This window comes from Rhodoligotrophos appendicifer, assembly GCF_007474605.1.
In the GTDB taxonomy this organism is placed as follows: Bacteria; Pseudomonadota; Alphaproteobacteria; order Rhizobiales; family Im1; genus Rhodoligotrophos; species Rhodoligotrophos appendicifer.
Map to the genome: position 1 here is coordinate 338286 of NZ_VHKL01000003.1, position 54537 is coordinate 392822.

Annotated in this window: 57 protein-coding genes and 1 pseudogene (2 of these 58 running past the window's edge); 20 read left to right on the forward strand and 38 right to left on the reverse strand. The window is 62.1% G+C overall.

Annotation, left to right across the window (positions count from 1 at the left end):
• From FKM97_RS08530 to FKM97_RS08555, 6 genes are all read left to right on the forward strand, one after another.
• Window positions 1-822: the 3' portion of an ABC transporter substrate-binding protein gene (locus tag FKM97_RS08530; protein WP_205014831.1), read on the forward strand. The gene continues 354 nt to the left of window position 1, outside the view; 822 of the gene's 1176 nt are visible here — the last part of the coding sequence; its start codon lies beyond the left edge, outside the window; its stop codon occupies window positions 820-822.
• A 121-nt stretch (window positions 823-943) separates the two neighbouring features.
• Window positions 944-2419, forward strand: coding sequence for an acetyl-CoA carboxylase biotin carboxylase subunit (locus FKM97_RS08535; protein ID WP_144291979.1), 1476 nt, complete (start codon window positions 944-946; stop codon window positions 2417-2419).
• A 124-nt stretch (window positions 2420-2543) separates the two neighbouring features.
• Complete coding sequence (locus FKM97_RS08540) at window positions 2544-3110, forward strand: acyl-CoA carboxylase biotin carboxyl carrier protein subunit (protein ID WP_205014838.1); 567 nt, start codon at window positions 2544-2546, stop codon at window positions 3108-3110.
• Window positions 3111-3115: 5 nt separating this feature from the next.
• Window positions 3116-4720, forward strand: coding sequence for an acyl-CoA carboxylase subunit beta (locus tag FKM97_RS08545; RefSeq protein ID WP_144291980.1), 1605 nt, complete (start codon window positions 3116-3118; stop codon window positions 4718-4720).
• A gap of 14 nt (window positions 4721-4734) precedes the next feature.
• On the forward strand, window positions 4735-5673 hold the full coding sequence (locus FKM97_RS08550) for an NAD(P)H-dependent flavin oxidoreductase (protein WP_144291981.1): 939 nt from the start codon (window positions 4735-4737) through the stop codon (window positions 5671-5673).
• 34 nt (window positions 5674-5707) lie between these two features.
• Window positions 5708-7225 carry a class I adenylate-forming enzyme family protein gene (locus tag FKM97_RS08555; RefSeq protein ID WP_144291982.1) on the forward strand — a complete coding sequence of 506 codons (1518 nt, stop codon included), beginning with the start codon at window positions 5708-5710 and terminating at the stop codon, window positions 7223-7225.
• Between the two features lie 4 nt (window positions 7226-7229).
• On the opposite strand, the gene FKM97_RS08560 is transcribed toward FKM97_RS08555, so the two are convergent.
• The gene (locus FKM97_RS08560; protein ID WP_144291983.1) at window positions 7230-8117 is read right to left on the reverse strand and encodes a methylenetetrahydrofolate reductase; all 888 of its coding nucleotides are present in this window, start codon (window positions 8115-8117) and stop codon (window positions 7230-7232) included.
• A gap of 296 nt (window positions 8118-8413) precedes the next feature.
• Here FKM97_RS08560 and FKM97_RS08565 point away from each other — a divergent pair, with 296 nt between their 5' ends.
• Window positions 8414-9415 (forward strand): GlxA family transcriptional regulator, encoded by a 1002-nt coding sequence (locus tag FKM97_RS08565; RefSeq protein WP_144291984.1) that lies wholly within the window; start codon window positions 8414-8416, stop codon window positions 9413-9415.
• A 221-nt stretch (window positions 9416-9636) separates the two neighbouring features.
• On the opposite strand, the gene FKM97_RS08570 is transcribed toward FKM97_RS08565, so the two are convergent.
• The 10 genes and pseudogenes from FKM97_RS08570 to FKM97_RS08610 all read right to left on the reverse strand — a co-directional run bounded on the left by FKM97_RS08570 (window position 9637) and on the right by FKM97_RS08610 (window position 17821).
• Window positions 9637-11016, reverse strand: coding sequence for a sensor histidine kinase (locus tag FKM97_RS08570; protein WP_144291985.1), 1380 nt, complete (start codon window positions 11014-11016; stop codon window positions 9637-9639).
• Window positions 11006-11677 carry a response regulator transcription factor gene (locus tag FKM97_RS08575; RefSeq protein ID WP_144291986.1) on the reverse strand — a complete coding sequence of 224 codons (672 nt, stop codon included), beginning with the start codon at window positions 11675-11677 and terminating at the stop codon, window positions 11006-11008. The genes FKM97_RS08570 and FKM97_RS08575 overlap by 11 nt, the downstream gene beginning before the upstream one ends.
• A 2-nt stretch (window positions 11678-11679) precedes the next feature.
• A complete protein-coding gene (locus tag FKM97_RS08580) occupies window positions 11680-12003 on the reverse strand; it encodes a PepSY domain-containing protein (protein WP_144291987.1) in 324 nt (107 codons plus the stop codon).
• 228 nt (window positions 12004-12231) lie between these two features.
• Window positions 12232-12453, reverse strand: coding sequence for a hypothetical protein (locus tag FKM97_RS08585; RefSeq protein ID WP_144291988.1), 222 nt, complete (start codon window positions 12451-12453; stop codon window positions 12232-12234).
• A 97-nt stretch (window positions 12454-12550) separates the two neighbouring features.
• Window positions 12551-13552 (reverse strand): DUF2793 domain-containing protein, encoded by a 1002-nt coding sequence (locus tag FKM97_RS08590; protein WP_144291989.1) that lies wholly within the window; start codon window positions 13550-13552, stop codon window positions 12551-12553.
• A pseudogene (locus FKM97_RS08595) lies at window positions 13545-15722 on the reverse strand (baseplate multidomain protein megatron); the annotation flags it as partial. The gene FKM97_RS08590 and the pseudogene FKM97_RS08595, both read right to left, overlap by 8 nt.
• A gap of 556 nt (window positions 15723-16278) precedes the next feature.
• The gene (locus tag FKM97_RS08600) at window positions 16279-16632 is read right to left on the reverse strand and encodes a hypothetical protein (RefSeq protein WP_144291991.1); all 354 of its coding nucleotides are present in this window, start codon (window positions 16630-16632) and stop codon (window positions 16279-16281) included.
• A 207-nt stretch (window positions 16633-16839) separates the two neighbouring features.
• Window positions 16840-17061 carry a hypothetical protein gene (locus FKM97_RS26515; protein WP_205014839.1) on the reverse strand — a complete coding sequence of 74 codons (222 nt, stop codon included), beginning with the start codon at window positions 17059-17061 and terminating at the stop codon, window positions 16840-16842.
• Entirely contained in the window at window positions 17058-17582 is a 525-nt protein-coding gene (locus FKM97_RS08605; protein WP_144291992.1) for a hypothetical protein, read from the reverse strand. Before FKM97_RS08605 ends, FKM97_RS26515 begins: the two co-directional genes overlap by 4 nt.
• The gene (locus tag FKM97_RS08610; RefSeq protein WP_144291993.1) at window positions 17582-17821 is read right to left on the reverse strand and encodes a hypothetical protein; all 240 of its coding nucleotides are present in this window, start codon (window positions 17819-17821) and stop codon (window positions 17582-17584) included. The genes FKM97_RS08605 and FKM97_RS08610 overlap by 1 nt, the downstream gene beginning before the upstream one ends.
• A 535-nt stretch (window positions 17822-18356) precedes the next feature.
• On the opposite strand from FKM97_RS08610, the gene FKM97_RS08615 reads away from it, so the two are divergent.
• A complete protein-coding gene (locus FKM97_RS08615; protein ID WP_144291994.1) occupies window positions 18357-20468 on the forward strand; it encodes a primase-helicase family protein in 2112 nt (703 codons plus the stop codon).
• A 284-nt stretch (window positions 20469-20752) separates the two neighbouring features.
• On the opposite strand, the gene FKM97_RS08620 is transcribed toward FKM97_RS08615, so the two are convergent.
• On the reverse strand, window positions 20753-21343 hold the full coding sequence (locus FKM97_RS08620; protein WP_144291995.1) for a hypothetical protein: 591 nt from the start codon (window positions 21341-21343) through the stop codon (window positions 20753-20755).
• Window positions 21344-21761: 418 nt separating this feature from the next.
• Here FKM97_RS08620 and FKM97_RS08625 point away from each other — a divergent pair, with 418 nt between their 5' ends.
• The 7 genes from FKM97_RS08625 (at window position 21762) to FKM97_RS27180 (ending at window position 28901) form a co-directional block, all read left to right on the forward strand.
• Window positions 21762-22058 (forward strand): hypothetical protein, encoded by a 297-nt coding sequence (locus FKM97_RS08625; RefSeq protein WP_144291996.1) that lies wholly within the window; start codon window positions 21762-21764, stop codon window positions 22056-22058.
• A gap of 305 nt (window positions 22059-22363) precedes the next feature.
• Window positions 22364-22957, forward strand: a complete 594-nt coding sequence (locus FKM97_RS08630) for a recombinase family protein (RefSeq protein ID WP_144291997.1) — start codon at window positions 22364-22366, stop codon at window positions 22955-22957.
• A gap of 760 nt (window positions 22958-23717) precedes the next feature.
• Window positions 23718-26123, forward strand: coding sequence for a tape measure protein (locus FKM97_RS08635; RefSeq protein WP_144291998.1), 2406 nt, complete (start codon window positions 23718-23720; stop codon window positions 26121-26123).
• A 30-nt stretch (window positions 26124-26153) separates the two neighbouring features.
• Window positions 26154-27602: a DUF4055 domain-containing protein gene (locus FKM97_RS08640; protein ID WP_144291999.1), complete on the forward strand. Its 1449-nt coding sequence runs from the start codon at window positions 26154-26156 to the stop codon at window positions 27600-27602.
• Window positions 27599-28135, forward strand: a complete 537-nt coding sequence (locus FKM97_RS08645; protein ID WP_144292000.1) for a DnaT-like ssDNA-binding protein — start codon at window positions 27599-27601, stop codon at window positions 28133-28135. Before FKM97_RS08640 ends, FKM97_RS08645 begins: the two co-directional genes overlap by 4 nt.
• Window positions 28132-28497, forward strand: a complete 366-nt coding sequence (locus FKM97_RS26520) for a hypothetical protein (protein ID WP_205014841.1) — start codon at window positions 28132-28134, stop codon at window positions 28495-28497. The genes FKM97_RS08645 and FKM97_RS26520 overlap by 4 nt, the downstream gene beginning before the upstream one ends.
• 17 nt (window positions 28498-28514) lie before the next feature.
• Complete coding sequence (locus FKM97_RS27180; protein WP_170240820.1) at window positions 28515-28901, forward strand: phage tail terminator-like protein; 387 nt, start codon at window positions 28515-28517, stop codon at window positions 28899-28901.
• Between the two features lie 96 nt (window positions 28902-28997).
• Here the strand turns inward: FKM97_RS27180 and FKM97_RS08655 are convergent, their stop codons facing one another.
• The 19 genes from FKM97_RS08655 to FKM97_RS08745 form a co-directional block, all read right to left on the reverse strand.
• On the reverse strand, window positions 28998-29201 hold the full coding sequence (locus FKM97_RS08655; RefSeq protein WP_144292002.1) for a hypothetical protein: 204 nt from the start codon (window positions 29199-29201) through the stop codon (window positions 28998-29000).
• A 97-nt stretch (window positions 29202-29298) separates the two neighbouring features.
• Window positions 29299-30861, reverse strand: coding sequence for a site-specific integrase (locus FKM97_RS08660; RefSeq protein WP_170240821.1), 1563 nt, complete (start codon window positions 30859-30861; stop codon window positions 29299-29301).
• Between the two features lie 106 nt (window positions 30862-30967).
• Window positions 30968-33322 (reverse strand): baseplate megatron protein TIM-barrel domain-containing protein, encoded by a 2355-nt coding sequence (locus tag FKM97_RS08665; protein ID WP_246104994.1) that lies wholly within the window; start codon window positions 33320-33322, stop codon window positions 30968-30970.
• A 16-nt stretch (window positions 33323-33338) separates the two neighbouring features.
• The gene (locus tag FKM97_RS08670; RefSeq protein WP_144292004.1) at window positions 33339-33773 is read right to left on the reverse strand and encodes an NlpC/P60 family protein; all 435 of its coding nucleotides are present in this window, start codon (window positions 33771-33773) and stop codon (window positions 33339-33341) included.
• Window positions 33745-34644, reverse strand: coding sequence for a DUF2163 domain-containing protein (locus FKM97_RS08675; protein WP_144292005.1), 900 nt, complete (start codon window positions 34642-34644; stop codon window positions 33745-33747). Before FKM97_RS08675 ends, FKM97_RS08670 begins: the two co-directional genes overlap by 29 nt.
• Window positions 34641-35270 (reverse strand): DUF2460 domain-containing protein, encoded by a 630-nt coding sequence (locus FKM97_RS08680; RefSeq protein ID WP_144292006.1) that lies wholly within the window; start codon window positions 35268-35270, stop codon window positions 34641-34643. Before FKM97_RS08680 ends, FKM97_RS08675 begins: the two co-directional genes overlap by 4 nt.
• Window positions 35271-35301: 31 nt before the next feature.
• Complete coding sequence (locus FKM97_RS08685) at window positions 35302-35883, reverse strand: phage tail tape measure protein (RefSeq protein WP_144292007.1); 582 nt, start codon at window positions 35881-35883, stop codon at window positions 35302-35304.
• A 3-nt stretch (window positions 35884-35886) separates the two neighbouring features.
• Entirely contained in the window at window positions 35887-36096 is a 210-nt protein-coding gene (locus FKM97_RS08690; RefSeq protein WP_281290084.1) for a phage tail assembly chaperone, read from the reverse strand.
• On the reverse strand, window positions 36093-36410 hold the full coding sequence (locus FKM97_RS08695) for a gene transfer agent family protein (RefSeq protein WP_144292008.1): 318 nt from the start codon (window positions 36408-36410) through the stop codon (window positions 36093-36095). The genes FKM97_RS08690 and FKM97_RS08695 overlap by 4 nt, the downstream gene beginning before the upstream one ends.
• Before the next feature lie 10 nt (window positions 36411-36420).
• Window positions 36421-36834 carry a phage major tail protein, TP901-1 family gene (locus tag FKM97_RS08700; protein WP_144292009.1) on the reverse strand — a complete coding sequence of 138 codons (414 nt, stop codon included), beginning with the start codon at window positions 36832-36834 and terminating at the stop codon, window positions 36421-36423.
• Between the two features lie 49 nt (window positions 36835-36883).
• Window positions 36884-37294: a DUF3168 domain-containing protein gene (locus FKM97_RS08705; protein ID WP_144292010.1), complete on the reverse strand. Its 411-nt coding sequence runs from the start codon at window positions 37292-37294 to the stop codon at window positions 36884-36886.
• Complete coding sequence (locus FKM97_RS08710) at window positions 37291-37611, reverse strand: hypothetical protein (protein ID WP_144292011.1); 321 nt, start codon at window positions 37609-37611, stop codon at window positions 37291-37293. Before FKM97_RS08710 ends, FKM97_RS08705 begins: the two co-directional genes overlap by 4 nt.
• The gene (locus FKM97_RS08715; RefSeq protein ID WP_246104995.1) at window positions 37608-37934 is read right to left on the reverse strand and encodes a phage head closure protein; all 327 of its coding nucleotides are present in this window, start codon (window positions 37932-37934) and stop codon (window positions 37608-37610) included. Before FKM97_RS08715 ends, FKM97_RS08710 begins: the two co-directional genes overlap by 4 nt.
• The gene (locus FKM97_RS08720; RefSeq protein WP_144292012.1) at window positions 37931-38506 is read right to left on the reverse strand and encodes a head-tail connector protein; all 576 of its coding nucleotides are present in this window, start codon (window positions 38504-38506) and stop codon (window positions 37931-37933) included. Before FKM97_RS08720 ends, FKM97_RS08715 begins: the two co-directional genes overlap by 4 nt.
• A 107-nt stretch (window positions 38507-38613) precedes the next feature.
• Window positions 38614-39879 (reverse strand): phage major capsid protein, encoded by a 1266-nt coding sequence (locus FKM97_RS08725; RefSeq protein ID WP_144292013.1) that lies wholly within the window; start codon window positions 39877-39879, stop codon window positions 38614-38616.
• Between the two features lie 17 nt (window positions 39880-39896).
• Entirely contained in the window at window positions 39897-40349 is a 453-nt protein-coding gene (locus FKM97_RS08730; protein WP_144292014.1) for an HK97 family phage prohead protease, read from the reverse strand.
• Between the two features lie 28 nt (window positions 40350-40377).
• The gene (locus tag FKM97_RS08735) at window positions 40378-41553 is read right to left on the reverse strand and encodes a phage portal protein (protein WP_144292015.1); all 1176 of its coding nucleotides are present in this window, start codon (window positions 41551-41553) and stop codon (window positions 40378-40380) included.
• A 40-nt stretch (window positions 41554-41593) separates the two neighbouring features.
• Complete coding sequence (locus FKM97_RS08740) at window positions 41594-42898, reverse strand: DNA-packaging protein (protein ID WP_246105006.1); 1305 nt, start codon at window positions 42896-42898, stop codon at window positions 41594-41596.
• Window positions 42885-43367 (reverse strand): hypothetical protein, encoded by a 483-nt coding sequence (locus tag FKM97_RS08745; RefSeq protein ID WP_144292016.1) that lies wholly within the window; start codon window positions 43365-43367, stop codon window positions 42885-42887. Before FKM97_RS08745 ends, FKM97_RS08740 begins: the two co-directional genes overlap by 14 nt.
• Before the next feature lie 397 nt (window positions 43368-43764).
• Here FKM97_RS08745 and FKM97_RS08750 point away from each other — a divergent pair, with 397 nt between their 5' ends.
• Genes FKM97_RS08750 through FKM97_RS08760 form a run of 3 tightly spaced genes read left to right on the forward strand, consistent with a single transcriptional unit; the run spans window position 43765 to window position 47295 of the window.
• The gene (locus FKM97_RS08750) at window positions 43765-46008 is read left to right on the forward strand and encodes a transglycosylase domain-containing protein (RefSeq protein WP_144292017.1); all 2244 of its coding nucleotides are present in this window, start codon (window positions 43765-43767) and stop codon (window positions 46006-46008) included.
• 4 nt (window positions 46009-46012) lie between these two features.
• Window positions 46013-46606, forward strand: a complete 594-nt coding sequence (locus FKM97_RS08755) for a DUF1214 domain-containing protein (protein ID WP_170240822.1) — start codon at window positions 46013-46015, stop codon at window positions 46604-46606.
• On the forward strand, window positions 46606-47295 hold the full coding sequence (locus tag FKM97_RS08760) for a DUF1254 domain-containing protein (RefSeq protein WP_144292019.1): 690 nt from the start codon (window positions 46606-46608) through the stop codon (window positions 47293-47295). The genes FKM97_RS08755 and FKM97_RS08760 overlap by 1 nt, the downstream gene beginning before the upstream one ends.
• Window positions 47296-47302: 7 nt before the next feature.
• Here FKM97_RS08760 and FKM97_RS08765 read toward each other — a convergent pair whose 3' ends face one another.
• Both FKM97_RS08765 and FKM97_RS08770 read right to left on the reverse strand, forming a co-directional pair.
• Window positions 47303-47488: a hypothetical protein gene (locus FKM97_RS08765; protein ID WP_144292020.1), complete on the reverse strand. Its 186-nt coding sequence runs from the start codon at window positions 47486-47488 to the stop codon at window positions 47303-47305.
• Between the two features lie 103 nt (window positions 47489-47591).
• On the reverse strand, window positions 47592-48377 hold the full coding sequence (locus FKM97_RS08770; protein ID WP_144292021.1) for a peptidoglycan-binding domain-containing protein: 786 nt from the start codon (window positions 48375-48377) through the stop codon (window positions 47592-47594).
• 282 nt (window positions 48378-48659) lie between these two features.
• Here FKM97_RS08770 and FKM97_RS08775 point away from each other — a divergent pair, with 282 nt between their 5' ends.
• Window positions 48660-49103 (forward strand): DUF5330 domain-containing protein, encoded by a 444-nt coding sequence (locus tag FKM97_RS08775; protein ID WP_144292022.1) that lies wholly within the window; start codon window positions 48660-48662, stop codon window positions 49101-49103.
• 36 nt (window positions 49104-49139) lie between these two features.
• Here FKM97_RS08775 and FKM97_RS26890 read toward each other — a convergent pair whose 3' ends face one another.
• The 5 genes from FKM97_RS26890 to FKM97_RS08800 form a co-directional block, all read right to left on the reverse strand.
• A complete protein-coding gene (locus tag FKM97_RS26890; RefSeq protein ID WP_281290087.1) occupies window positions 49140-50090 on the reverse strand; it encodes a molybdopterin cofactor-binding domain-containing protein in 951 nt (316 codons plus the stop codon).
• Window positions 49973-51307: a molybdopterin cofactor-binding domain-containing protein gene (locus FKM97_RS08785; RefSeq protein WP_144292024.1), complete on the reverse strand. Its 1335-nt coding sequence runs from the start codon at window positions 51305-51307 to the stop codon at window positions 49973-49975. Before FKM97_RS08785 ends, FKM97_RS26890 begins: the two co-directional genes overlap by 118 nt.
• Before the next feature lie 3 nt (window positions 51308-51310).
• Window positions 51311-51772, reverse strand: a complete 462-nt coding sequence (locus tag FKM97_RS08790) for a (2Fe-2S)-binding protein (protein WP_144292025.1) — start codon at window positions 51770-51772, stop codon at window positions 51311-51313.
• Between the two features lie 129 nt (window positions 51773-51901).
• Window positions 51902-53014 carry a 3,4-dihydroxy-2-butanone-4-phosphate synthase gene (ribB, locus tag FKM97_RS08795; RefSeq protein WP_144292026.1) on the reverse strand — a complete coding sequence of 371 codons (1113 nt, stop codon included), beginning with the start codon at window positions 53012-53014 and terminating at the stop codon, window positions 51902-51904.
• Between the two features lie 80 nt (window positions 53015-53094).
• The gene (locus FKM97_RS08800) at window positions 53095-53697 is read right to left on the reverse strand and encodes a superoxide dismutase (RefSeq protein WP_144292027.1); all 603 of its coding nucleotides are present in this window, start codon (window positions 53695-53697) and stop codon (window positions 53095-53097) included.
• A gap of 233 nt (window positions 53698-53930) precedes the next feature.
• On the opposite strand from FKM97_RS08800, the gene FKM97_RS08805 reads away from it, so the two are divergent.
• Window positions 53931-54537 carry the 5' portion of a DUF3298 and DUF4163 domain-containing protein gene (locus FKM97_RS08805; RefSeq protein WP_144292028.1) on the forward strand. Its footprint extends 506 nt past the window's final position, so only the first 607 of its 1113 coding nucleotides appear in the window; it begins with the start codon at window positions 53931-53933; its stop codon lies beyond the right edge, outside the window.

Here is a 54537-nt window from a genome sequence, read left to right on the forward strand (position 1 = left end):
AACAACCTGCCGACCGTGGTCACCACCACACCGGCCGAGCTCGTCTACAAGCCGGTCCGGCCGTCGGTGTTCGTCATCGGTGCCCGTTATGTGGACGCCTTCTACGGCCAGCTCAAATACATCCATGACAAGCTTGAGCCCGCCAATCCCGTCTACGGCCTGATCCGTCAGGACGACGATTTCGGGGTGACGGTCGAAGGCGGCTACGACCGTGCCGTGAAGGAATTCGGCGTGAAGGACGGGATCCGCCTCAAGTTCAAGAGGGGCACGACGAACTTCTCCGCCGAGGTCCTGCAGCTGCGGGCCGCGGGCGTCAACGTCCTCGCCAATGGCGGCATCATCGCGGGCGCTGCCAACATTCTCGGCGAGGCGCGCAAGCTCAGCATGGACATGCAGGTGGCCTCGGTCTGGAGCGAGGACATGCCGCCCTCGGTCAAGCTCTCCGCGCCTGCGGGCTACGCCTATCTCGTCGGCGATTACGTCGCCCTGAATGACCAGGCAACCGACGCCTTCGACGCGACTGCCAAGAAATATCTCAGTGAGGGCGAGGTCGCTGCCATCAACCGCTACTCCTACATCACCTATGTCGGCCTGAAGGTTCTGGCCAAGGCGATGGAAGGCTGCGGCAAGGAGCTCACCCGGGCCTGCACAATTGAGCAGCTCAGGAAGATCAAGGACTTCGACACCGGCGGCCTCACGGCTCCGATTTCCTTCGACAATGATCTTCAGCTCTCCGGCACCTCGCTGAAGATCTACCAGCTGGACCCGAAGACGCAGAAATTCACCACCCTGCAGGACTTCACGGATTTCAGCGCGAAGTGAATTTGAGGACAGAACCCCTCCCTCTCTCCCTGCGGGAGGGGGAGGAGCCCGGCGCGGCTTGCGCCGTGATCGTCTCCCTATGATCCCGGCCGCAGAGCCGGGATGACCCTGAAAGAAGATAATGCCGAACCCTCCCTTCCCCCGGGTCCTCATCGCCAATCGCGGCGAGATCGCCGTCCGCATCCTGAGGACCTTGCGTGATCTCGGCATTGACGGCGTCGTCGTCTATCACGCCGCCGACCGGTTGAGCCCCGCGGTCGCGGCAGCGGCACGGGCGGTCGAAATCACGGGCCCGACCCCCGTCGCCGCCTATCTGGATGGCGAGCAGATCATCGCTGCAGCCCTGGAGACCGGCGCCCAGGCGATCCATCCCGGCTACGGCTTTCTCTCCGAGAACGCAGCCTTCGCCCGCAAGGTGGCGTCCGCCGGCCTGACCTTCATCGGCCCGACGCCCGCAGCGATCGAGCTCATGGGCGACAAGGTTCGCGCCCGTGCCTTTGTTGAAAAGCATGGCTTTCCCGTCGCCCCCTCGGCCATCGAGGACGACGATCCGGCAACCTTCGTGGAGCGCGCGCGGGCGGTGGGCTCGCCCTTGCTGATCAAGCCCTCGGCGGGCGGCGGCGGCAAGGGCATGCGCATCGTCCGCGACCTCGCAACACTCGAAGACGAGATCACGCGCGCCCGCTCCGAGGGCCAGCGCTATTTCGGCGACGGCAGGCTCTATGTCGAGCGCTACATCGAAAACCCGCGTCACATCGAGGTCCAGGTCCTCGGTGATGCCCAAGGCAATGTCGTTCACCTCTTCGAGCGCGAATGCTCCGTGCAGCGTCGCTTCCAGAAGATCGTCGAGGAAAGTCCCTCCCCGGCCCTGACGCCGGACCAGCGGGCAAAGATTTGCGAGACCGCCGCGGGCATCGCCCGGGCCGCCGGCTACCGCAATGCCGGCACCGTGGAATTCATCTATGGCGCTGGAGAGTTTTTCTTCCTCGAGATGAACACCCGCCTCCAGGTCGAGCATCCGGTCACCGAAGAGATTACCGGGATCGATCTCGTGGCCCAGCAGCTGCGCGTGGCCGCGGGTGAGCCCCTGTCCCTCCGGCAGGAGGACATCACAGCCACCGGCCATTCCATCGAATATCGGATCTATGCGGAGAGCGCCGCCCAGGGCTTCACGCCCACCACGGGGAAAGTGCTGAAATTGGCGCTCCCGGCCGATACCCGTATCGATCTCGGCATAAGCGAAGGCCAGCAGGTCACCTCGGCCTTCGATCCCATGCTGGCCAAGCTGATCGTCCACGCCGCCACCCGCCCAGAGGCCATCGCGAAGGCCGACCGCGCTTTGGCCGGATTCGCCCTGCTCGGCTGCGAGACGAACACGGCCTTTCTGCGGCGTCTGAATGCCGATCCGGCCTTCGCCGCGGGCGAGGTCCATACCGGCTTCCTCGATGCCAACCCCCACCTCGCCGAGGAGCCCGCCCCGTCGTCCGAGACGGTAAGGCGCCTCCTGGCGACCGCAGCGCTCCTCACCCGCCCGGTGCGCGATGCCGCCGACGCCATCCCGCCGCTGCACTCCGCCATGGGCGGCTGGAGGAATTGATGAGTGCTCTTTGCATACCACCCGTCATCCTCGGGCTTGACCCGAGGATCCAGGGGCCAGGTAGAACACGCCTTGCCCTGCAGTCCTGGATCCATGGGTCAAGCCCGAGGATCACTCTGAAAAAATGGACGACTTCCCTCTGCCTCTTCCTGCGGAGGCCCGCGAGGCCGTCTCAAAGGACGAACCGATGACCCACGTCTTCACCCTGGGTGACACAGAATACGCCCTCTGGCTTGCCCGTCGCGACGGCCTTTACAGCCTCGCCCTCGACGGCATCGAGACCGCCATCGCCCTCACGCCGAATGCCGACGGCACCGCCATGCTCACCCTCGGCGCGGTCAGCACCCCCGTCCTCGCCGCCGTCGACGGCGATATCCTCTACATCCATCTCGACGGTGCGACCCACACCCTGCGTTATCTCGATCCCATTCGTCGCCACGCCAGTCATTCCGGCGCCTCGGCCGAGGACATCATCCAGGCGCCCATGCCGGGCACGGTGATCGCCCTCCACGTGGCGGCCGGCGCGACGGTTCTGCGCGGCGAGACCATGATCGTGATCGAAAGCATGAAATTGGAGACCGCCATCAAGGCACCGCGTGACGCCGTCGTCGACGCCGTGCATGTCGCCCAGGGTCGCACCTTCGACCGCGGCAATCCCTTGATTACCCTCGCGCCTGCCGCCGGAGACTGACATCCATGCGTATTGAAAGCCGCCTCGATACCGGCTCCGAGGAATTCCAAGCCAATCTCGCGCATAACCGCGCTCTCATCGGCGATTTTCGCGCCCGTCAGCACAAGGCGCGCTTCGAACGGCCCACCCGCGACTTCGAGCGCCTGAAACGTCAGAACAAGCTCTTCATCCGCGAGCGGATGGAGTTGCTGCTCGATCCCGGCACGCCGTTCCTGGAGCTGTCGACCCTGGCGGCGAATATGGAATATGGCGGCGAGGTCCCGGGCGCCGGCAGCCTGACCGGCATCGGCATCATCGCCGGCCGCGAGGTCATGATCCACGCCGACGACGCCAGCGTCAAAGGCGGCGCCTGGTATCCGCTCACCATCAAGAAGATGGTGCGCGCCTTCGACATCGCGATCGAGAACCGCTTGCCGATCGTCCATCTCTGCGACAGCGCCGGGGGGTTTCTGCCCCTCCAGGCCGATCTCTTTGCGGACAAGTATTTGGCCGGCCGCCTGTTCCGCAATCAGGCGATCCTGTCGAAGCTGGGCGTGCCGCAGGTCGCCATCGTCCTTGGACACTGCACCGCCGGCGGGGCCTATATCCCCGCCTTGAGCGAGTACAATGTCATCGTCCGCGGGACCGGTGCCATCTTTCTCGGCGGCCCTCCTTTGGTCAAGGCGGCAACCGGCGAGGAGGTCTCCGTCGAGGACCTCGGCGGCGCCGATGTCCACACCAGTATTTCAGGCACCGCGGATTATCCTGCCGACAGCGAGCAACAGGCGATTGCCATCGCCCGCGACATCGTCGCCCAGTTCAAGCGCCCGGAGAAATGGACGCTCGAGACGCTTGCGCCGGAGCCCCCTTATTATGACCCCGACGAGCTCTACGGCATCATTCCGCGCGACATCAAGGTTCAGTTCGACATGCGCGAGGTGATCGCCCGCATGGTCGACGGCAGCCGCTTCCATGAATATCAGCCGGCCTATGGCACGACCCTCGTCTGTGGCTATGCCCATCTCTGGGGCTTTCAGGTCGGCATCCTCGCCAATAACGGGGTCCTCTTTAACGACTCGTCGCTCAAGGCGGCCCACTTCATGCAGCTGTGCAACCAGCACCGCGTCCCCATGATCTTCCTGCAGAACATCACCGGCTACATGGTCGGCCGCGAATATGAATGGCGCGGCATCACCAAGGACGGCGCCAAGATGATCATGGCGGTCTCGGGCTCGGAGGTCCCCAAATTCACCGTGATGTGCAATGGCTCCTTTGGCGCCGGCAATTACGGCATGGCGGGCCGTGCCTTCGATCCCCGCTTCCTCTTCACCTGGCCCCAGCATCAGATCTCGGTCATGGGCGCCGAGCAGGCCGCCAATGTCCTGGCCGACATCAAGATCCGCCAGCTGAAGCTCCAGGGCGAAAGCTTGAACGCCACCGAGATCGCGGCCATCCGCGAGCCGATCCTGGATGAATATCGCCGCCAGTCCAGCGCCTACTATTCGACCTCCCAGATCTGGGATGACGGCATTCTGGATCCGGTTGATACTCGCAACGCCTTGGGGATGGCGATCAGCGTCGCCCTCAACGCGCCCATCCATAAGCCGCATTATGGCGTCTTCCGCATGTGATCTTTGGAGAAGACATGTCCCTCCCCGCTTTGCTTCGAAACCGCTTGAAGGCCCCGATCATCGCAGCCCCCATGTTCTTAACCTCCGGGCCGGATCTGGTGGTGGAGACCTGCCGTGCCGGTCTTCTCGGCACCTTTCCCGCCCTCAATCAGCGCACCAGCGAAGGCTATGAGGCCTGGCTGGACGAGATCGAGCATCGCCTGTCGGCCTTTCCCGATGCCGTGCCGTTCGGCGTCAACCTCATCGTGCACAAGAGCAATGACCGCCTCGACGCCGACCTTGCCTTGACAGTGAAGCACAAGGTGCCGGTCGTCATCACCTCTCTCGGGAGCCGGCCGGAACTCGTGCAGGCAGTCCATGCCTATGGCGGCATCGTCTTCCACGACGTCATCGGCATGCGCCATGCGGCGAAGGCAGCCGAGTCGGGGGTCGATGGGCTGATCGCCGTCTGCGCGGGCGCCGGTGGCCATGCCGGCACTTTGAGTCCTTTCGCGCTGATCCCCGAGCTGCGGGCCATCTTCGACGGCACGATCATCCTCGGCGGCTGCATGTCCACGGGCCGCCAGGTGGCAGCAGCCCACGTCCTGGGGGCCGATCTCGCCTATCTCGGCACCCGTTTCATCGCGACGCGCGAGAGCATCGCCCCGCCCGATCACAAGCGCATGATCGTCGAGGGTCGGGCCGCCGACATCATCTATACGCCTGCCGTCTCGGGAGTGCCGGGCAACTTCCTCAAGGCGAGCCTCGCGGAGGCGGGCTTCACGGAGGACATGATGATGTCTCCTGCAAAACTCGACTTCGGGACGAACAGCGGCGAAGCCCGCGCCTGGAAGACCCTGTGGTCCGCCGGCCAGGGCATCGGCTCCATCGACGATATCCCCACCACCGCAGACCTGTGTGCCCGATTGATCGCGGAATATCGCGAGGCCCTCAGCCCCCTGAAGGCTGCCTAGAGACGACCCGATTGGAACCGCGGAGGCCGACCCCATGACCCCCCCATCGATCTGGCGCGCCGGCCGCCTCACCGTCTACGAGCTCTTTCGGATCGCCGCTCGGCGCGACCCGGAGGCCCTCGCGGTGGAGCATAAGGGAGGCACCGTGACCTACGGCGCGCTGCATGCCCGCGTGCTCCAGCTCGCCGCCCTCCTGGAGGCCCGCGGTCTCGCCCGCGGCGACCGCGTTGCCATCCTGTCGGAGAACCGCCTCGAATATATCGAACTCGAGCTGGCGGCTGCGCGCAACGGCCTGATCGTCGCCTGTCAGAACTGGCGCCTGTCGCCTCGCGAGTTGAAGCACTGCATCGAGCTGGTCACCCCGAGCCTCGTCTTCGTCTCTGCCCGCTATGCCGACACTTTCGCGGGGCTGGATCTCCCGATTCCCGCCATCGCCCTCGACACCGACTATGCGGCGCTCCTGGCGGAGGCCCCGCCGCTTGGCCCGGATCCCGAGGTCGATCCCGAGGACGGCCTCGTCATCCTCTATACCAGCGGCACCACGGGCCTGCCCAAGGGGGCGCTCATCAGCCATCGCGCCGAGATCGCCCGCATGACCGTGAATGCCATGGACCTGAACGTGACCCCGCAGGATGGCTTCCTCGCTTGGGCTCCTTTGTTCCATATGGGCTCCACCGACCAGACCCTGGCTGCCCTCATGACGGGCGCGGCCGTCATCATCGTCGATGGGTTCGACGCCCGCGCCATCGTGGACGCCATCGCCCGCCACAGGCTGGGCTGGCTCCTGCTCATGCCGGGCTCCATCGAGCCCGTGGTGGAGATCCTGCGGAGCGAAGGCATCATCCCTGCCGGCGTGAAGGTGGGCGGGGCCATGGCTGATCTCGTGCCCCTGAAGCTCATCGCCGAGCTGTCGGGCCTGTTGCGGGCCCCCTATTTCAATTCCTTTGGATCGACCGAGACGGGCATTGCGCCGGGCTCCGGCGCTCTGCTGGCGGCCGGCGAGGTTCCCCGCTCGCTCTCGAAGCGCCAAAGCTCGCTCTGCGAAGTCCTGCTGGTGGATCCCGATGGCACGCCCGTGCCTGACGGCGAAGCCGGCGAAATCGCCATCCGCGGTCCCACGGTCTTTTCCGGCTACTGGAATGCCGAGGAGACGAATGCGCGCGATTTCCAGAACGGCTATTTCCGCATGGGCGACCTGTTCCGGAAGAATCCGGACGGCACCTTCGACTTCGTCGATCGCGCCAAATACATGATCAAGTCCGGAGGCGAGAACATCTATCCCGCCGAGGTCGAGCGCGTCCTCCTGTCCGACCCGCGCGTCGCCGATGCGGTCGTCGTCCGCAAGCAGGATGCCAAATGGGGCGAAGTCCCCGTGGCCTTCATCGCGCGCCACAGCGAGGATCTGACGGAGGCGGAGATCGAGATCCTCTGTCGCCGTGACCTTGCCGGCTACAAGCGTCCGCGCGAGGTGCGCTTCATGGCTTTCGCGGATTTTCCGCGCTCGACGACCGGCAAGATCCTCCGCCACGAATTGGAGAAGCTCCTGCGCTGACGGTTCACGCCGAGTGCACGTCCTCGATCCAATGGAACAGCTTCTCGAAGCCGCCGAAGGGATAGAGATGGGCGCCGTCGATCTTGAGCGCCGGCTGCTCCTGCTGGAGGCGTCCGAGCTCTGCGACCATCTCGTCGGGAGTGGAGACCGTGAGCAGCTTCGTGACGTTCAGGGCCTGCTTGCGGATCATCCGCGCCGAGGCCCCGACGCCGCACATTAACGCATATTTGACCAGCGTCTTGACCGTTGCCGGCCCCGGAATCCCCACCCGGATGGGCAGCGTGATCCCGGCCGCCCGCAAGCTGCGCGCCCAGATCGCGACCGGCTCCGCCTGGAACAGGAACTGCGTCGCCAGATAGGCCTCCAGCCCTTGCTCGCTTGCATGCGCCTGCTTCAGGAGCAAGGCCTCCATCAGCGCGCCCTCGCCATGCACCTTGGTGATGTCGGGATTGCCTTCCGGGTGGCCGGCCAGCCCGATCGTCTTGATCCCATGCCGTTCGAACACGCCCGTGCGCATGACTTCGATGGTCGAACTGAAGGGGCCGGCAGGTTCGAGCCCGCCGCCGACGGCGAGCACCTGGGTTACGCCCGCTTCCCCGCTCAAGCGGCGCATGCGGTCTTCCAGCGAAGCCTTGTCCGTGATGAGCCGGGCGGGCACGTGGGGCACGGGCTTCAGGCCGTGCGCTGCCAGGGCCTTTGCCGCTTCGATCTGCTGGGGCACGTCCGCGGGATCGATGAGGGCGATATAGACCTCGGTCCCCGCGCTCAGAGAGCGCCTGATGGTCGCGATCTTGTCCACTTGCCTCGGGGTGATCTCGACCGAGAACCCTTCGAGAAAGTCGCGCGCCGGGTTCATTCTCTCCTCGGTGGTCGCAAGCGGGCTGGCCATCATGGCGGCGTCCTTGTCGGCGAAAGCGGGATGTGATTTGGTGCCGCTACAGTGCCGATCTTCACCCTGTATGACGCGCTTGGAAGCGACTTCGAAGCGGAGAATTGCGACCGGCGCAACTGCGGTGTAAAGCGTCGCATATGGCGATCTTGGAAAACCAGGAAAACGCGTGCACTGTGGACGCGATACTCGCGCGAACATGTATCGGACAATATTCGGAAATAGAAAAAGCCCGTGAGAACATAGTCGAGCTGTGAGTGACGGCCCGCTTTCTCAAGCACTCCTTTGTGGAACCATCGATGTTTGGAAGCCCCTCTCGCGATTTGCCTCAACGCTTCGCCTTCGTGCTGCTCCCGGAATTCTCGATGATGCCGGTCACGTCCGCGATCGAGCCTTTGCGGCTCGCCAACCGTGCCGCCGAGCGCCAGCTCTATGACTGGTCCATGTTCTCCGTGGACGGACAGCCGGTCGCCGCCTCCAATGGCATCGTCATCACGGCAGTCGGGAATCTGGAGGCGATCGGCGAGCATGCGACGGTCGTGGTCTGCGGCGGCATTGACATTCAGAAACATACCGACCGGCGGGTCATCAACTGGATCCGCAAGGCGGCGCGTCGTGGAATGGATATTGGCGCCCTCTGCACGGCGAGCCATGTGCTCGCGGAGGCCGGCATCCTCAGCGGTCACCGCTGCACCATCCATTGGGAGAACCTTCCCGGCTTCTCCGAGGCGTTTCCGGACCTCGACGTGACGGGCAGCCTGTTCGAGATCGACCGCGACCGCTTTTCCAGCGCCGGCGGGACCTCCGCCATCGACATGATGCTGGCCTTGATCGGCAAGCAGCATGGACCGGATTTGGCGGCGGAGGTCGCGGAGAACATCCTGCATTCGCCGATCCGCCATCAGAGCGAGCATCAGCGCATGTCGCTGCCGGCCCGCATCGGCGCGCGCCATCCAAAGCTGGTCAGCATCATCGACCAGATGGAGCAGAATTTGGAAGAGCCGCTCAGCCCCAGCATCCTGGCGCGCCAGGCCGGCCTCTCCACGCGTCAGCTCGAGCGGTTGTTTCGGCGCTATCTCGAGCGCTCGCCCAAGCGCTATTATTTGGAGCTCCGCCTGCGCAAGGCGCGCTCCCTGCTTCTGCAGACCGACATGTCCGTGATCAATGTGGCACTGGCCTGCGGATTTTCGTCGCCCTCGCATTTCTCGAAATGCTACCGGGCCTTCTTCAGCCGCACTCCCTACAGGGAGCGGGGCCTTCCCTCCATGGATCCGACCCTGCCGGAGGTCGCTGCGGAATAGCGCGGGAATCAAAAGCGGGTCCCGAAGGACCCGCTCTCGAGTAGTGCCACCCGCGACCGGGGGCTATGGGCAAGTGGCACTCACCGAGACGAAGAATACTGTCTCAGCATAGCAGACGCGTAAGGCAATGCAAGTGTAGACAGTGGCTTTGACAGAGAATTACGCAGCAATATTGCTGACTTGTAAGGTCCCCTGATTATTTTGCTGCACGTTTCATTGTGCTATCCTGCGGCCGGGAGCCGGAGTTCTACGAGAAGACCTCCGAGTTCGGACGAACTTAGATTCAAAAATCCGCCATACATGCCCGCCGCCTCTGCGACGATGGAGAGCCCGAGCCCCGAGCCGGGCTTGGTTTCATCAAGCCGATGTCCCCGCTTCAGGGCCTCCGCTCTCCGCTCCGCCGGCAGCCCCGGCCCGTCATCATGCACCGAGATCGTCAGCCAATTGCCTCGTCCTCCCGATCGGCTCGGCGCTTGAACGGCGCGCACCAGAATGGTGCCGTTCGTCCATTTGAAAGCATTGTCGAGAAGATTGCCGACCATCTCCTCGAGATCTTGTTTCTCGCCGCGGAATCTCAGCTGCGTCGAGATTTCGGTATTCACCTGGATATTTCTCTGGATATTGATCCGCTGGAGGGTGCGGACGAGCGCATCGACGACGGGAGCGACATCCGTGACCGCACCCAGGCTTTGCGCCCGCGCCGCCAGCCGCGCCCGATCGAGATAAAGGTTCACCTGATCGCGCATGACCTGCAATTGCTCGACGACCTTCTGTGCCAGAGGACCTTCATTGCTGTTGGCCTCGTTGGTGAGCACCGAGAGCGGGGTCTTCAACGCATGGGCGAGATTGCCAACTTGGGTCCGGGCGCGATCGATCACCTCGGAGTTCGACTGAATGAGCGCGTTGAGCTCCTGCGCGATGTCCTCGATCTCGACGGGGAAGGATCCGGTGATCCGGTTGGCCGATCCGGCGCGAATGCCGCTGATTTCTCTCTGCAGCTGGCGCATGGGCCGCAGCCCGTAGCGCACCTGCACGAAGATCGCGGCCATCAACCCCATTCCAAGCAGTGTCAGCACCAGGATGAGGGTATTGGTGAAGGCGGAGATCTCGGCCCGCAATTCGTCGAAATTTCCCGCGACGACGAAGGAATAGGCGTCATCCGACCCGAACAGTCGGTAGCGCTGCTCGATCGCCCGCAGACGGCGGGAATCCGCATCACTCAGGAAGAAGCGGGCCAGCCCGTTTTCGTCGCGCGTCTCGAGCGCCCCGGGGGGGATCTCCAGACGCTGTTCCAGCAGGCTGTCGGAGGGGAGGTTCTGCGGTTGGGCCGAGTCGACGGAACTCACCTGCCAGTACCAGCCCGACAGAGGCAGGCCGAAGCGGCTGTCGGCCAGCGTCTCCCGCAATGTCAGCGTGCCGTCCTTGGTGAGCTCCACCGAGGCCAGGAGGCCGTCCAGCACAGCCTGGAGGCGCGCATCGAAATTGCGCTCCACCGCCTCTTGGAACAGCGACGACAGCAAGACGCCGGCGGCGAAGATGATGATCACGCTGATCAGGGCGGCTGAAGCGATCAGCCGGAAGGTGAGTGAGTTAAGCCGCATCGTCCGGCTCGGCCAGGCAGTAGCCGAGACCCCGGATGGTCCGGATCATGTCATTGCCGATCTTCTTGCGCAGGCGCCCGATAAAGACCTCGATCGTGTTTGAATCACGATCGAAATCCTGGTCGTAGAGATGCTCGACCAGCTCCGTGCGCGACACCACGCGGCCTTTGTGATGCATGAGATAGGCGAGGAGGCGATATTCGAGGGAGGTGACCTTCACGGCACTGCCATCGATGATGACGCGGGCGCCGCGGGTATCCACGAGCAGCGGCCCGCATTGCATCTCGTCCGTCGCATGCCCGGCATTACGCCTGAGCAGCGCCCGGATCCGCGCCAGCACCTCTTCCATGTGGAAGGGCTTTGCCACGTAGTCGTCGGCGCCGGCATCGAAACCGGCGACCTTGTCGCTCCAGCGGTCTCTGGCCGTGAGGATGAGCACGGGCATGTTTCGCCCGTCGCGGCGCCATTTCTCGAGGACGCTGACCCCGTCCAGCAGCGGCAGGCCCAGATCGAGCACGACGGCGTCATAGGGCTCGCTGTCGCCCAGGAAGTGCCCCTCTTCGCCGTCCGAGGCCGCATCGACCACATAGCCGGCATCCGTCAGTGCGGCGACCAACTGCCGGTTGAGATCGGGATCATCTTCGACGACCAGAAGCCTCATGCTCAGTAACCTACAACCTGTCCCGTCCGGGCATCGACGACGATGATCCGCACGCGTTCATCGTCCCGGACTTTGACAAGATAGACGGGGTCGCCGCGCTTCGAAAGCTGAACATCGAGCAATTTGCCCGGAACGACCTTCTGAGCCGCGCGCGCCGCGGCGTATTTCGTGACCAGATGGCTCTTGGTGTCTTGGATGACCACGACCTCGGCGGTGTCAGTCTCGGCGGCTTGACCGGGAAACGGCAGGCGGGCGGCGGAGACCTGTGTCGCGGCGACTATCATGAGCGCCGAAGCTATGGCGAGGTCCTTGAGCGTCATTGCCATCTTGCGTGGGTGTCCGTGACGTCTCTTATGAAGCAAGGGCTGAATGCAGCATGAACATGGGTCGGGGACCCTTGCTCGGAGCCTCGAAGGCGGACCTTCCGCCGCCGCGCCCGGCGGTTCTCGGGACGAGGGGTCGGTGCGAAAACACTGGCTGCGACACGTCCACTCCCCTGTCCCTGTCGATTGCGGCGCCAAGCTAACCCGTGGCCTGGGTCGCTGCAATGTCCTTCATCGCCCCCCGCTCAGAAACGGCATGACCTTGGCAGCCAGGGCGCCCACCATGCCCGCAACCGAGCCGAGCAAGAGCAGGATCTTCCATCCCCCGCTCACCGAGACGATGGCGTCCCGCACCGCCCTGAGGTCGGCGCGCATCTCGCGCATCTCCTCCTCGAGCCGTTCGACCTTGACGTTGATCTCCCCCAGCTCCCTCTCGACGGAAAGTCCGTTCATGTCACCTCGCATTTCTGTCCCCTCTGCGGGGGCGGGAGGGAGAATCCGGCCACGGGGATCGGGCCAGGAAAGGCGCCTCCCAACCCCGCCTCTGGCCTCACCCATAGGCCTGGCCCAGCACATCGATCACCACGTCCGCGCCGTCATAGGTCAAGAGGTAGCGGTCCTTTTCATGGGCGCCGCTGCTCACCACCGGTTTGCTCCCGCCGGCCGCCTGCCAGGCCGAGGGCCAGGCGAAGCTCCGTCCTCCCGTGGCATCCTGCTTCACGACCAGCAGCAGCTGCCCGCCAGAGGCCGGCCAGTTCGTCACCGAAAGCACGGCGACATTGGCCGTGAGCGTCGCCTCCGCATGCTGCCCGTCGGCATAGTCGATGGCCAATGTTCCGGCAGCGAGGGCCGGCCATTGGCGCGACAAGGCATGCGCCCCCGTGAAGCCAGACGCGATCGCCAACGCCCCGCTCCCCCGGTCGACGCTGAGCGCGTCATGCCAGCTTGACCCGTCGCTGCTGACCTTGAGGTGCAGGTCGTCGTCGCCCGTCAGCCCGAGTTCCGCCCGACCCGAATAGCCGCTCTGGAACAGCAGCGACGCGGTGTCCGCCGCGCTCTCCTTGTTCATCGTATAGCGCAGATCACCGTCCCCGCCCTCGCTCACGGTCTTGGCCGTGAACAGCGCGGCATTGAGCTTCGCCGCCAGGGGAGTGCTCCCATCCGCCACCGTCCCGATGCCGAGCAGCGCAATATCCTGCAGCGCTGCGGCGGAAATGGGCAGTCCGCCCCAGGCGGCACCGTCCCACACCAGCGCGAGGGTCTCGTCCGCCACCCAGGCGAGCCAGCCCTCCTGGGGCGCATGGAACATCCAGGCCCCGGCCTGGAAGGCAGCGATCTCGTTGCCGTGCCCTGACCAGAGGCCCGTAGCCCCCGGTGCGATCAGATAGCGGTCGCCCTCCCCCGGACTGCCGGGGGGTGCCGTGAGGTCGCGGTCGAGCACCGCCAGCTGCACCAGCGTGTCCAGGCGGTCCAAGGCGTCGTTCACCGTCACATGTTTCTGCGCTTGTGCGGCCTCGAGATAAGGCAGCCGCAGATGCTCGCTCTCAGACATGGATGATCTCCCTGCGCGCCGTGCCCCGGCCATAGGTCGCCGAGACCTGATAGACCTTCACGGCAAAATCATTGGCGGGCGTCCCGAAATCGGCCGCTTGCTGCGCGGCTTCGTATCGGACGGAGGCCTCGTCCACGGCCAGCGTCCTGACCACCTCATCCGATCCGTCGAGCACCTCGACCACATAGGCCTCCCGCTCTTCGGCCAGGGCCACCTCCGCGAGCGCCCAATTGTCCCCGCCGCGGCGGGTACGGCGGACCCACTGGATCAGGATGTCTCCGGAGGCCTCCCGGCGCCCGCGAAGATGGGCGGGACTGTAGGGCCGGAGCCCCGTCCCGGAAAAGGCATGCTCCAGGGTCAGATAGGTGTCGGCGCCGATGTCGTCGCCGGCCGGACCGGCGCGATAATGATATGGCAGCCCCACATCGGCGGCTTGCATGGCAACCGGCACGACCGCTCCATCCAGGATCAGACAGCGCGCACCGGCAGCGATCGAAGCGGCCATCTCCCCCTCGCTGCCGAACTGGCCGCGCAACAGCATCGACAAGGCCCAGCTCTGGGGCCCGACCAGCTCGGCATCGGCAAATTGCAAGACCTCCCAGCGCCCTTCGCCCGTCTCGATCGCCAGCAGATTGCCGCCGCCGAAGACGGCAAGCTCCGGCAGGGACGCGGCAGCCCCTCCATAGAGGCGCAGGACCAGCCGGTTGCCGCGGTCCCAGCGCCCGGTGGGTCCCGCTGCGAAAGCCTCCAGGCTCTCGCCGGCCGCCGCGGGCGCCTGCAGCACCGTGTTCAGCGCATATCCGCTGCCTTGGGGCGAGCGATAGAGGTGGACGGCGCCCGGCCAGGGCTTGGCATAGGCCGCCACATAGCCGGCCCAGTCCGGGTCCTGATCGCGCAGTCGCGGCAGGTCGAGGAAGCCGATCGCCGGCGGCCCGGTGACCGGGGCGACCGCACCGCCCAGCGCGCCCCCATGGCGCTGCGCCACATAGGCGGAGGCGAAGACATCGGCATCGAAGGCCCGCGCCTCGCAGGTCCGAGAGGTGAGTTCGCTCACCCGCTCGATCCGGAGAATGCGGGATCCCGACGCCCTCTCGAGCTTCACCACGTCGCCGGGATCGATGCGCAGTCGCGACGGCGGCAGCGTGAAGCCGGCCTGTTCCCGGGCGACCCAGAGATCCTGCAGCCAGCTGTCCGCGGCGGCTTCGGCGCGTCCCTGATCCAGGACCACCGCGACCTCTGCCTGCGCCACCCGCGCCGTCGCCCCCGGGACTCTTCGCGCCTCAGCCACGGCGGCGCGGTAATCCGCATTGCCCTCGATGAAGCGGAGTTTCGCCACATCGGGCAGCTCCGTCTCCTGCCGCCGGGTCAGCGCGAGAATGTGCCCGTCGCCGCCGCCCTCCACGAGTTCGTCCTCGCTCACCGTGATCGCCGGCGCCAATCCCTGTTTCGAGACGGCACGGATCGCAGTCCCCGTCTCCACCATGTCGAAGCCGAACATCACCTCCAGCGGCTGCACCGCATCGCGGAACGACAGCACCCGGTCGAGGACATAGCCATCCACGGTCCCGTGCAGGCCGGCGGTATCGAGATCCGTGAACCCATAATCCTGACCCAGCGCCTGCAGCAGGTCCGCCAGCGAGACGGCGGTCGCCCGGCCGGAGATCCAGTGCCCCTGGCTCCAATTCTCCGCATCCCCCCAGGCGCTGCGATCGATGGGAAACGACGGAAACGGCCGCGCATCCCACGCCCAGACGGCCATCCGCTCCGCATCGATCATGGGACCGTCATAGCTGCCGGTCGGATTGTTGCCCGCATCGGGGTGCCAGTACCGGTGCACGGCCTCCAGATAGGACCGCTGGATCGTGTCGTCGCGGCCCCCGGTGGAGAAGGGCGGCAAGCCCGAATCCGATGATTTGGCATCGAAGAACAGGTTTGGCTGGTTCGTGCCCTTGTCGATGGCGGGGCAGCCGCATTCGACGAAGCGGATGGGCTTGCTCTGGGCGCTCCAGGCGGTGGCGGAGACCGCCTCCACCCCGCCCGGCCTGTCGTGATGCGGCTGCCCCCACCAGCTCCTCAGATCCTTGTTGCGGAAGACCCAGGGCTTCCCATAAGCGACATCCGTGATCGGCGACCGCCCCTGCGCCCGCCTTGCCTCGGCATCGGCGTAGAACCAATCATACGAGTTTTACCCACGTAACCCCTTGATTTTAAACAATTCTGTCTTTGAGCGGACCGGTATTTTTGCCTACCCTGGCGCCTTCTTAATGCCCTATGTTCAAATATCCGATCAGCTCAGGGCATAATCTCTGATTGATGTACTGCAGACAGGCTATGAAGCACCTGAGTGACGAAGTTCCCTTCTGATATTTATCTTGTTATAAATACAAACACCCAATGTTTGAAAATATAACAACACATCTAGTGCGAATATTTAAGTAGACTCCGTAATTAATTGCATCTAGTCTCCCCTTATCGAAGTAGAGGGGACGAAACATGACGAATGAATTTGAGGTTGGGTCTGTGTTGCCTGATTCAGTTTGCGGGCAACTCGTGCGCGCTGCTTACGATCTAAACGAACAGGTGTCGAAACCTCAGACGGTGGTGGGATATAGGGAGACACGGCGATTGGCTGCTCGGTTGCAGGCATGTCTGGATATTGCGCAAATCGAAGCGCGCGAGTGAGATGCGAGCTTCTGGGGGCGCCGAGGAGTGCGGCGCCCCCAGGCTCAGCCTTCGTCCTCTCCTACCAGTGCGAAAGAGTAGGGTCGGGCGAAATATGCAAATCTGAGTCTGTAACCGTTGGGGACATCGTCCTTCGTGCTGGTGCAGTCAAAACGGATCGCAATGTCGAAGTTGGGAGACTTAAGATCGGCAGACTGGAAGTCCGCCAAGAGTTCGAAGATGTGTCTCTTGTCCGTCAGCTCCACCGTAAATGACCCGGAGTTGCTGGCCTTGTTCCAGGTCGGATCTGTCCATCCGTCGAGGTGTGCGCCGTAGTCGGTCGCGTCGGTTGCGAACCAGATATGGTCCCAGACGCGATCGTTGATTTCTTCGAGTTCGCGCCGCGTGTAGGCGGTCACCGGGCGGCCTCCTGACTGAGTAAGAAGTCCAATTCGGCTTCCAGGGTGACAACAGCTGCTAAGTGATTGTCACGGTGAATGATGTACTCTTCAATTATGCGTTGATACCCGGCATGCCGATCTCTGATGCTTTGGATTTGCCGCCGGATCTTTGCTATTTTTTCCTCAGTCGTGGGAGGGACGCGCTTGGGCCTGCGGGTCCGCAACTTACTCACTGGCATCGGCGAGCCTCGCCCTTAGTCTCTCGACGCGTTCAAGCGCCTGGGTGCGATGGGCGCCTGAACTCCCAGCGGCCATGTGCGTCCAATAGAGGATCGCTTGCTCAGTGGTGAATCGCTCGGGCATCGTTGAGTGTTTTCTGGTGGTGGTCCAAGAGGTGGCTGAGTCGAGTCCGCCGATGCACGCCTGAGGTTTGTTGGTGGTGGTCATGATTCAGTCCTCTGAGCCAGGGCATCTGCAGCTTGCTGATAATTGGCGAGATCCATTCGCTCGGCTGGCGACATGGGCTGATCGATAGTCCTTTGCTCGTCCTGCAGCGAACGGCGAAGCCTGAGAATTTCCACCATGTCGGTCTGGCGTAAGGTGTTCGCTGGTCTCTCCTCGATGGCTCTGATCTGGCTAAGGAGGTGATCGCGGCGGGTCGCTGCGGATGTCGCCCGGTCGGCTGCATCTTTCTCGATCCGTGTGATCTGTTGGGTGAGAGCGATACCGGCGCGGCGGTCCTGCGCTGTCCTGGAGAGGACGATGCGTTCCAGATGTTCCTGAGCCAGTGAAGCGGCGTCATCTTCTGCAAAGGCGCCCCAAGGGTCGGCGAAGATGTCCGCGATGAGGGCTTGGCGGTTCTCTAGCGGTAGGTTTCCATCGATCGTCTTGAGGTCCTTGGAGGCAAGGATCTCCTCGATGCGATGGACTAGGAGGCGACGGTTGCGGAGCTTGAGAGCGTCGCTCATTAGTTCGCGAGCCTGTACGGCGTGAGCGCCGGGCTGTTGTGCATAACGGCGAGCAATTCGGCATCTGGGAGTTGCTCCCTGCGAGCGCCGGTAAATAGGGCGACCGCGACGTACTCATCAGCGCAAACGATGGGGATAATTTCCTCGATTCTGGTCACGTCGAGTTTTGCAACTGGACAAAAATCGCGGATGCGACGGGCAATAAGTCTTGCATGGGCGTTTTGCATAGCGGTGGGCATGATTAATTAGTTTCCTTGCTTGCGAAATATTCGCGAAGAGCGGCGACAATAATGGATTGCTGAGACACTGAGTGGTGCACGGCCTGTAGGCGCAATCGGACTACAAGATCAAATGGCAAAGCTACGCTGGTTGGGAGAGTTCCCTTCCGGGAGTGGTTGGACCTGGTATTGTTCTTGATGGATCGAGTCTTCATTTGCGGACAATGAGGAGTTCTCCCTGAAAAGTCAATGTGAGCCACTTGAATATTAATAGTGGCGTAAATTGATCAAGCAAAGGGGATGAAGCTGGAGGCGGGTTACTGCTGCGCCACTATTTAGTGGCGTGGTTCAGGGATTGACTTCCGAACCCACATGTGCGATAGGAAGTCAAGATGGTAAAACATCTCGGTTTGCCGCCAGAAGCGATGAACTGGATCAACTCTCTGTGACCGGCTTGGACGGCGAATTGCAAACGCCGTCCTACTACCCCGTCAGTCATGGAGCCTACAGATACCCCAATCAGCCGGAGGTGAAGCACCGCACATGGAGAACTATAATGAACACGCACGCCCAAGATTCATTTCAAGATAATTCGCGCGCCGATAAGGCCGCCAACGACAATTCCAAAAGCCAACATATTCCAGGCGACGAGCCGACAGGATTTAAGTCGGACACTCCTCCCCCAGATGACAAACCGAAGTATGTAACCGGCGACCTTCTCCGCTTTGAACGGGAGTTCTCCTCCACGTTCGACGCAGAAACTTTCATGCGCTTGCATCACCGCAAGGGGGATCTAGGCTATCGACCGGGCGCCGACGAGCAAGGGTACTTCTGGCAGTGCCCAAACGAGACAGCTCATGCTGACCAATCCTTTGACCGTCCCACATCCTTCTATGTGATCAACGCTTCGGATAACGCCGATTCTGGATTTGAGATGGGCTGCCCTGATCCGGCATGTGCTCACTTGAAACGGAACGATTTCCTCGACCAGTTTTGCGTCAAGGACAAGGTCACGATGGAGGCGCTAGAGAGCTTCGTGGCTCCGGCTGAAGATGAAAACGAGGATGAGGATGAGGCAGACGAGGACACCGTCTCCATCCAGGATTACATACGCTCTAGAGTGACCGGGACTCGCGACCCCGAGCAGGTTTCAAATGTCTGCCGTGGTATATTGATTGGTCCGCCCCACCCCCCGTTGGTCATAGGGAACGCGATCAAACTCATCGCCTCACTGTCTGGTTTTACGGAAACTGAAGTAAAAGCAGAGTTTGATAGACTTCGGAAATCTTCCGAAAAAATTCACGAGGCCAAAAATTCCAAATCGAAACATAATGATGAAGAGTTTGATTTAGAAGATGCATATGAAAAACGTTACAACAAACGATATGTTTTTATTATCCAAGACAAGAAGCATTACGTCCTCCGAGTCCCCCAGAGCCGCGATGAGACCTACGAACTGTACTCACCGCAAGCTTTTTTTGATTTATATCTATGGGATTCATATTATTACGAAGATAGTTCAGGGAAAACGCGAAAAGGTTATGTGGCGCGAGCTTGGTATGAAACTGAGCACAGACTCAATTTCCCAAGCGGCATCGGTTTTTTCCCTGATGGCAAGATCCATAAAGGGTATTGGAACGAGTATTGCGGTCTAGCCTTCGAGCCGAACAAGGCTGGGAGTTGGGATAAGCTAAAAACTCACATGTTGGACAACATCTGTCAGGGTGACAAAGTACATTATGAGTGGCTGATGTCCTGGATGGCGTTCAAGGTTCAGCACCCCGATAAGAAGCCCGAGAGTGCCGTTGTACTGATAGGCGAAAAGGGGGTAGGCAAATCAAAACTGTTCGAGTGGTACGCTGAGATTTTCAAGCCTCATGCAATCATTGCGACACAGCAAGAACATATCACCGGGCGGTTCAATGACCACCTCCGCAAGGCGCTCCTTCTTGTTTGTGAAGAGTCAATATGGGCTGGAAATCACAAGGATCATGGGGCTCTAAAGAATCTCATCACGGGCGGCAAAGTACAATACGAAGCGAAATTTAAAACCGCTGGACAGGGTGAAAGCTATACAGCATTAGCCTTCATCTCCAATGAGGCATGGGTTGTCCCTGCATCTCTCAGGGAGCGCCGTTACTTCGTCCTAGGTGTGGGTGATCAAAGGCGCGGTGACACGAAGTACTTTGGTGATATCGATCTGCAGATGAAATCTGGAGGAAAGGAAGCCATGCTTGCCGAACTTCTCGAGTGGGATTTCAGTAAGGCTAACCTGAGGAAGCCCATCAAGACGAAATGGTTGGTTGAACAGGCTGAGCAGAGCATGGAGCCGCACGAGGCCTGGATAGTAGAGGCTTTACGCTCAGGAGAGTTCCTTTCGGACTGCAGGAGGATAGAACTCAATTGGCAGGATGAGACTGAGGTTAGTAAGGACGATGCCCTTCAGCTCTATTGGAGCTATATCGACAGCAGCTATCCCACCGGCACTAAACGCAAGCTATCACGGGTAGCCTTGGGAAGGGCGCTTCATGCACTAATTCCTGGCTTGGTATCAGACCGGCAGAAAAGCGACGGATCGCGTCCATACTTCCTCCCTCCGGCAAAGGACATGCAAACTCATTTTGAGAAAGACGGCCTGGAGTTCGAGCCTCGGAAGAGAGCCGCCTAACAGTATCCAAACTGAAAGCAACTGGATGCAATTTCAAACTGTTAGACTTTTTTCGTTCAAAATCAACGTTTTAACAGGTTAACAGTATAAACAGGCTAGCAATCGCTATTGGTAACCGCTCCCCGACTGAGGGTGTGTGTTATCTCTCTTTGATCCGTATATAGTGAATCTACCTGTTAAACATGTTAATCCTGTTAAGAGTCTGAAAAGAAACGAAAAATCGCCAACAGGTTTCTTAACAGGTTCCCGCGCTGCCTGTTAAGGAATGAAAGCGGTGACCCGTACTAATAGACGTTTATAACAGCTACCGGAGTGAACTGCTCTCGCCCCTCTCTAGCGAAGCCCTCCATGACGTGCATGCTCCACTTTAAGCCGGGATTTTGGGGAAGCGCAGGGATATTATACAGTTCGCGAATATCGCTCGCCAGAGTGTGAGCTTGCAGACCCATCCTCGCATAACCTCGCGCTAGAGCGTCGTCGGCCTCTTCGCGGCCACCAAACTCCGCCATTTCCTTAATCGCATTCCATTCCAACGTGGTTTCCGTAGAGAGATTCAAAAGGCGTGCGGATAGAGCAAGGTCTAGGTATTTCCAGGAATTGTCTTCTGGAAACTGAGGTATACTCCATACCTTACCCAGAGGCGCCCCTTCCTCTCCTTTACTGAAGAGATGATTGTTGTAATCGGAAAGAGCTTGTCCCGTGTCGATAATAAATCGATCAAGGGAATTGGTGATCCTTAGTCCGAGGTATGTCGCATCTATCTGCTGAGCCTTCTTAATAAAATAGTGTTCTTTCCAGTACCCGAGGCCAAAAGTAAAAAGAGCGGAGATAAGACCGCTCCCCAAGCCTAAGGCTATGATTTGTGGCCATTCCATGCTCAACTCTCGAAAAATCTCGGGGAGGACGAAACTATGATTGATAAACGCCCGTCGTTTACTCGTCTACCTACTATCACTGACCAGAAGTATCGGTCACCTATGAACGCAAAAGGACTGGCCAAATTGGCGGCTCAGATAGACGCCGCTCTACTGACTGGGACGTTGAACGGTTATGAAGAGAAAGCCTTGATAGACATACAACGCCGCATCGTAGAACGAAGGCTACTCACGGGTCCTCAAGAAGCCTTCGTGTACAAACTGCTAGCCCAGGCTGGCGTTCTGTAAATTTCTGCAAATCTGGAATATAAAACCTATGTTAAGGTATGATCAGTGTCCCGTTCTAAAACCATTGCTCAGGCTGGCTTACATTGCTAGGCAGGGGGCCAATGCTAGCATGCTCGCTAATGGAGCGATTATGATTACTACAGCTACCATAATCCGAGATGTGTTGGAGAAAGAACAACTCAGACTTCTTGCAAAACAAATGGTGTCACATGGGACTATCGGCCTACTCTCCGGTTTCCTAGCAATTTACTCATTTGCATGGATAGAAAGTTTTGAGGCTGAAAAGACTGACCCTGAGTTGCAGGATCGCATCATCTATTGGTGGTCCAACGCACTTGCTATAAGCGTAGTTGGCGCAACCCTTCTTAGCCTTTACCAACTCCAGGCAGCGCTCAGGGCATTTGCCGTTTTTTTTAAGTCGGTGTGATCGCAGTTGTGCCACTCGGTGGGGCGCAATTTGACCAAACACAGGCCGGCAGCCTAAGCACTTTCGCGCAAGAATATTACGTTATCTCAACTTTAACGTGTATTTCGGTATCTTTTTGATACTGTTGCCAAAAAGACACACCCAGGTCAGTTTAATTGGCTATGGCCCCGTACCAAAAAACCCCTCTGAAAAACTGTAATCAAAGCTAGCAAATCCGCCACTCTCCAGCCCATCAATCTCCGTGCCAAATATCACTTCTTTTTTAGTACAGCCGGTGATAGGGTCATTTCATTGGAGGAATGCAGATGAACAAGCGTGCGGCGATCTATCTCCGGGTGTCGACCAAGGAACAGACGACTGACAATCAGCGCCTTGCCCTTGTCGAGGTCGCTGAGCACGCTGGATGGCAGGTTGTCGAGGTCTATGAGGACCACGGCATCAGCGGCGCCAAGGGTCGTGACAAGCGGCCTCAGTTGGATGCCATGTTGAAGGACGCCACCCGCCGCAAGTTTGACGTGGTCATGGCGTGGTCAGTTGATCGCCTGGGCAGGTCACTGCAGGATCTCGTTGGTTCCCTAGCAGATCTTAGAAGTAGCAATGTCGATCTCTTTTTGCATCAACAGGCGCTCGACACCACGACGCCAGCAGGTAAGGCGATGTTCGGGATGCTGAGTGTGTTCGCTGAGTTCGAGCGCTCCATGATTGTTGAACGCGTCAACGCTGGGCTAGCGCGAGCGCGTAAGACAGGGACAAAGACAGGTCGCGCATTCGGGCGCCCGACGCTTAAGCCTGCTACTGTCGATCGCATTCGCCGATCATTGAACGAGGGGCTATCGATCCGCAAGACAGCCGAGGCAACAGGCGTCAGCCCTGCAACCGTAATGAAGTTTCGTCCGTAGTGGGAGGGACCCTGACGCACCCCTGGGTTGTGGCCCTCAAACGCGCCCTGTAGCTGTCAGCCTAACCCACAATAGTTTCAGCACGGGTTGCTTCTTGTCTCGACGCAAAAATCCGAGTTACTGAGCTTTGGGTTTGGTACCAAAACCATTATTATTGCAAGAATTACAAATACAATTCCAGCAAGACCATACTTATATCGACGCTCTCCCTGCTTCACTCTGGAAGTTAGAAGCTTATAAAGAATTATGAGAAGAGCCAATATTATCATTGGCTTAAATATTTCACCCAGAGGCGTGAAAAATATTACGACAATAGGAATTGCAATATAAGGAAAAATCTCCTTTATAAAATTAATCCAAGGATGGTTCACGTTGACTTTTTCCATTTTCTAAAATAGAAATATGATTTCTATTTCATTTTAGTCCCTCGGCATCGTATTTAGCCGATCGAGTTCAACATGTGTCAATCTATATTACAGAGTTCGCATCAATTGCGAGCGATGGTTCCGCAAATCTCTTAAACGAGACCCCCCGCGAGCCTGCTATTGCCTCCAGGAAGATCGCGACCTCAGCAACCGCCGTCCTTGTAACGATGAACTCGGACACTCGTTTTGTGCGCGTAATCGCCGACTCTGCGGTTTGCATCGCTATCGGCACAAGTCCCGTCGCCACCACCTCCGACCGGCTCCTCCCAGCTAACGCAATTGAACGCGTGCACTTCCCCGATGGCTACAAGCTTTCGGTGATCGCGGCGTCCTAAATGACTGAGCGCCATACCTTAGAATTTGCTATCGATGCAAAGAAGGCCATTGCAGGTTCCAAGCAGGTTGTCAGCGGCCTCGATAAGATTCGAATCGCCGTCGAGAAACTCAACGCCGCACAAAAGGCTGCCGCCAAGGTTCCCGCCCCCAGGATCTCCTCTGCCGCTCCAGGTGGGGGCCGCATGATCAGCGCCCCGCGTAGTCCAGCCATCCCTCGGACCTCAACAGGCACCGTCGACGCCACGAAACTCCTCCGCGACCAGGAAGCTCAACTCTTCCGCAACATCGCTGCCCAGAACCGCGCTGAGCGAAGTGCCGCGCTTCTTACAAAACAGCTAAACAATATGGGAGGTTCGAAGGCCTCTATTGCATCCGTCACCACCGCGATAGATGGCCTGAACCGTGGCTTTGCGGCAGGTGTCAACTCAGGTCATGACCGAAACCGGATCATGTCGCAGTTCGCCCAGGCAACACAATCCGCCCGGATGGAAGCAGCCCGCGCTGACGGTGTTGTAGGTCGAGCTGCAAAATCGTTCCTAGGTTTTCAGCTCTCAGCCGGTAAAGCTGGTGGCAAGCTCGGCACCTTCGCAAGCGCGATGTCCAATGTCTCACTCGCCGCTGGCACCCTCCGGGGAGGACTGATCGGTCTGGCTGGGATCATGGGAGGCAGTGCCTTTGTCCGGTCCGCCGACACATGGACCAACTTCGAAAATAAAATTGGCCTCACCGCGAAATCCACAAATGAACTGGCAAGCGCACAGGCGGAGCTATTTCGAATTGCCCGCGAAAGCCGCTCCAGCCTCGAAGCGGTCAGCGGTTTGTATACGCGACTCAGACTTGCCGGTAAGGATCTGGGGACCACCCTATCCCTAACTCAGGTCATCTCCCAATCCGCCAGCCTCGGCGCAACTGCCCAGGGCGCCGCTAATGCGGTCACGCAGCTGTCCCAGACCCTCGGCGGAGGCGATGGAGCAATCCTCCGCGCAGAAGAGTTAAACTCAATCATCGAGGGTAGTCCAAATCTACTCAACCGAATGGCGAGCGGTCTCAACCTGACCACCGGAGAGTTCATCAAACTTGCACGCGCGGGCGGTATTAGCGCAAAGCAGATTCAAGATTCCCTCACTGGTCAGGCCGATGCCATCGCGAAGTCTTTTGAGTCTCAAAAGGTCACCGTTTCCAGCGCCCTCGTCGTCTTTGACAACGCGTTCGCCAAAATCAGCGGCGATACTAATGGCATTAATGGCGCCCTTTCAACACTCATCCTGGAGGGCGCGGACGGCATGGTCAAACTGTCGGATGGCATTAAGGGCCTCGGAGGCTCATTCGACATCGCCAAGGTGTTCAGCACCAACTTCGCGAGCGGTACTCTCACCGATATCAACAATATCATCGCGGCTTTCAAAGGCCTCAACACCTACGTCAAGGACATGTTCGGGCTCGGCAAGTCGGCGGTCCCTCCCGATCAGATGGCCACCTATCTAGGCAACTCGAAAGCCATCAGCGACAGCTACTATCAAAGTTTCGCAAACGATTACCTCAGCCGCCTCAAAGCAGAGTTTGAAGCACAGACAGGCGGGTCCAGCCTTGGCCCACGATCGACGCCGACGCCGGGTCCTAATGGAGAGTCCTTCTCCATCAGTCCGTCGGGCGGAGGTGCTCCAGGTCCAAACAATCTGAACGCACCAACCGACGCTTGGAAAGGCTTTAATTCGGGGCTCGACGAGTCCGCGAAGAAACTCACCGATCTCAAGACGACCGTAGTCACTGACCTTTCGAATGGAATCGCTGAAATGGCGCTGAGCGGTAAGGCCAACTTCTCCGCCATGGTGGAAGATTGGAATAAAAAGTTGATAGCCCTGGCAATCTCATCCGCGTTCCAGGCTGTCCTGAACATGCTTTCTGGTGGCATGGGCGGCGCTGGAGGTGGCATGGGAGGGATGATCGGTAGCACCATCATGAGCTTTTTTAACCACGATGGGGGTCGTGTAGGCGACTACAACCCTCATACTCGTCACCTCCCGGCATCACTTTTCATGGGGGCGCCAAAATTCCATGATGGGCTCACCAGCAAAGAGTTCCCGACTGTCCTCGAACGGGGAGAAAGGGTGCTCACAGAAGCCCAGGACGCGCGCAACATCGCGACCATGACTGGGCTTTCCAGTGTCGCCCTCACTGCCCAGCGGGCAGCAATCGCAGCACCATCTCCCAACGTCGAGATGCCGGTCACGATCATCAACAACTCGGACAGTCAGGTATCAACCAAAAAGTCGGATGACGGCATGGGTAACATCAGGCTCGAAGTATTGGTCGAGAAGGCTGTGAACAAAGGGATCAAAGAAGGCCGCTTCGACGGCGCCAACAGAGGGAGATACGGAATGCGTCCCTCCTCTGGTATTAGATAATCATAAAAAGAAAGGTATATATTACACATTATGTTCTTAGGCACGTCAGCAGCCGATCGTCTCGGCGCAGGTATTTACAGCCCACAATTTGCACACCCCGACCTGAGTTATTGGTCGCCGATCTGGAAAAGCATTCGAGACGCCTACCTCGGCGAGATCGAGGTAAAGCGGAAAGGCACAAACTACCTCCCGCGCCTCGACAACATGACCACCAGCGAATACGCCGCCTATCTCGATCGAACCGCATTCTACAACATGGTGGCTCGGACTGCGAACGGGATGGTCGGAAGGCTGTTCCAGCGGCCTCCTAAAACTGAGGGCGTACCTTCCAGGCTTAGCCTAAACGACGTGACCCTCAACGGTCAGTCTGTTGACGCCTTAGCCCGTGAGATCGCTCAGGAAGTGGTTCTTACGGGACGAGTCGGCGTGATGCTGGACGTCGATACAGAGCGAGACAGCATCGGCTACTTTAACGTGTATTCGGCTGAAAACATTCTCGACTGGCGCACCGAGCGAGTCGGCGGGAAGATCCAACTCACCTACGTCGTCCTGAGAGAAATTGAGACGAATGCGGACCGTCTACAGATGCAGAGGTACCGGACAGTCTATCGCGTCTTGAGCTTGGATAAGGAGGCGGACGGAAGCCGGGTCTACCGCTCGTATCTCCATAGAAATGAAAACCTCGGGACGGAGGCCGACGAGGTGTCGACAGCCCTCAATCGAGGCACACCTCTAGATTACATCCCCTTCAAGTTCTTCGGCCCAAATAATAACGATCCGGGCATTGATAAACCGCCGATCCTGGACATCGTCACCCTGAACTACGCTCATTACAAAGCCAGTGCTCACCTGGAGCATGGGCGCTTCTACACGGCGAGTCCGGTCTACTACGTCCCAGTCGGACCAGGGAGCGACAGCAGCTCCACGTCTTACACTTTGGGACCCAGCGTTGTCTGGGAGGTCGACACTGAAAGCAGCCCTGGAATTCTCGAATTCAACGGCAGCGGCCTAATGTATCTGGAAAACTCCCTAAAGGAAAAGGAGGCAATGGTCGCCGCTCTCGGTGGCAAGCTTGCCGGGATACAGCCTGCAGCCGCCTCCGATTCCGATGCGTCGGCAAAGGTCAAATCGGCGGGGGAGCATTCCACACTCATCGGCATTGCGGAATCCATCGAAACGGGGCTTACCGATCTCCTCCAATGGTGGGCGCATTGGCAGGATGTCTATGACCCATCCGGCATCACGTTCACTTTGACCCGCGCGTTCGGTTTCGATTTTGACGCAGCTGGTGCTCGTGAGTGGAGGGCAATCCATGCCATGTATAGTGATAAAATTATCACAGTAGAGGTGCTCTTCGAGTACCTCCAACGCGCCGCGATCGTCCCGGACTGGATGACATTAGCTGAGTTCAGCAACGCACTCCGAGATCCAGCCTCATTCCCGGGGCTGGACCTCACACAAGATCGGCTTGCGGCATGAGTTTCATCGCTGAAAACCGATTCATCGTCGAGGACGGAACCGGCCTCGCGGATGCGACCTCCTATGCCACAGTCGAGGATGCCGACGACTATCTCGTGGTCAACCCTCACGCATGGTCTGCCTGGGCTGACTTACCAGCCTCCGCCAAGGAATACCTTCTGAGATGGGCGACGAGGGAGCTCGACCAGCGCGCAAGATGGCAAGGCCGCAAGACTGTTGCGAACTCAGCACTAGCGTGGCCCAGGGCGTTCGTCCCAGGCACCGAGTGCCGGTTCCTCGCCTCGGATGCGGTCCCTCTCCAGGTCAAGCAAGCCACCATCGAGATGGCGCGGCTCCTCCTCGACAGAGATCCTGGCACCGATCGCGGGCAGGACGGACTGAAAGAACTTGAAGTGGATGTCATCAAACTCGTCTTCGATGAGAGCTACAGGCTTCCCGAAGTCCCGCGATCAGTGATTTACCTCCTGCGAGGTTTGGTGGTCTCATTTTCGAATGGAACCAAAACCCAATCCGCAACGATTGTCCGCGCATGATGGTTTTGCGTAATCTCGTCAAACAACAAGTAGTGAATGCGTTCGAGAGCATCGGCTATCTGGTCGAGAGCATCACGTATAAACACGTGACGTTGGGTGCTTATGACCCCACATCCGACACCGTAGCGACCACGGTCCAGACGTTCACTATTCCTGCCGTCTTGGTCCAATTTAAACTTACTGAGTTGGACACATCGATCATCGTTCAAACAGATCGTAAATGTTTGATTCCTGCACTATCTCTGCCGATCACCCCTACCGAAAACGACCAGATCATAGCTCTCGGAAGGACATGGAATGTCCAAGCCATTCTAGGTGTCCCAGGTGCCTCTTTTCATATCTTACACACCCGAGAGGTCTGACAGTGTCGATGGAATCTATGAGGTCCTACGTTGCCTCGACACTAGCGGCGGCACTACCGGACACGCCGACCCATTGGGCGAACCAGCTTTTCGCCCAACCGGATGGTCTCTTTCTTTCGGTGAGCATGAACGATGGCGAATCGCTGCGAGCCAACTTGGGAGCCCAGTTCACTGTTCGGCACGTTGGAAGACTTGAGGTCACCGTGTTCGTACCTCAGGACACGGGTACCCGTGCTCTATACCTAGCAGGCGAGACGGTAGGGCGGACATTCCAGGAACTGGGGGCAAACCTACCAGATAGTGCAAGGCTGCTTTTCAGGACGCCGTCTTACAGTGACGGCGGCACTGTCGGCGGCTTCTATACCCTAGTCGTTCGCATACCGTATCTGAGAGACGAGCGCTAAAGTAATGCATAGGCGGGGTGGAGAAAGTGAGGAGCAACCTCCTTCTCGCCACCCCTTACCTCTGACCTCATAAGCGAGGAGCCCTTTTTAAGCTAGTTACTGCTCCAGCGCCGGTGCTGTGCCGTCGTCCTGCTCTACAAGGATGGGCGCCGTGTAACCCTGCGCACGAGCGTTCAACGACCAAGTCCTTGCCCGATCAACGGCGTCTTGCTGATCCGGGAAGTTGTCATAGTCGCGACCATTGCACCGAATTGCCCAGGCACCCTTTAGTTTCCGAACGATGAGCCGGTTGTCTCGCATTGGTTTTACTCCCTGTTTACGAATCAACTCAACCTTTTGTCGAAGGTTGCGTTTCCTTCGACTTTAAAGTGAACAGGGTTGAGTGCTTTGCACGGGTCTAATCCTCACTCTCAAACTCACTGACCTCGCGCCTAGGGTCTAATGGATCGATCTTAGCCATCCATCCTGCCAGCCGTGTGACCATCGCCCCAGCGTCACCATATCCTCTGGCAACTTTACGATCGCCGGAGGAGTGGCCCATTATGCGCTCGACCACTTCCTCCGGTGCCTCGATGAGGCGACTAGAGTCTTTGAATGTGTGGCGGAGGCTGTGGACCACGACCCGTTTGTCCGTAATCCCTGCCCTTCCGCGAATGAGTTTCGATAAACGCTTCCCTATACTCGCGTACCGGCGCCCTTGTCCGTTGGGTTTTAGATCGAACAAATAAGGACTATTGACCGCCCTCGCTGTGAAATCCAGGAATCCATCGGCAAGCAATTTCGGATGCACCGGGACAGTCCTAACCGATGAGGCGGTTTTGACTTTGTTGGTTCCGAGATCATGGATGTGGATAACGTGGACACCGCCTATCCTCTTTATGTCGCCCGGCGCCAACTGGGCGATTTCTTCGCCCCTCGCCCCCGTGTAGATAAGGACTCTCAGAAACCATAGCGCCTGATCGTCGTCTTTCCATTCGTCCTCGGCTTTCACTAGGATGGTCTCTAACTCTGAGGGTGCTAAGGAACGTCGCTTATTCGCCACGGTCTCAGCATGGCCCCCCTTCCCTCTGTGTATGCGGATATCGGATGCTGGATTAGACTCTATCAATCCTTCAGAAGCAGCGAAGCTTAGGAGAGCCTTCACACACCTCAAGTGCTTCGCCGCAGACGAAGGAGCGAGTCTCTTCAGATTCTTCTTCTCCGCTATCGCCAGGAGTTTGGTAACCGACAGTCCCGCAGTCCCCTTCTGGTTTAAGTTCGGAAGGCGCGACACAGTGTTACGGAAATCGCGGATATGATTTGCGCGTATGTCCGTGAGCCTCAGTCCAGGATTTAGTTCCTGGAAGAGCTTGGCAGATTGAAGGAACTGGATCCCGACGGAAGGCGACTTAGCCGCATACCAAAGAGGGTAAAGTCCCACCAGGGTCAAAGCCTCTTCCCCTGACTTTGCAGTTTTCTGATCCAGTTTGAGTTTCTTAAGCGTCTCGGTGTGTTTGGCTACCTGCCGGGCTTTAACGTCCGACTCCGCACGTAGCGCAGCGATCGTGGCCTCTGACTCGTCCTCGTCCGCCTCTCCGTCCAGGTGCACGAGATCATGAAGCATTTCGGCTTTATAAGCGGCGCGTTCTCCGGAAGCTTGCCGATCCTTCACCCATTTGAGATAGCCCCTGACACCTCCCTCGGCATCTATGGCCTGACGCTCCTCGAAAGTAAGGGAAGGCAGAAGGGCTTCCGCTTCCTCAATCGGATCGGGCGCCCTCAATCTAATGATGAGTCGATCGTGCCGGGCCGCAAGCTCGCGAGCTTTCGTTTGTGCGAGACGTTCATCGGATGTGTCCAGACTTACCTTCCAGCGCTTGCGCCTTACTTTGGACGCCACGTCTGGAGGGACAACCCGCAAATAATAGAGGTTAGTCGACTGCCCCAACTTATGGACGTAGTTGTTTTTGGATGCACGCATGAGGGCGACTCGCATGTTCTATATTGCCTAGGTTTTTACCTAGGTTTTTGCCTACCCTCAACTTTTTTATACGTTATAAATCATAATGTTATAGAAGCTGCCCGCTTCACGGGTCTAACGAAAAGAACCAATCATAATGTTCACCGCCTTCGATCTGCCCTTGCAGATAGTCCTGGGCATAGATCGTGACATGGCCGAGGTCGGGATCGAAATCGACATGATCCTGGCCCTCCCGCCAATCGGAGAGCGGCAGGTAATTGTCGATGCCCACGAAGTCGATGTCGCCATGGGCCCAGAGCGGATCGAGATGGAAATGCACGTCGCCCGTGCCGTCGTCGGGCCTGTGACTGTGATATTCTGACCAATCCGCGGCATAGCTGATCTCCACATCCTCCCCGAGCAGCGTGCGGGCCTCCTCTGCGAGAGCCTGCAACCCGGCGACGAAGGGATAGCTGCCGGCGCCGTCGCGCAGCTGGGTCAGGCCCACCATCTCCGAGCCGATCAGGAACGCATCCGCATTTGCGCCCTGGGCGAGGGCCGCATAATGCAGGATGAAGCGGCGGTAGGACCATTCCGCCGGTCCGGAATAATCGACACGCTCGTCCTCGGCGTCGAAGGAGAAGTCGGCCGCGGCGGCAGTGCCCAGGAAGGCGTCGACCTGCGTTGCCGCCGCCGCGGTCTTGTCGGCGGCCAGGGCGCCGGTTCCGCTATTGGGGAAAAAGGTGGACAGCCCATGGCGCAGCGTGGCTTGCGGTCCCACGAAACGAGCCGTTCCCACCGCTGAATTCGCAGCCGTTGGAAAGGAGCCCACCGCTCCGAAGGCGGGAAACAAATCGACGCGAAACGCGGTTCCGGCGGGATCCTCGAGATCGATCCACAGCCGCCGGAAATCTCCCTCCGTCTCCATTCCGGAGCCGTGCCGGGTGAGGCCTGCACCGCTGGTCAGCGCATTCACCTGGTCCGTGACCGGATTGTAGCGCAGCGTGACGGCATGGGTGGACAGCCTCGTGAACACGCGCAGGGCGGGGAACGCGACTGCGGCTGCATCCCGCTTCACATAGACCGACACCGTGGCGCGCTTGCCGATCAACGCGCTGACCGCAGAGGACGCAAACCCCCCGGCACTTGTCGAGGCATCCTGCAGCACCAGCAGGTCGCTGCTGACGCCTGCGGGCGTGTCGCCGGCTTCCGGGGTCACCGTGACCGAGGATTTGCTCCAGGCGCTGAGCGTCTCGGTGGTCGGCAGGAAATTCTGCCGCCCCGGCGCCGGATCGGCCGTGATCCGTCCCCGCCACGGATAGGCCGGCTGCGACGATGCTCCCGAATAGGGGTCGCTGAGGCCATTGTCTGCGGCGATGTCCATCATCAGGAAGGGCAGCACGGTCACGTGATAGCCCCGCTCCTTCAGCGCTCCCACCGCGCGAACGACGGAGGCGTCGTTGGGGGTGCCCCCGAAGGCCGGCCGTTCTGCGACCAGCGTCACCACCTCCGCCTCTTCCCGCGTCAGCCCCGCGACGCGCCAGGAGAGGGGAATGGTCTCCTTCTCCCCATTATCGACTTTCGGGCGGATGCTGCAGTCGGCGCAGCGCAGATCGTCGCCGAACCAGGCGACCACCAGGTTCACGGCTGCCAGATTCGGCAGCAGCGCCGCGAGGTGTTCGAGCGTGACCTCCCAGTCGCTGCCGGCCTGGACCAGATGCGCGTTCTCGGTCCCCACCGCGATCGTCCCCCAGCTGCCTTGGGTGACCTGCTTGACGGTATCCGGCTCGTAGCCGAATTCGGTGGCCCCGGGGATGAGATTGACGGCGCGGATCCGCTCCTCGACCCGTCCCGGCAGCACCTTGAACACTTCGAAATTGAGCTGCGGGATCCGGTTGCCGAAGGCCTCCAGCGGCATCCGCTCGAACACGATATAGGCGGTGCCGCGATAGGCCGGTGCGCGGCCTGCCCCCTCCTTCGCCTCGATCAGCGCATCGGGAAGCTGTGCGTCATCGCCCTTGTGGATGCGGAAGCTGAAGCCGCCGAGCCCCACCTCCTTGCCATCGGCCCACATGCGGTTCACCGCGGCGATCTCGCCCTCGCACAGCGCCACCGCGAAATTTGCGTAATAGCGATAGGTGATGCGGGTCGATGTCGCCCCGTCGATGAAGAGAAAGCCGCCACTTTCGGTGGTGTCCTTGTCGATCACCTCTTCCAGCCGCGTCGCCCAGATCATCTGCCCGCCGACGCGCACCCGGCCATAGGCGCGGGGGATGGGAGCGCCCTCCGTGGCCGAGAGCACATCCAGCTCGGTGAGCCGCGGACCGACCTGCGTCGAGCCCGAGCCGCCGCCGAACAGCGCGTTGTCGATGGCGCTCCCCGCCACGGCAGCGCCCACCTGCAGGAGGGTCGTGCCGATGGTGCTGAGGCCCATGGAGGAGCCGAGCGCCGAGGCGGCGGTGGTCAGCAGCAGCGATGCCATGGGGTCTCCTGAAGCCTCAGCCCATTATGAACACGCCGGCCAGTCGCCGCTGCCACCACGTGCAGAACGCGACCTCCGAGACGCAGATGCCCTCATGCACATGGATCATGCCGTCGGGCCCGGTCAGCAGCGCGGCATGTTTCGCCGCGCAGCTCTGCCGCCAGCGGAAGACCGCCACCATCCCCGCCTTGCGGGCGTCGGACGGGACATGCGCAAACTGCGCGGCCAGCCCGTTCAGCAGCGCTTCCTCGCCCCCCGTCTCGGCCCAATCCTTGGAATAGGCCGGCAGCCGCTTTGGTTCACGGCCGCCGATCTCCCGCCACACCCCGCGGATGAGGCCGATGCAGTCGCATCCCGCACCGCGCAGGCTCGCCTGATGGCGGTACGGCGTGCCGAGCCAGCCGCGCGCGATCGAGACGATCTCACTCGCTTTGGGTGAGGCTGCCGCCATCGAGGCCCTGATCGCCGACCGAGGGATAGGACATGACGAAATCATTGGTCGGCATATGCGGGAAGCCGCGGAAATTGACCCCATTGCCGAATTTCGCCCGGCATGTCGTGAAGCGCTTGTCGCATCCCGCCTCCACCGTGAAGTGGTCGCCCCCAGCGATCGTCCCGGCCGGGCCGATCCACAGCTCCAGATAGACGGCGCCCGCCTCCAGCCGGTGCGTCTTGATCTCCGAGACGACCCCGACATTCGCGCCCGTGGTCCAAATCAATCGGCCCTGCTCGAACCAGCGCGGCGGGAACGTTTCGAGCCCGCTGGCATCGAGCCGGCGATTGGCATGGACCGCCGCCACCTCCCCCACAGCGCGCAGGCCGTCCGCATCGAGATCGACGCCGCAACGGCCATCGCCCAGCACGGCATCGCAGCTCACCTGATAGAGCCTCCCCTGGGGCCGGTTCAGCCGATGGGCGAGTCCCCGGATCTCGGCGGTGAAGCCATGCAGTCCGCGGCGCACCTCGCCCAGATTGCCGTACCGAAGTGCTACCCACTGGCTCGGATCCGCCCAGTTCACGCGCAGGATCTCGACCTCCGCATCGTCATAGAGACCCGCAAGGATATCCGGCTCGGTGATTGCTGCGGCGCTGAGCGCTCCCTCAGCCTCCGTGGTATCGATGGACAGCCCCAGCCCCGAGACGATCTCCCCGGCCGTAAAGCCTGTGCCCGCGGCATAGACGGTCCCCTCCACCTCGAGGTCACAATCATGATCGGTAAAGCCCAGGACCAGGCCGTCGCGGCGGGTCAGCTTCCAGCACCAGGCCAGAGTCGTGGCCCCGCTGTCGAGATGCGCCTGCAACCCCGCCTCAAGCGCTCTCATATCCTGATCTCCACCAGCGGAATGGCCGGGATCTCGCCGGCCTGGAATGCGGTCAGGTTGATCTCGAGCCGGTCGGTGTCGAAGCGCACGGGCGTGTCGAACTCGAAACCTGCGGTGAGTGCTGCCGCAGCCGCCGGCGCCACGGAGAACGTCACCAGCCCCGTTGTCGGATCGACTGTGAAATGCATGCCGGCCACCTGTTCGACGCCGCCCACCGCCACCCTCACGGTGCCGGCAACCGGCTTGGCGATCACCCGGACATAGTGGATCCCGCCGGAATTGTAGCGCTTGACCAGCGGGAAGCTCGTCTGGCTGCCGGTGCCGGTTCCGAGCGACTGGTCCGTCGCCGTCACCCCCGCCCCCGGCGCCTTCGAGGCAAAATCCGTATGATCCTTGTAGCGGAACCCGTGCAGCCGGCCGTTGCGGGTCTCGAAAAAGGCGATCACCGCCTGCAGATCGTCCAGGGACTTCACCCCGTAGCCCGCATTGTATCGCCGCCGTGAATGGGCCCAGCGCGCATTGCGCTCCTCGGCCCCGGAGCCGAGCACCACCACATCCGTCCGCCGTTCGGGCCCGCCCGATGCGCCGAAGGAAATGGCGGTGGGAAACCGCACCTCATGAAACATCGCCCGCTCCGTTATGTGCCTGCCCGCCGGGTCAGAGGTTGCGCCTGCCGCGGGTGAGGGCCCGCGCCAGCATCACGCCGATCTCTCCTTGCGCCCGGCGGAACCCGTCCACATCGGGCGAGGTCACGTTGAAGGTCACCTGCACGGGCCCCCCACCGCCATCGCTGCGGACCCCCAGGCGCCCATCGCGTCCCCGCGCCAAAGGGAGGATGGCTTCCGCTCCCGCCTCGCCCATGAGCCCGACGCCGCCTTGCATGGGAAACAGCGTCGGGCTGCCCACCACCCCACCATCGGCGAAGGCCTTGAGCCGGCCGCCGGAAAAGGCGTTGCCTTGCGCGTTCGCCGTCAGTCCGCCCAGGGCGGCGCCGAAGGCCTGGCCCAGCCCCTGCGTCAACGGCTTGAGCGCGGACGTGAGGCTCTGTCGCGACAATGACAGCACCAGCCCCCGCAGCACCTCGCTCAGCGATTTGCCGCCGCTCGCCGCATTTGTGAAGGCGCGCGTCAGCGACCGCTCGAACCCGTGTGCGAGACTGCCGATCTCCTTGAGCTCGGACTTGAATTGCGACGCATCGAGGCCGATGGCGACCTCGACGCTGTCCACCCGCTCTGCCATGGCTCACTCCTTCATGTCGGGAAATCGCGCCATCAATGCCTCCAGAACGGCCCGCTGCGGCGCCTGCCGCGGCGGGACGACAAGACCTGCGCCGTCCAGCACCGCCATCAGCTCCCGCGGCGTCATGGCCCAGAAGTCCTTGGGCGCGATCCCGGCCCGGCCCATGCCGAGCGCCATCAGGCGCGGCCATGGAAAGCGGCCGGTCGCGCTCACCCTGGCTCGGCGCCGAAGGTCGCCTGCAAGAGCTCCGAGACGATCGAGACATAGCCGACCGCCCCGCCCTGCGCGGTCAAGGTCGCGATCTCCTGGTCGCTCACGGAGTTCCCGGCACCGCGCAGGCCGGCGCCGATCAGCCGGATTGCGTCGCGCGCCTTGATGCGCCCGCCCTCGAAGCGTTCGGCGAGCCGCATCAGGTCGATGCCGCCATAGGCGTCTTCGAGCTCGGCCAAGGCCCCCAGCGTTAGGCACAGCGTATAGGATCGCTCGCCGAGCACCGCCTCGATCTCGCCCCGGTGTCGATTGGCCATGTCCCTCTCCTCAGGCAGCGGTGAAGGTGAGGGCGCCGGCCGATTCCAGCGCCAGTTCGAAACTCATTTCGCCGTCATGCGGGCCGGCATAGTCCAGGGCGGTGATCTGGAACGCCCCCTCGATGGTGCCGAAATCGGGAACCACCACCTGCCAGTCGCGGATCGTGTCGGCGAAGAAATACGAGCGCACCGTAGCGTCCGAGGCCTCGTCCTTGAAGATCCCTGCACCGCGCACGCTCGCCGTCCGCACCCCAGCCCCGCTCAGGAGCTCGCGCCACTGCCCGGCGGACTCCGCATGCGTGACGTCCACGGTGCGCGCATTGAGCCCCAGGCTATGTGTCCTGAGCCCGGCGATCGTCACGAAGACGCCGCTCCCAGTGCTGTCGACCTTGAGCAGCAGGTCCCGCCCCTTCTGTGCCGCCATTCCGCTCTCCTCTGTCCGATTGATTACCCCTGCTGCCGGCCGGCCGCCTCTAGAGAGGCTCCGTCACGGCCCGCACGCGCATGACCCCGTGATAGGTGCGTCCATCCGGATCGCGCAGCGCATGCCAGAACACCGGCCGCAGATTGACCAGGCGGTATCCGTCCAGCGCCGGCAGATCCTCCTCCAGCGCCGAGTCCAGCGCCCCCATGATCTCCTGGGTCTCGTGGCGACCCTTGGCGCGCGACCAGATATGCAGCGTCACCTGGTGCTCATGGCCCTTGCGCGTCTGGGTGCTCCAGTCGCTCGAGCGGATCTCACCGATGGTGACATAGGGAAAGCCCTGGGGCTCCCCCACATCGTCGAGGATCCCCGCCTCGCCCAGGAGCGAGATCATCTCCGCCTGCCCGCTCAGATGTGAAAACAGCGCCTTCTGCAGCGCCAGTGCCGCGCTCCCGCTCATCCCTCGCCTCCCCCTCTGATGATCTCCAGGATCTGCCGCCGCACCGCCCGCAAGGCTGGACTCAGGCGGGGCGCTGCCGGCCTGGCCAGGGTGCCGAACTCCGCGGCAGCAGCGTCAGGATCCCGCGTGCCGATCATCACCCGCCCGGCGACCGGATCGGCATCGATCCGCAGGTCCCGGAGACCCGAACCGCGCGCCTCCTCGCCCACCAGCGCCCCCAGGCGCAGCAACACATCTTCCGCCGACAACCGGTGCAATCGTGCCTCCAGCGCCCGCGTTGCGGCATCGAGTCCTGAGATGCGGACCGTCGGCTTCATGGCGTGAGCTGCTCTGTCGCAAAGCAGAGGAGCTGCCGTCCGCGCTCCTCGGGATCGAGGAGGCTGACGACCTCGAACACCCGGCTGCCCTTCACCAGGCGCATGCCCGGAACCATGTCGGTGCGGAACCGCATGCTGATGCGATGGCTCACCATGGCTCCTGTCTTCTCGTTGCGGAACCGCTCCTGATGGCCCGCCGGTTCGATCTCCGCCCACAGGCTGGCGACCGGCGACCAGGCGAGCGTTGCGCCACCGGCGCCATCCGGCGTCCGGACGGGCGCTTCCAGCGTCAGCCGGTGGCGCATCATGCCGATCCGCTTCACAGCGCGAGCGCCCGGTAGGGATCGACCAGGGCCCGCACCATGCGCGGCACCTCATGGACCGGATCGCCCAATGCGGCCGGTTCGCGCTGTTCGAACCAATGGGCGACGAGCTGCAGGATCGCCAGCCGGATCGGCGCGGGCACCGCGGGGGCCGTGTCCCCGAAGCCCGCCGTCAGCTGGATCTCGATGCCCCGCAAGGCGCGTCCCGGCAGGGGCCAGCCTGCCGCTGCACGCGGCCGCAGCCGGGGGCGCGACCCTGGATCCACCCCATAGATGTCGGGATCGACGAGTGTCGCCGCATCGTCATCCCCATAGACTTTGACCGCATCCACGGTCTGAACCGGGCTCACCGGGAGGGCGACGACGCCACTGATCGGCCATTGGTCGAGGAACACCGACCAGCCTTGCGTGATGAACACCCGCCGCGTCGCGCTCTCCAGATGCACCCGCGCCGCGGTGATCAGGGCGCCGATCATCGCATCTTCCTCGGCGCCGTCCACCCGGAGATGGGCACGCGCCTCCTCCACCGTCACCGGCTCGATCGCCGGTGGCTGCGTACAAATCGAAACCATGTCCTGTGCCTCGCCGACAAAGCCTCTCAAGGATGGGGCGCGGGCCGCCGGGTCGCCCCGATCGTCCCGCGCCCCGCATCGTCACGTCCTGACGGGGGAGGAAAACGTCAGGGCGCGCCGAATTTCAGGAGCTTGATCGCATCGAAATCCTGCACCCCGCCGCCCACGCGCTTGGTGGTGTAGAAGAGCACATAGGGCTTGGCCGAATAGGGATCGCGCAGCACGCGCACGCCCAGCCGGTCGATGATGAGATAGCCGCGCTTGAAGTCGCCGAACGCCACCGACAGGCTGTCGGCCGCCAGATCCGGCATCGCCTCCGCCTCCGCCACCGGGAAGCCCATCAGGCTCGCCTGACCGCCGGCCTGTGCGGCGGGCTGCCAGATATAGTTCCCGTCCGTATCCTTGATCTTGCGGATCGCCGCCTGCACCTTGCGGTTCATCACCCAATGGGCGTTCTGCCGGTAGCCGGCCTTCAGCGCATAGATCAAGTCGATCAGGATGTCGGAGGGATTGGAGGCCGGAAAGGCGCCGTCCACCCCGGTCAGCAGGAAGCCGAGAGACCCCCAGGCCCAGCTGCCATTGGCGATGGTGTCATGGGCGAGGAAGCCCTTGGGCTTGTTGGTCCCGTCCCCGGTCACGAAGGCCGTGCCCTCCTGCTCGGCGAACACGGTGCGCACCTCTTCGGCGATCCACTGGTCGATATTGACCGCACTGTCGTCGAGCAGGCTCTGCGTCGCCGCCGGCATGGCATAGAGCTCCGTCGTCGGGAACTCGAGCTCGGCCAATGTCGGGGAGTTGGTCTGGCTCCGGGACGCTGTTTCCCCGACCCAGCCGGTGGCGGCCCCGGTGGTCACGAAGGGCTTCTTGTAACTGCTGCCCGAAACCTGCCGCACCGTGGAGATGGCGCGGATGGGCGACACCTGCGCCAGCAGCCGGCCGATTTCGGTCTCCGTCTGCTCCGGTACCAGATACCCTCCGTCGGGCCCAGAGCCGACCGACAGCGCCTTGGCTTCAAGCGCCCCGAGCCCCTGCACTTCGCCCTTGCGGATATAGGCGTTGAATGCCGTCTTGTGCTCGCCGGCATGGGCGTTGCGGAGTTCGGGTCCGTTATCGCCCAGCCGCGGCCGTGCCGACTTGAGCGCCAGTTCGTCCAGCACGCGCTTCTGCTGGTCGAGGGCGGCATTGATCCGCTCGACCTTCTCCTCCGTCACCACGTCCTGGCGGAGCTTGCCCTCCACTTGGCCCAGCCGCTCGTCATTGGCCTCCTTGAAGCTTTCGAAGGCGCGCATGAACTCGCCGAAAGCCGTGGCGATTTCCGTCGGCGGCGCGCCGGCGACCTTGGTCTCGAGTGCTCCCGTCTGTAGGCTCTGCATGGATCCGTCCTCGTTAGTTAGGCATGGATGAAACGTGCCGCCGCCCTCAGGCTGTCGGCGGAAAGACCGGGTCTGTTCACCCGCGCCGCCTCCAGCAGCGGGAAGGTGACGAGCGAGATCTCCCAGAGATCGACGGTGAGCAGGCGCCGCTGACCGCTGCCGCGGTCGCGGACGGCCCTCACGGTGCGAAAGCCGATCGACAGCCCGTCCAGCGCGCCCATCCCCACCAGCGCGCCAAGCTCTGCGGCGCGTCCGGTCTCGGCAAGACGGCCGCGGACCCTCAGGCCGCTCGCGTCTTCGGCAATCATCTGCCACACCCCGATCGGCTGGGCCGGATCGTGGTGGAACAGCATCTTGACCCCCTGCGGACCGCGCCGCCTGAGGCTCGCCGCGAAGGCCCCTGCCGTGACCACGTCGCCGCCGCTATCGGCCACCCCGAACAGGCTGGCATAGCCCTCGATCTCCAGCATAGCCCTGTCCCTCTCGCCCGATATGCCGCTAGCCCGCCTGGGGCCCGTACCCCACGGCGGCCCGCTTCTCGTCCTGGCTGAGGAAGTCCGCGGCTCCGACGCGCGCCCACAATCCCTCGCGTTCGGCGGTCAGGGCCTCCACCTGGTCGGCGTCGTACCAGAGCCTCAAGGGGTGGCCGAAGCCCGGCGCGAGCCATAGCGTCAGCGCCCGGGCCGTCCGCCCCACCAGGGGCAGCACCGTCTGCCGCCAGAACACGCGATTGGCTTCGGCGTAATTGGAGAAGGTGTTGTCGCCGGGAATGCCCAGCAGCATCGGCGGCACTCCGAAGGCGAGCGCGATTTCCCGCGCCGCCACGTCCTTCGCCCCGATGAAGTCCATGTCCTTCGGGCTGTAGCCCATGGATTTCCAGTCCAGCCCGCCTTCGAGCACCAGCGGCCGGCCGGCATTGGCGGCCCCCTGATAGGACTGCTCCAGCTCCTGTTTCAGGCGGCTGAACTGCTCCTCCGACAGGCTGGCGCCATCGGCGCCGCCATAGACGAGCGCACCCGAAGGCCGCGCCGCATTGTCGAGCAGTCCCTTGTTCCACGCCCCCGCCGCCGAATGCACGTCGATGGAGCGCGCCGCCGGCTCGAAGGGGCTCAGCCCGTAATGGTCGTTGCTCGGATTGAACAGCCGCAGATGCAGGATCGGTCTCTGCCCCACCGTCCTCTGGTCGAAGCGCACCGTCTGGCCCGAGGCCGTGTAGTCGAAGCCGTCCGGCCAGCCATTCGGCCCCGCCACCACCTGCATCCGGTCGGGCCGCAGCGCATGGAGCTCGCGCACCTGTCCACCGATGCTCACCGCTTCCAGATAGCTGTTGCCGGCGGTCTGCAGATAGCCATAGGCGAGCTCGAATAGGTCGACGCCGCTCGCCCCGGGATGCGGGGCGGAGAGCAGGTCCAGCAGCGGATGCTGCGTGAGCTCCCGCTCGCCCTCATAGAGCAGCCAGGGCACCGACGCCGCCGCCTCGGCGATCATCCGCACGCAGCGATAACCCACCGCGTTCTGAGTGAAGCCTTCCCGCGCCAGATCGGCATAATTGCGCGGCGTCCAGACCGGCTGGCCCTGCACATGCAGCGCAATGAGCGGCCCCGTGGCGCTGCGTTTGACATCCGGCGCCATCCTGGCCTGGCCGGCCACCAGCTTTCGCAGGCGTTTCAGCATAAATGTGTCTCCCGATGAATGGATGCCGGCCGAACCCGCTTCAGAGCGTCCGCACCCGCGGGGTGCCCTGCCGCCCCAGCATCAGCTCCGTCAGTGCCCAGACCAGCGCATCCGCCCGATCCGGGCTGCGGCCAGAGCTCTCGATGATCGCCTCGAAGCTGCACAGCTCGTCCTCCAGGTCCGGCAAGCGGCCCACATGGCTCACCCGACCCTGCTCGTAGAGGGCGGCCACCGGCTCGGCGCGCATCTGCTTGCCGCGACTGGCCCTGACCGAGCGGAAGGCGATGGAGGCATCCACTTCGCGGATCACCGCCTCCACCATGTCGCCGCCCTGGTTGACCTCGGCGATGAGCCGGTCGGCTTCGAAGGCGTGATAGATCTCGACGGCCCGCCGCGCCCATCGCGTGGGAGCGACACCGCCGATGGAGCCGTCCTGCAGCACATAGGCGCGTCCGTCGATGCCGAGGCCCGCACAGATGATGCCGCAGGCATTGGACTGGGACGTCCCCGTGGCGGGCGGATCCACCGCCACGATGCAGCGTCGCAGTTCGGGCGCCTGGCTGACCCGGGCCTCCTCGATGTCGCTGCGCTTGAACAGCGCGTTGGGATCGTCCTCGATGAGCTCGCCCTCGAGCTCCTGTCGGCCCAGGACGGTCCCCTTGTATTTTCGCTCGATCACCGCGAGAAACGACGGTGCCAGGTTCTTGGCGTTGTCGCGCGTGGCCGATCGCGTGACCCGTGTCCCCGGATCGGCGATCAGCTGCCGGATGAGCGGCACCGGCCGCGGCGTCGTCGTGGCCACGACCCGTGGATGCGCGCCCAGCCGCAATCCGAATTGCAGCATGTCCCAGGTCTCCTGGGCATGCCGCCATTTGGCGATCTCGTCGCACCAGGCGACATCGAATTGTGGTCCCCGCAGGCCGTCCGGCTCCTCGGCGGAGAACAGCTGGGCGATGGCGCCATTGCGCCAGGTCACCGTCCGCTTGGAGGGCTCGAACACCGGGCGCTCCCAGCTCTTATGGATGTTGAGCAGACCGGATTCGCCCTCCACCATGACCGATCGCACATCCGCCAGGGTCTGCCCCACGAGCGCGATCCGACGTGCCGGGGCATCCCGGAAGGCCAGGTCTTCGCTGACCTGCTTCTTGATCCATTCGGCGCCCGTTCGGGTCTTGCCGGCCCCGCGCCCGCCCAGCAGCAGCCAGACGGTCCAGTCGTCGTCGTAATGAGTGATATCCGGCGGGAGCTGGTCGGTGCGGGCGGATGAGACCCAGTCCGCATCCAGGCGGATGATCTCCCTCCCCTTTGCCAGCCCCAGCTTTTTGAGGCGCTCAGTCGGGGACAGTGAATCCAAACCGATCCGCAAGCTCTGCACGGAGGATATGGATCGCCTTCTCGTCGGGTTCAGGAATCACGTCCTTTCGCCCTCCCGCATTGATTTCCAGGTCGACCAGCTTGTCGACGGTGTTCGCGATCGTGGCCATGGCGCGCGCCGAGCGCTCCGTCATCACCGCATCGTCCGGGTGTTTCTCGTTGATGGCGGCCAGCTGCTCGAGCTGGTTGGTGAGCACCTCGAGCATGCGGGTCCGCACCTTCCGCAAGGGCAAGGGCTTGCGCCGCGGCGGCCCTGCGGGCGGCGACGGCCGGCTGCGCCACATGCTTTCCAGGCCACCGCGTTGCGGCCAGCTCTTCATGTTGGAGTGACGGTAGATGGTCGCCGTCGAGATGCCGAATCTCAGGGCGATGGCCCTCATGGGCTCGCGTGTCATCACATAGGCATGCTCGATCGCTGCCCAATCGACATCTACGGTCATGAGGTGTGCCTGCGAATTGGAGAGGAAGCCGCGCCGGGCCCTGGGAGGCGGAACCGCCCCGCAGTCGGCGTCGAGGCGCAAATGCTGGAATGTACGAAACCTACCCCAAACAGCGCGACGCTGTCAATCTTTTTTTAACGTATTACGTGATTTTTATACAAATCGCATCACGCGAATTGCCAGCGCTGTGTGTCCCGCTCGTCTCCCGTGGCGGGGTGACCTCGCCGCATCATCATTTTATATTCATCACCCTGCAGCTAGGATCAGAGTGAACTGGCGCTTGTCTACTTGGCGCGCCTGATCCATAGCTTGTCCTATAGGCTGGCCGAAGTGGACCTGGTATGGAATCATCAGGGAGACACGTGGCCCTGCCGGCATGATTTGAGGACTTAATTCCGTGTCGAAGCCCCGTTCGGACAATCCGGTCTATCGGTTCTTCTACGCCGCGGAGACCTGGGTAGGCTCCGCGCTCTATGCGTTTGGCGACTGGACCGGGCGCATCTGGGACAATTATGCAGCGCGTTTGGCCCCCCTGAAGGTTTCCGGCCCTCTGCGCGGCTTCCTCGAGATCGGCTCGGACGGGATTTCGCTCGGCCTCATCGCGGCTCTGGGTATTTTGTATTATGCCCTGCCCCCCTTCAGCGGCACGGGTGATATCTGGAATCGCGGCCGCGAATATGCCGTCACCTTCACCAGCGCCTCGGGCGAGTTGATCGGACGCCGCGGCATCCGCCAGGACGACAACATCGCCCTGGATGAGATTCCCCCTCAGGTGATCAAGGCGGTGCTGGCGACGGAAGATGCGCGTTTCTTCACCCATCTCGGCGTGGACGTCTTCGGCACCCTGCGCGCCCTGGTCAGCAATCTGCGCGCGAACAACGTCGTGCAGGGTGGCTCGACCCTGACCCAGCAGCTCGCCAAGAACCTGTTCCTGAGCCCGGAACGGACCTTTCGCCGCAAGATCAACGAAGCCTTCCTCGCTTTGTGGATCGAGGCCCGGCTGACCAAGCCGGAGATCCTCAAGCTCTATCTCGACCGCTCCTATCTCGGCGGCGGTGCCTATGGCGTGGAGGCCGCGGCGCAATTCTATTTCGGCAAGTCGATCCGCGACGTGAACCTGCCCGAGGCCGCCATGCTGGCCGGCCTGTTCAAGGCGCCCTCCACCTATGCCCCTCACGTCCATCCCGAGGCGGCGCGCACCCGCGCCAATGTGGTGCTGGCTCGCATGTTGGATGCCGGCTTCATCAGCCAGGGAGAGCTGTTTGCCGCCCGCCGCGTGCCGGCGGAGAGCACCATGGTCAAGGATTTCTTCGCCCCCGACTACTTCCTTGACTATGCCTATGCGGAAGTTCTCCAGATCCTCAAGAAATACGGCCTCTCGAAGGATTACGTGATCGACGTGAAGACCACCGTCGACACGGCGCTCCAGAAATATGCGCAGACCACCATGAACGGCTTCCTTGAGAAGGAGGGCCCTGAGGTCCATGCGACCGAGGGAGCTCTCGTCTCCATGAAGCCCGATGGCGCCATCAAGGCGATCGTCGGCGGTCACGATTATGAGCAGAGCCAGTTCAACCGCGCCACCGACGCCCTGCGCCAACCCGGATCGTCCTGGAAGCCCATGGTCTATCTGGCTGCCCTGAAGGCGGGGTTCCGGCCCGATTCCATCGTGGTCGACCAGCCCGTCTATATCGGCAACTGGGCGCCGAAGAACTATACCCGCAAATTCGCTGGCCGGACCACGCTGGCCTATGCCTTGCGTCAGTCCTTGAACACGATCCCCATCCAGCTTGCCATGAAGATCGGCCGCCAGTCGATCATCGACACCGCCAAGCTTGCCGGCATCCGCACGCAGATCCTGTCGGTGCCCTCGATGCCGCTGGGCACGAATGAGGTGACGGTCCTCGACCTCACCACCGCTTATGCGACCTTTGCCAATGGCGGCAAGGCGGTGAGCCCCTACGCCGTCCTCGAGATCCGGCGGCCCAATGGCGATCTGCTGTTTGACCGCGCGAAGAACGTGCCGCCGGCGCCGCAGATCTTCGACCCGATCAACGTCGCCGACCTCAACTACATGCTGAACCAGGTGATCACCCAGGGCACCGGTCGGCGCGCGCAGCTCGGCTTCACGCCCCAGGCCGGCAAGACGGGCACCACCCAGGATTATCGCGATGCCTGGTTCATGGGCTTCACCGCCCAATACGTCACCGGCGTCTGGTTCGGCAATGACGACTACTCGCCCATGAAGAAGATCACCGGGGGCAGCCTGCCCGCCATGGCCTGGAAGCAATACATGGAGAAGGCGCTCGAGACGCAGGTCGCCGAGCCGCTGCCCGGCGTGCCCCTCGACAACAGCTATGCCGCTTTCGTGGCGCGCCGCGAGAGTGAGGGCCAGAAACTGCCGGCGGCCTTGGCCGACGACAGTGGCCGGCCGCGCAGCACCACTCGGGCGGCGCCGAAGGTTGCCACCGTCGCCCCGCCGCCGCCTCAGGTTCGCGTCCAGCAGCAGCAGGCGGCACCCGTCGCCAACGTCTTCCAGCGCATGTTCGGCAATCTGTTCGGCAACCGCAATGCGCAGCCGGCGCCGGTGCCCCAGCAGCGCGGCGGATCGAACTTCCAGAGTAGATACGGCACCAATTGATGCCATGAGCCGGATGTCCGCGACCGCGAGAATTCTGCTCAACACCGCAGCCTTTCTGTTGGTGGGCTTGGGCCTTGGCTATTTCACGGTCGACATGGCCGTCACCCGCGGTTTCTCCCCCATCGTCCGCAGCAATGGCCCCTGGTCCGTCTGGACCGCGGCCTCCAGCATCGATGCCGACCCCTATACGCGCGCGCATTTCGCCTCGTTCGGCAAGCTCGGCATGAACGAGTTCGAAGCGATGGATTTCCGGGCTGAAGAGGATAGCGCCGGCAGTGCGCTGAGCCAGTCCTGCACCTATGTCCTGACCGGTGCGCCCCTGGCCGGGCGCTGGTGGAACATCGTGGTCTACCAGATCGACCGCAGCCTGATCCCGAACAAGGCGGATCGGCACAGCTTCAACTCCGAGAACGTCATCCGGGAGCCGAATGGCAGCGTCCGCATCGCTCTGTCGCCGCAGCCTCAATCTGGAAACTGGCTTCCTTTGGGCACCGGCGGCGGTTTCCGGCTGGTTTTGTCGATCATCGACCCGCCCCAGAACTACCGCGCCAATCCCTCGACCATTCCTTTGCCGCGCATCGAACGGAAGTCCTGCTGATGGGCCGCTTCGCTTTCTGGTGCATTGCCGTCCTGCTGCTGGCCGCCACGACCCATCTGGCAGTCGTCTTGTTCACGCCCGGCATCAGCATGGAAAGCATCATCGGCCGCGTCTTCACGACCGCACCGCTGAACAGCATGGTCGTGCTCGAGGCGGATGCGACCCCCACCATCCTGCGGGAAGCCAATCCCGACCTCGTCTATGCCGTCTGCCCTTACGACATCTCCGTCCAGCCTTTGTCCATCTCGACGAAGATCCCGGAATTCTACTGGTCGATCAGCATCTACAGCGATCGCGGCGACAATGTTTACACCCTGAATGACCAGCAGGCCGGTGTGAGCGCGCTCGATTTTCGGCTGGAGCTGGAGCCCCCGACCCTCGACCTGACCCAGCTCGTGGCGAGTGACGAAGAGGAGGAGGCGACGAAGGAGGCAGCCGTCGCGGCGGCCGACAACATCGTTCACCTGGAGACGCCCACCGAACGGGGCGTTGTGCTCTTGCGCGCCTTTCTGCCGGATCCCGCCTACCGTTCCCGGGTGACGGCAGCACTTCAGGCCTCGAGCTGTGCGCCTGCGGCGGCTGAAACTCCCGCCCCGGCCCCTGCGGCCCCGTCTTCAGCCCCGGCCGCCCCGTCTGCGGACGCACCGGCAGCCGCACCGAAGGCCGCTCGCGCCTCGCCTCAGCAATAGAGGGTCGCTAGGCCCGTCCGTCCCCTTCCTGGGGTCGGTCGGCCCGCGTCGACCGCGCCACGGCCGTCATCTCGGCCGCCTCCTCGCGTTCGATCCGGACGCCGGGAAAGATTGTAATCCTGCACGGCTCGACCGGGACGCGCTTGGCCCCGAGCCGTGCCCTGATCATCGGCAACACAAGCACGTTGGACATGAGTCTGGGTCCCCCCGTGAGCAAGCGATGGATGAAGCCAAATGGCATCGTCGCTTCATTAGAGGACCCGTAGAGTTAACAAACACCTAAGCTTGTCCGGGTGTTATCCGTCCCGGAACGAGGTCACGCCGGTCACCTTCCCCAGTTCCCGCAAAGTGGCCCCATCGATTTGGCCCGTCGCCGGCAGATCTCTATCCTTCTGAAACTGCGAGATGGCCTGGCGGGTCTGCGCTCCCGCGATCCCGTCGGCAGGACCGGGCGAATAGCCGAGCTCGGCCAATCCCTGCTGGATCAGCTTCGTCTTCTCCCGCTCGCCCTCATCGCCCGCCACGGGAGCCAATGCCGCCGGGGGCGCCGCGGCCGCCGTCGACGGTGCCGCAGTTGTCGCTCCCTCGGCGCCGAACTGGCTCGCCTTCAGGAATTGGGCATCCGCAACCACATCCTCCAGCAATCCCGCCGTGGCCTGGCCCGTCACCGGCAGCCCGCGCTTGCTCTGATAGGCTCTGATCGCGGCTTGTGTCGCCGCGCCGTCCGTGCCGTCCACGGGCCCCGTATAATAGCCGAGCAGGCTCAGCTCGCTCTGGATCGACCCGATCAGCGACGCGGTCGCGGGCTTGGCCGGAGTCTCTCCCATCGGCGTCTTGGAGACCGCCGACGAGGGCAATGCGGCCGGCTTGGCAGCGGGAAGGGCTTGGGCTTTGGGCCGGGCTGACGGCTGGACGCCGGCCACATTGTTGGGCGCGAGCAACTGCTTCCCGGCCTGGGCGAACAGCGCATTATAGGAGATGGCCCCTGCAAACAGGCAGACCAGCCCCAGGCAGACCGCACCGCGCAGGGAGAGGACCGGGCTTGTGTCCTCAAGCACGTCCTTCACGAGGATCTCCGCCATGAGACCCTCCCTGTCTGGGCGGTGTCGATCGGTTGAACGCAAGCTCTCATGAATATTCGACGCAACAACGGGATCGCGGAGGTCACGATCCACTTTTACAATTGCATCCTCGCCTTAATGAACCTTGAACCTTAACGCGAGAATCAAGGCTTTCCTGACGAACCAAAGGCCGTTGCCGGCATTTTACCGAGAATTGTAGCAATCGGCTTCACGAGCGAGAAACGCTCTCAGCCGTAAGAATTGCATCAAAGGCGACAGAAGACCGTCTCACAGGTGACCGTCATGTTTTTAGTACGCATAGCCATAGTGCTGTTTATCGTCGTCCTGCTCTTGCCCATCGGCAATGACGAATCGCGGGATTCGGCCACTGCGGAGTCCGCCGAGGTCTCGACCGGACAATTCGTCGATGCCGCCGTCTCCGCAGCCTATGACGTGACCGGCATTTGCGGGCGCCAGCCCGTGGTCTGTCAGATCGGCGGGGAGATCTGGACGACCTTCCAGCGCAAGGCCAGCCACCTCGGCGCCATGGTCTATGACTGGGCCAATGGTGAAAAGCCGGCGACGCCGCTGCTGCGCCGCGACGACAGCATCCGCATGCAGAATGCGGCGGATGGCGTCCATTCCGATGCGGGTCCGCGCGGTGATCGGATGACCGATCCCTTCAACACCCTCACCGATCGCGATCTGGTGCCGGCCTGGAAGGCGCCCAAGGCCTCTCCGACCTGAGCCCCAGGGATCCCCGACCTGAGCCCGGCGCCATCCTCAGCGCCGGATCAGCCGCGTCGAGCTGAACGGCAATTGGCGAATGCGAATGCCGGTGCCGGCAAAGATCGCATTGGCGACCGCCGGCGCGATCGGCGGCACCCCGGCCTCGCCCACGCCCGTGGGCGCAGCCTCCGAGTCCACGAGATGCACCTCCACCTCCGGCATCTCGCTCATCTTGAGCGGCTGGTAATCATGGAAGTTGCTTTGCAGGACGCGGCCATGGACGAAGGTCACCCGCTCGCGCAGCGCCGCCCCGAGACCGAAGCCGAGCCCGCCCTCGATCTGACTGCGTACCAGCTGCGGGTTGATGACGATCCCGCAATCCACCGCGCACCAGACTTTGCGCACAGTGAATCGCGTTTCGCTGGGAAAGACGATCTCCGCGATCATCGCCACATAGGTGCCGCGCGTCCGGTGCAGCGCCACGCCGCGAAAGGCTGAGCCCTGCTGGCTCCCATGCCAGCCGGCGGCTTCCACCACCCGGTCGAGGACCCCTTCATAGCGCGGATCGCTCCCCATCATGCGGCGGCGGTAGGACACCGGATCGATATCCGCCGTATAGGCGAGATCATCGATGAAGGTCTCCACCACATAGGCCATGTCCGCATGGGCCGATGAGCGCCAGAGTCCCACCGGCACTTTCGACTGCGGCTGCTGCAGCTCGATTCGGACGTCGCTGAGGTCGTAGGGCAGCTCGGTGAAGGCGGGCTCGCCTTGGGCCTCTGTCGTCTGCTCGTCCCTGTTTCGGTTGGGCGGCATGTCCGCCACGCCCTGGCGGACGATGCGCTGTTGCCAGGACAGGAGGTCACCATTGCGGTCCAGGGCCGCCGTCACCCGGTGCAGCGAGGCCGGTCGATAGTAACCGCCTTTGATGTCGTCTTCCCGGGTCCACAAGAGCTTGACCGGCCGCTCCGTCCCCATCGCCTTGACGATCTGGGCCGTCTCAATGGCCGCATGGCTGTCGAAGGCCGCCCGGCGACCGAAGGATCCGCCGCATAGACCGTGATGACCTCGACCTCATGCGAAGCGATCCCGAGCTCGAAGGCGACATTGGCCTGGTCGATGCCTGGCACATGCGACGCGACCCAGAGCCGCGCCCGGCCGCCGGCCTGCTCCAGGACCAGGTCCAGGGTCTCCATGGGCGTATGCGCCAGATAGGGAAAGTGGAAATCGGCCTGGATGACCGTGGCCGCCCCCTTGGCCGCAGCATCGATGTCGCCGTCCTCGCGGATGACCACTCCCGGTTTCCCGGCGAGATCGGCATGGTGGGCCATGATCTCCGAGCTGCTCCGGATCTCGGCATCGGTATCGTTCCAGGTGATCTTGAGCAGCCGTTTCGCCTTGATGGCCGCCCAGCTCGTCTCCGCGACCACGGCGATGCCGCGCGAGATGGGCACGATGGCGACCACCCCGGGCACTGCGCGTGCAGCGCCCTCGTCGACCTGCATCGCGCGCCCGCCGAAGCGCTCGGGCCGTGCGACGACGGCCACGAGCATGGCCTCGCGCTTGATATCGGCGGCGTAGACCGCCGAGCCATTGCATTTGGCAGGCGTATCCAGACGCTTGAAGGAGCGCCCGACAAAGACGAATTCGTCCCGTCGCTTCAAATCCACGGCAATCGGCATCTCCAGGGCGGCAGCCCGTGCCGCCATGGCGCCGAAGCTGGCGCGATGGCCGCGCACGGAGATCAGCTGGCCCGCGGCGACCTTCACATGGCCGCGGGCGATCCCCCAATATTTCGCAGCAGCACCCACCATCATGGCCCGCGCGATCGCCCCCGCATGGCGATATTGCAGGAAGGCGTTCGCCATGGAGGTCGAGGCCAGGGTAGCCTGCAGTCCATGGGCGAGGAGGTTGTGGAAGCGGCTCGCATCCGTCGGTGCGAAGCGGGTGCGGATCTGCGCTCTGGCGGCGTCCATCTCGTCGGCCACCAGCATGGCGAGCCCCGTCTCGATCCCCTGCCCCATCTCCAGATGCTTGACGATGATGGTGACGATGTCGTCGGGGGTGATGATGACGAACGGGTTCGGCTGGAAGGTCACGAGGCCCCCCTCCGCATGGACCGGCAGCATGCGGCCGATCGCCAGGCCCCCGGCAGCACCCAGCCAGATCTTGATGAATCCGCGCCGGCTCGGCAGGAACGGGCTGTTCCGGGGCGCCGCCATGACTTATCCGCCGATGCTGTCGGAGGCTTGCCTGATCGCGCGGCGGATTCCCGAATAGGCGGCGCATCGGCACAGATTGCCGTCCATCTGTGCATCGATCTGCGCATCCGTGGGGCGGGGCAGCTCAGACAGCAAGGCGATGGCGGAGATGATCTGTCCGCTCATGCAGTAGCCGCATTCGGAAACGTCGTTTTGCCGCCATGCCGCCAGCACGCAATCCGCCACGGGACCGCGAACGCCTTCGATGGTGACGACCGAGGTCTTCGCCGCCTTGGCCGCCGAGACCAGGCAGGCGCGTTTGGCGCGGCCGTTGATGAGCACCATGCAGCTTCCGCAATGGCCCGCCCCGCAGCCGTATTTCGTGCCGGTCAAGCCCAGCTGGTCGCGTAGGATCCACAGCAGCGGAGTATCCGCCTCCGTCTCGACTTCGGCAGCGATCCCGTTGATCCGCAGTGACAGTCGCATGAAACACCCTGAGCCAAGCGAGGACCCGGGGCACTATCCGATTGAATAAATTGACGGCCGCAGGCGCGGCCGTCACGAGCTGTCCCGGCTCATTCAATCAATAGTATATGTTGTTTGAACTTACAACCTTTACGGATCGAGCTGGTCGGTTTGCTCGATTTCGATGCCGAAGCCGGTCAGGCCCACATAATGGCGCGTCGACGTCGCCAGCAGGGTGATGGACGAAACGCCGAGATCCCGGAGGATCTGCGCCCCCAGTCCGATGTCGCGCCAGGTTTCCGCTCGCGCCCGGTCGCTGCGGGTGGCGTCCTCGCTCTCCTCACTGTCCTTGCTGTAATCTGCGGCGGGAACGCCGGCTGCACCTTCGCGCAGATAGACCAGAACCCCGCGGCCCTCGGCTTCGAATCGCTTATAGACGGCGGTGAGGACCTCCCGCTGGCCGAAGATGTCGTCCAGCACGTCCTCGCGATGCAACCGGGTGGGCACGCATTTCTTGCCGCTCACATCGCCGAAGATGATGGCCAGATGCTGCACCGTATCGAAGGGGGTGGCATAGGCGATCGCCCGCGCCGGCCCGATCGGGGTCGTGACGGTGAGGTCGGCGGTGCGTTCAACCAGTTTCTCACGCGACTGCCGGTACGCGATCAGATCATTGACGGAAATGATCTTGAAGCCATGGTCCCGGGCGAATTTCAGAACCTCGGGGCCGCGCTTCACCGAGCCGTCATCATTGACGAGTTCCGCGATCACCCCGACGGGGGCGAAGCCGGCCAGCCGTGCCAGGTCCACCGCCGCCTCCGTGTGGCCGGAGCGCATGAGCACCCCCCCGCTCTTGGCGATCAGCGGGAAGACGTGGCCCGGCCGGACGAAATCATCGGCCCCGGCATTGCCGTTCGCCAGCGCCCGCACGGTGTTGCACCGCTCTTCCGAGGAGATGCCGGTGGTCAGGCCGTGGCGATAGTCGATCGACACCGTGAAGGCGGTGCCCATCGGGGCATCGTTGAGCGACACCATCGGGTCGAGGCGCAGCCGCTTGGCCTCCTCCGCCGTCAGCGGGGTGCAGACGATGCCGCTGGTATGGCGGATCATGAACGCAATCTGTTCCGGTGTCGCTTTTGCGGCCGCCATGATGAGGTCGCCCTCATTCTCGCGGTCGGCATCGTCCACGACGACGACCATTTCACCGGCCTTCACCGCTGCGACCGCTTGGTCGACCGGATCAAGGATCATCTCATCAGTCATCGGTTCACTTCCGTGCGGTCAAAAGAAGAGCGGGGCCCCGGGGCCCCGCTCATTAACGCGCCACGCGCATTGCGGCAAGGTCAGGCGACCTTTCCGTAGAGTTCCTCAACATATTCCCAATTGATCAGGTTCTCGACGAAGGCCTTGAGATAGTCCGGGCGCCGGTTGCGATAGTCGATGTAGTAGGAATGCTCCCAGACGTCCACGCCCAGCAGCGGCGTTCCGCCATGCACCAGCGGGTTCTCGCCATTCGGCGTCTTGGTGATCTCCAGCTTGCCGTCCTTGCTGACGGTGAGCCAGGCCCAGCCTGAGCCGAACTGGCCGACGCCGGCCTGGACGAAGCTCTCCTTGAACTTGTCGAAGCCGCCGAGGTCGGAATCGATCTTGGCTGCGAGCTTGCCCGGCACCTTGGTGCCGCCGCCATTCGGCCTCATCCACTTCCAGAAATGGATATGGTTGAAATGCTGGCCGGCATTGTTGAACAGCGCCTGATTCTTCCCGTAGGAACCCTTCACCACCTCTTCGAGCGATTTGCCCTCGAGGCCGGAGCCTTCCAGCAGCTTGTTGCCGTTGTCGACATAGGCCTTGTGGTGCTTGTCGTGGTGAAACTCCAGCGTCTCGGCCGACATATAGGGCGCAAGCGCATCATAGGCGTAAGGCAAGGGGGGAAGTTCGAAAGCCATGAATGCCTCCTAAGGCGTGATCATTGTTGGCGGGACGGCGCCGCAGCGCGGCCCGCGTGAAGACGGGCGCAGACACTAACGCATAACATCCCCAAAGGGAAACATCCCTGTGACGCAAATCTGCCCTCGCTGCGCCTCCCTCGGTGTGGATACGCGGGGATGTGTGTCGACTTTTCCGTCTCATGTCTTAGGTTGGTCTGGGGCGGGGCGGTTGGCGATCGAGTGGCGTTTTCATGCGAAATTTTGTTCTTTCCATCGGTTTTCTCTGCGCGATGTCGTCCGTTGTCGCCGCCGACCTGCAGCGCGATGAGATCCTGCGCCGGACCAGTGACGCCTTCGACATCACGGTCGTTCTTCCCCGCACCGCCTCTCTGGCGCCGCAGCTGCAACAGGCCTTGGATCGCGAGGCGAAGGACATCGCCCAGACATTTTCTGAGCAGGCCGAGAAGGACCATCGCGAGCTCTCCGGCCAGTCCGCCATGAACTTGGCACCCTACATCCTGCGAATCGATTATCAGCCCGCCTTCGTCTCCCGTGATGCCATCAGCCTGTTGAAGGTCATGGAGACCTATACCGGTGGCGCTCACGGCAATGTCATCTATCGCGGGATGAACTACGATCTTCGCCGCAAAGCCGAGATTTCGGCATCCGAGCTTTTTGGCATCGGCAGCTCCGCAGACACCGGCGCCGCCCTCAAGGACTTGACCGATCGCGTCCGGGCGGGGGTGAAGGCGCAGAAGCAGGCCAAGCTCGGCAAGGATTACGATCCGCGCCACGATGATTTCTGGCTCGACAGCTTCGTCCTGCCGCTGGAGACCATGACCTTCGTGCCCTCCAGCC

Excerpts from the sequence above, each read along its gene's own strand:
- FKM97_RS08710 (WP_144292011.1), bottom strand. The coding sequence starts at position 37,611 with ATGAAGCCGACGGTCCGCATCTCAGGACTCGATGCCGCAACGCGGGCG.
- FKM97_RS08685 (WP_144292007.1), bottom strand. The coding sequence starts at position 35,883 with ATGGCAGAGCGGGTGGACAGCGTCGAGGTCGCCATCGGCCTCGATGCG.
- ribB (WP_144292026.1), bottom strand. The coding sequence starts at position 53,014 with ATGACTGATGAGATGATCCTTGATCCGGTCGACCAAGCGGTCGCAGCG.
- FKM97_RS08535 (WP_144291979.1), top strand. The coding sequence starts at position 944 with ATGCCGAACCCTCCCTTCCCCCGGGTCCTCATCGCCAATCGCGGCGAG.
- FKM97_RS08665 (WP_246104994.1), bottom strand. The coding sequence starts at position 33,322 with ATGGCATCGCTGCTGCTGACCACCGCCGCCTCGGCGCTCGGCTCCTCC.
- FKM97_RS08545 (WP_144291980.1), top strand. The coding sequence starts at position 3,116 with ATGCGTATTGAAAGCCGCCTCGATACCGGCTCCGAGGAATTCCAAGCC.
- FKM97_RS08635 (WP_144291998.1), top strand. The coding sequence starts at position 23,718 with ATGACTGAGCGCCATACCTTAGAATTTGCTATCGATGCAAAGAAGGCC.
- FKM97_RS08680 (WP_144292006.1), bottom strand. The coding sequence starts at position 35,270 with ATGTTTCATGAGGTGCGGTTTCCCACCGCCATTTCCTTCGGCGCATCG.
- FKM97_RS08755 (WP_170240822.1), top strand. The coding sequence starts at position 46,013 with ATGAGCCGGATGTCCGCGACCGCGAGAATTCTGCTCAACACCGCAGCC.
- FKM97_RS08620 (WP_144291995.1), bottom strand. The coding sequence starts at position 21,343 with ATGGAATGGCCACAAATCATAGCCTTAGGCTTGGGGAGCGGTCTTATC.
- FKM97_RS08610 (WP_144291993.1), bottom strand. The coding sequence starts at position 17,821 with ATGCCCACCGCTATGCAAAACGCCCATGCAAGACTTATTGCCCGTCGC.
- FKM97_RS08730 (WP_144292014.1), bottom strand. The coding sequence starts at position 40,349 with ATGCTGGAGATCGAGGGCTATGCCAGCCTGTTCGGGGTGGCCGATAGC.
- FKM97_RS08615 (WP_144291994.1), top strand. The coding sequence starts at position 18,357 with ATGAACACGCACGCCCAAGATTCATTTCAAGATAATTCGCGCGCCGAT.
- FKM97_RS26515 (WP_205014839.1), bottom strand. The coding sequence starts at position 17,061 with ATGACCACCACCAACAAACCTCAGGCGTGCATCGGCGGACTCGACTCA.
- FKM97_RS08585 (WP_144291988.1), bottom strand. The coding sequence starts at position 12,453 with ATGAACGGACTTTCCGTCGAGAGGGAGCTGGGGGAGATCAACGTCAAG.
- FKM97_RS08560 (WP_144291983.1), bottom strand. The coding sequence starts at position 8,117 with ATGATGGCCAGCCCGCTTGCGACCACCGAGGAGAGAATGAACCCGGCG.
- FKM97_RS08555 (WP_144291982.1), top strand. The coding sequence starts at position 5,708 with ATGACCCCCCCATCGATCTGGCGCGCCGGCCGCCTCACCGTCTACGAG.
- FKM97_RS08725 (WP_144292013.1), bottom strand. The coding sequence starts at position 39,879 with ATGCAGAGCCTACAGACGGGAGCACTCGAGACCAAGGTCGCCGGCGCG.
- FKM97_RS08550 (WP_144291981.1), top strand. The coding sequence starts at position 4,735 with ATGTCCCTCCCCGCTTTGCTTCGAAACCGCTTGAAGGCCCCGATCATC.
- FKM97_RS26520 (WP_205014841.1), top strand. The coding sequence starts at position 28,132 with ATGATGGTTTTGCGTAATCTCGTCAAACAACAAGTAGTGAATGCGTTC.
- FKM97_RS08790 (WP_144292025.1), bottom strand. The coding sequence starts at position 51,772 with ATGCGACTGTCACTGCGGATCAACGGGATCGCTGCCGAAGTCGAGACG.
- FKM97_RS08580 (WP_144291987.1), bottom strand. The coding sequence starts at position 12,003 with ATGGCAATGACGCTCAAGGACCTCGCCATAGCTTCGGCGCTCATGATA.
- FKM97_RS08540 (WP_205014838.1), top strand. The coding sequence starts at position 2,544 with ATGGACGACTTCCCTCTGCCTCTTCCTGCGGAGGCCCGCGAGGCCGTC.
- FKM97_RS08700 (WP_144292009.1), bottom strand. The coding sequence starts at position 36,834 with ATGGCGGCACAGAAGGGGCGGGACCTGCTGCTCAAGGTCGACAGCACT.
- FKM97_RS08605 (WP_144291992.1), bottom strand. The coding sequence starts at position 17,582 with ATGAGCGACGCTCTCAAGCTCCGCAACCGTCGCCTCCTAGTCCATCGC.
- FKM97_RS08735 (WP_144292015.1), bottom strand. The coding sequence starts at position 41,553 with ATGCTGAAACGCCTGCGAAAGCTGGTGGCCGGCCAGGCCAGGATGGCG.
- FKM97_RS08720 (WP_144292012.1), bottom strand. The coding sequence starts at position 38,506 with ATGGTTTCGATTTGTACGCAGCCACCGGCGATCGAGCCGGTGACGGTG.
- FKM97_RS08760 (WP_144292019.1), top strand. The coding sequence starts at position 46,606 with ATGGGCCGCTTCGCTTTCTGGTGCATTGCCGTCCTGCTGCTGGCCGCC.
- FKM97_RS08655 (WP_144292002.1), bottom strand. The coding sequence starts at position 29,201 with ATGCGAGACAACCGGCTCATCGTTCGGAAACTAAAGGGTGCCTGGGCA.
- FKM97_RS08570 (WP_144291985.1), bottom strand. The coding sequence starts at position 11,016 with ATGCGGCTTAACTCACTCACCTTCCGGCTGATCGCTTCAGCCGCCCTG.
- FKM97_RS08645 (WP_144292000.1), top strand. The coding sequence starts at position 27,599 with ATGAGTTTCATCGCTGAAAACCGATTCATCGTCGAGGACGGAACCGGC.
- FKM97_RS08630 (WP_144291997.1), top strand. The coding sequence starts at position 22,364 with ATGAACAAGCGTGCGGCGATCTATCTCCGGGTGTCGACCAAGGAACAG.
- FKM97_RS08675 (WP_144292005.1), bottom strand. The coding sequence starts at position 34,644 with ATGAGAGCGCTTGAGGCGGGGTTGCAGGCGCATCTCGACAGCGGGGCC.
- FKM97_RS08705 (WP_144292010.1), bottom strand. The coding sequence starts at position 37,294 with ATGAGCGGGAGCGCGGCACTGGCGCTGCAGAAGGCGCTGTTTTCACAT.
- FKM97_RS08640 (WP_144291999.1), top strand. The coding sequence starts at position 26,154 with ATGTTCTTAGGCACGTCAGCAGCCGATCGTCTCGGCGCAGGTATTTAC.
- FKM97_RS08660 (WP_170240821.1), bottom strand. The coding sequence starts at position 30,861 with ATGCGTGCATCCAAAAACAACTACGTCCATAAGTTGGGGCAGTCGACT.
- FKM97_RS08670 (WP_144292004.1), bottom strand. The coding sequence starts at position 33,773 with ATGGCGGCAGCCTCACCCAAAGCGAGTGAGATCGTCTCGATCGCGCGC.
- FKM97_RS08625 (WP_144291996.1), top strand. The coding sequence starts at position 21,762 with ATGATTACTACAGCTACCATAATCCGAGATGTGTTGGAGAAAGAACAA.
- FKM97_RS08695 (WP_144292008.1), bottom strand. The coding sequence starts at position 36,410 with ATGGCCAATCGACACCGGGGCGAGATCGAGGCGGTGCTCGGCGAGCGA.
- FKM97_RS08565 (WP_144291984.1), top strand. The coding sequence starts at position 8,414 with ATGTTTGGAAGCCCCTCTCGCGATTTGCCTCAACGCTTCGCCTTCGTG.
- FKM97_RS08785 (WP_144292024.1), bottom strand. The coding sequence starts at position 51,307 with ATGGCGGCGCCCCGGAACAGCCCGTTCCTGCCGAGCCGGCGCGGATTC.
- FKM97_RS08590 (WP_144291989.1), bottom strand. The coding sequence starts at position 13,552 with ATGTCTGAGAGCGAGCATCTGCGGCTGCCTTATCTCGAGGCCGCACAA.
- FKM97_RS27180 (WP_170240820.1), top strand. The coding sequence starts at position 28,515 with ATGAGGTCCTACGTTGCCTCGACACTAGCGGCGGCACTACCGGACACG.
- FKM97_RS08775 (WP_144292022.1), top strand. The coding sequence starts at position 48,660 with ATGTTTTTAGTACGCATAGCCATAGTGCTGTTTATCGTCGTCCTGCTC.
- FKM97_RS08575 (WP_144291986.1), bottom strand. The coding sequence starts at position 11,677 with ATGAGGCTTCTGGTCGTCGAAGATGATCCCGATCTCAACCGGCAGTTG.
- FKM97_RS08745 (WP_144292016.1), bottom strand. The coding sequence starts at position 43,367 with ATGACCGTAGATGTCGATTGGGCAGCGATCGAGCATGCCTATGTGATG.
- FKM97_RS08765 (WP_144292020.1), bottom strand. The coding sequence starts at position 47,488 with ATGTCCAACGTGCTTGTGTTGCCGATGATCAGGGCACGGCTCGGGGCC.
- FKM97_RS08770 (WP_144292021.1), bottom strand. The coding sequence starts at position 48,377 with ATGGCGGAGATCCTCGTGAAGGACGTGCTTGAGGACACAAGCCCGGTC.
- FKM97_RS08800 (WP_144292027.1), bottom strand. The coding sequence starts at position 53,697 with ATGGCTTTCGAACTTCCCCCCTTGCCTTACGCCTATGATGCGCTTGCG.